This window comes from Azospirillum sp. A29 (assembly GCF_042604625.1).
Lineage (GTDB): Bacteria > Pseudomonadota > Alphaproteobacteria > Azospirillales > Azospirillaceae > Azospirillum > Azospirillum palustre.
In genome coordinates this window covers 341,347-396,359 of the sequence record NZ_CP170467.1, presented here as the reverse complement: position 1 = coordinate 396,359, position 55,013 = coordinate 341,347, and the positions used below count along the sequence as shown (strand labels likewise).

Annotated in this window: 55 protein-coding genes and 1 riboswitch (2 of these 56 only partly in view); of the genes, 27 read left to right on the top strand and 28 right to left on the bottom strand. The window is 68.7% G+C overall.

Annotated features, from left to right (window positions below; genetic code table 11):
* Together ABNQ38_RS29865 and cueR are read left to right on the top strand one after the other, a co-directional pair.
* On the top strand, positions 1 to 1,299 hold the 3' portion of the coding sequence (locus ABNQ38_RS29865) for a heavy metal translocating P-type ATPase (protein ID WP_377810933.1). It extends 1,143 nt beyond the left edge of the window; only the last 1,299 of its 2,442 coding nucleotides appear in the window; its start codon lies off the left edge, out of view; the stop codon is at positions 1,297 to 1,299.
* 8 nt (positions 1,300 to 1,307) lie between these two features.
* The gene (cueR, locus tag ABNQ38_RS29860) at positions 1,308 to 1,694 is read left to right on the top strand and encodes a Cu(I)-responsive transcriptional regulator (RefSeq protein ID WP_109050134.1); all 387 of its coding nucleotides are present in this window, start codon (positions 1,308 to 1,310) and stop codon (positions 1,692 to 1,694) included.
* A 46-nt stretch (positions 1,695 to 1,740) separates the two neighbouring features.
* Here cueR and ABNQ38_RS29855 read toward each other — a convergent pair whose 3' ends face one another.
* The gene (locus ABNQ38_RS29855; protein ID WP_174471771.1) at positions 1,741 to 1,938 is read right to left on the bottom strand and encodes a hypothetical protein; all 198 of its coding nucleotides are present in this window, start codon (positions 1,936 to 1,938) and stop codon (positions 1,741 to 1,743) included.
* A 3-nt stretch (positions 1,939 to 1,941) separates the two neighbouring features.
* On the bottom strand, positions 1,942 to 2,127 hold the full coding sequence (locus ABNQ38_RS29850; RefSeq protein WP_376960933.1) for a hypothetical protein: 186 nt from the start codon (positions 2,125 to 2,127) through the stop codon (positions 1,942 to 1,944).
* Positions 2,128 to 2,288: 161 nt separating this feature from the next.
* Here ABNQ38_RS29850 and ABNQ38_RS29845 point away from each other — a divergent pair, with 161 nt between their 5' ends.
* Positions 2,289 to 3,704 carry an MFS transporter gene (locus ABNQ38_RS29845; RefSeq protein WP_377810932.1) on the top strand — a complete coding sequence of 472 codons (1,416 nt, stop codon included), beginning with the start codon at positions 2,289 to 2,291 and terminating at the stop codon, positions 3,702 to 3,704.
* 4 nt (positions 3,705 to 3,708) lie between these two features.
* Here ABNQ38_RS29845 and ABNQ38_RS29840 read toward each other — a convergent pair whose 3' ends face one another.
* From ABNQ38_RS29840 to ABNQ38_RS29825, 4 genes are all read right to left on the bottom strand, one after another.
* Positions 3,709 to 4,293, bottom strand: coding sequence for a PRC-barrel domain containing protein (locus tag ABNQ38_RS29840; RefSeq protein ID WP_377810931.1), 585 nt, complete (start codon positions 4,291 to 4,293; stop codon positions 3,709 to 3,711).
* A gap of 74 nt (positions 4,294 to 4,367) precedes the next feature.
* Positions 4,368 to 4,628, bottom strand: a complete 261-nt coding sequence (locus ABNQ38_RS29835; protein WP_377810930.1) for a DUF3072 domain-containing protein — start codon at positions 4,626 to 4,628, stop codon at positions 4,368 to 4,370.
* Between the two features lie 76 nt (positions 4,629 to 4,704).
* Positions 4,705 to 5,316, bottom strand: coding sequence for a methionine biosynthesis protein MetW (gene metW / locus ABNQ38_RS29830; RefSeq protein WP_377810929.1), 612 nt, complete (start codon positions 5,314 to 5,316; stop codon positions 4,705 to 4,707).
* 32 nt (positions 5,317 to 5,348) lie between these two features.
* A complete protein-coding gene (locus ABNQ38_RS29825; protein WP_377810928.1) occupies positions 5,349 to 6,566 on the bottom strand; it encodes a homoserine O-acetyltransferase in 1,218 nt (405 codons plus the stop codon).
* Positions 6,567 to 6,802: 236 nt separating this feature from the next.
* Between ABNQ38_RS29825 and pheA the strand changes: the two genes are divergently transcribed.
* Together pheA and hisC are read left to right on the top strand one after the other, a co-directional pair.
* On the top strand, positions 6,803 to 7,699 hold the full coding sequence (gene pheA / locus ABNQ38_RS29820; RefSeq protein ID WP_098737531.1) for a chorismate mutase: 897 nt from the start codon (positions 6,803 to 6,805) through the stop codon (positions 7,697 to 7,699).
* Positions 7,700 to 7,850: 151 nt separating this feature from the next.
* On the top strand, positions 7,851 to 8,942 hold the full coding sequence (gene hisC, locus ABNQ38_RS29815) for a histidinol-phosphate transaminase (RefSeq protein WP_377810927.1): 1,092 nt from the start codon (positions 7,851 to 7,853) through the stop codon (positions 8,940 to 8,942).
* Between the two features lie 62 nt (positions 8,943 to 9,004).
* Here hisC and ABNQ38_RS29810 read toward each other — a convergent pair whose 3' ends face one another.
* The 7 genes from ABNQ38_RS29810 to ABNQ38_RS29780 all read right to left on the bottom strand — a co-directional run bounded on the left by ABNQ38_RS29810 (position 9,005) and on the right by ABNQ38_RS29780 (position 16,216).
* Complete coding sequence (locus tag ABNQ38_RS29810; RefSeq protein WP_377810926.1) at positions 9,005 to 10,285, bottom strand: amidohydrolase family protein; 1,281 nt, start codon at positions 10,283 to 10,285, stop codon at positions 9,005 to 9,007.
* Entirely contained in the window at positions 10,285 to 11,208 is a 924-nt protein-coding gene (locus tag ABNQ38_RS29805) for an ABC transporter permease (RefSeq protein WP_109449759.1), read from the bottom strand. Before ABNQ38_RS29805 ends, ABNQ38_RS29810 begins: the two co-directional genes overlap by 1 nt.
* Before the next feature lie 6 nt (positions 11,209 to 11,214).
* Entirely contained in the window at positions 11,215 to 12,264 is a 1,050-nt protein-coding gene (locus tag ABNQ38_RS29800; RefSeq protein WP_377810925.1) for an ABC transporter permease, read from the bottom strand.
* Positions 12,254 to 13,822, bottom strand: coding sequence for an ABC transporter ATP-binding protein (locus ABNQ38_RS29795; RefSeq protein WP_377810924.1), 1,569 nt, complete (start codon positions 13,820 to 13,822; stop codon positions 12,254 to 12,256). The genes ABNQ38_RS29800 and ABNQ38_RS29795 overlap by 11 nt, the downstream gene beginning before the upstream one ends.
* Positions 13,823 to 13,839: 17 nt before the next feature.
* Positions 13,840 to 14,865, bottom strand: coding sequence for a BMP family protein (locus tag ABNQ38_RS29790; protein ID WP_377810923.1), 1,026 nt, complete (start codon positions 14,863 to 14,865; stop codon positions 13,840 to 13,842).
* 287 nt (positions 14,866 to 15,152) lie between these two features.
* Complete coding sequence (locus ABNQ38_RS29785) at positions 15,153 to 15,332, bottom strand: DUF2256 domain-containing protein (protein ID WP_377810922.1); 180 nt, start codon at positions 15,330 to 15,332, stop codon at positions 15,153 to 15,155.
* Positions 15,329 to 16,216: an IclR family transcriptional regulator gene (locus ABNQ38_RS29780; protein WP_377810921.1), complete on the bottom strand. Its 888-nt coding sequence runs from the start codon at positions 16,214 to 16,216 to the stop codon at positions 15,329 to 15,331. The genes ABNQ38_RS29785 and ABNQ38_RS29780 overlap by 4 nt, the downstream gene beginning before the upstream one ends.
* A gap of 188 nt (positions 16,217 to 16,404) precedes the next feature.
* Here ABNQ38_RS29780 and ABNQ38_RS29775 point away from each other — a divergent pair, with 188 nt between their 5' ends.
* Genes ABNQ38_RS29775 through ABNQ38_RS29745 form a run of 7 tightly spaced genes read left to right on the top strand, consistent with a single transcriptional unit; the run spans position 16,405 to position 23,140 of the window.
* Entirely contained in the window at positions 16,405 to 17,499 is a 1,095-nt protein-coding gene (locus tag ABNQ38_RS29775) for an ABC transporter ATP-binding protein (RefSeq protein ID WP_377810920.1), read from the top strand.
* A complete protein-coding gene (locus ABNQ38_RS29770; RefSeq protein WP_377810919.1) occupies positions 17,496 to 18,401 on the top strand; it encodes an ABC transporter permease in 906 nt (301 codons plus the stop codon). Before ABNQ38_RS29775 ends, ABNQ38_RS29770 begins: the two co-directional genes overlap by 4 nt.
* 7 nt (positions 18,402 to 18,408) lie before the next feature.
* Positions 18,409 to 19,203: an ABC transporter permease gene (locus ABNQ38_RS29765; protein WP_109050149.1), complete on the top strand. Its 795-nt coding sequence runs from the start codon at positions 18,409 to 18,411 to the stop codon at positions 19,201 to 19,203.
* A 40-nt stretch (positions 19,204 to 19,243) separates the two neighbouring features.
* Positions 19,244 to 19,534: a (2Fe-2S)-binding protein gene (locus ABNQ38_RS29760; protein ID WP_377810918.1), complete on the top strand. Its 291-nt coding sequence runs from the start codon at positions 19,244 to 19,246 to the stop codon at positions 19,532 to 19,534.
* Positions 19,531 to 20,916: an FAD-dependent oxidoreductase gene (locus ABNQ38_RS29755; protein WP_377810917.1), complete on the top strand. Its 1,386-nt coding sequence runs from the start codon at positions 19,531 to 19,533 to the stop codon at positions 20,914 to 20,916. Before ABNQ38_RS29760 ends, ABNQ38_RS29755 begins: the two co-directional genes overlap by 4 nt.
* Positions 20,916 to 22,034, top strand: coding sequence for an NAD(P)/FAD-dependent oxidoreductase (locus tag ABNQ38_RS29750; protein WP_377810916.1), 1,119 nt, complete (start codon positions 20,916 to 20,918; stop codon positions 22,032 to 22,034). The genes ABNQ38_RS29755 and ABNQ38_RS29750 overlap by 1 nt, the downstream gene beginning before the upstream one ends.
* Before the next feature lie 44 nt (positions 22,035 to 22,078).
* Positions 22,079 to 23,140 (top strand): ABC transporter substrate-binding protein, encoded by a 1,062-nt coding sequence (locus ABNQ38_RS29745; RefSeq protein ID WP_377810915.1) that lies wholly within the window; start codon positions 22,079 to 22,081, stop codon positions 23,138 to 23,140.
* Between the two features lie 78 nt (positions 23,141 to 23,218).
* On the opposite strand, the gene ABNQ38_RS29740 is transcribed toward ABNQ38_RS29745, so the two are convergent.
* Positions 23,219 to 24,610 carry a class II 3-deoxy-7-phosphoheptulonate synthase gene (locus tag ABNQ38_RS29740; protein ID WP_377810914.1) on the bottom strand — a complete coding sequence of 464 codons (1,392 nt, stop codon included), beginning with the start codon at positions 24,608 to 24,610 and terminating at the stop codon, positions 23,219 to 23,221.
* A gap of 305 nt (positions 24,611 to 24,915) precedes the next feature.
* Between ABNQ38_RS29740 and ABNQ38_RS29735 the strand changes: the two genes are divergently transcribed.
* A complete protein-coding gene (locus tag ABNQ38_RS29735; protein ID WP_377810913.1) occupies positions 24,916 to 26,280 on the top strand; it encodes an AmpG family muropeptide MFS transporter in 1,365 nt (454 codons plus the stop codon).
* 43 nt (positions 26,281 to 26,323) lie between these two features.
* Here ABNQ38_RS29735 and ABNQ38_RS29730 read toward each other — a convergent pair whose 3' ends face one another.
* The 4 genes from ABNQ38_RS29730 to ABNQ38_RS29715 form a co-directional block, all read right to left on the bottom strand.
* Positions 26,324 to 27,226 (bottom strand): manganese catalase family protein, encoded by a 903-nt coding sequence (locus ABNQ38_RS29730; protein ID WP_377810912.1) that lies wholly within the window; start codon positions 27,224 to 27,226, stop codon positions 26,324 to 26,326.
* 277 nt (positions 27,227 to 27,503) lie between these two features.
* Positions 27,504 to 27,986 (bottom strand): hypothetical protein, encoded by a 483-nt coding sequence (locus tag ABNQ38_RS29725; RefSeq protein WP_377810911.1) that lies wholly within the window; start codon positions 27,984 to 27,986, stop codon positions 27,504 to 27,506.
* A 185-nt stretch (positions 27,987 to 28,171) separates the two neighbouring features.
* Entirely contained in the window at positions 28,172 to 29,539 is a 1,368-nt protein-coding gene (gene gor, locus ABNQ38_RS29720; RefSeq protein ID WP_377810910.1) for a glutathione-disulfide reductase, read from the bottom strand.
* Positions 29,540 to 29,673: 134 nt separating this feature from the next.
* Complete coding sequence (locus tag ABNQ38_RS29715; protein WP_377810909.1) at positions 29,674 to 30,183, bottom strand: flagellar basal body-associated FliL family protein; 510 nt, start codon at positions 30,181 to 30,183, stop codon at positions 29,674 to 29,676.
* A 406-nt stretch (positions 30,184 to 30,589) separates the two neighbouring features.
* Here ABNQ38_RS29715 and ABNQ38_RS29710 point away from each other — a divergent pair, with 406 nt between their 5' ends.
* Positions 30,590 to 31,783, top strand: coding sequence for a nicotinate phosphoribosyltransferase (locus ABNQ38_RS29710; RefSeq protein ID WP_377810908.1), 1,194 nt, complete (start codon positions 30,590 to 30,592; stop codon positions 31,781 to 31,783).
* 51 nt (positions 31,784 to 31,834) lie between these two features.
* On the opposite strand, the gene deoA is transcribed toward ABNQ38_RS29710, so the two are convergent.
* From deoA to ABNQ38_RS29680, 6 genes are read right to left on the bottom strand one after another with little or no spacing between them, the layout of a single operon-like run.
* Positions 31,835 to 33,154, bottom strand: a complete 1,320-nt coding sequence (gene deoA / locus ABNQ38_RS29705) for a thymidine phosphorylase (protein WP_377810907.1) — start codon at positions 33,152 to 33,154, stop codon at positions 31,835 to 31,837.
* 3 nt (positions 33,155 to 33,157) lie between these two features.
* Positions 33,158 to 33,997: a deoxyribose-phosphate aldolase gene (gene deoC, locus ABNQ38_RS29700; RefSeq protein ID WP_377810906.1), complete on the bottom strand. Its 840-nt coding sequence runs from the start codon at positions 33,995 to 33,997 to the stop codon at positions 33,158 to 33,160.
* Positions 33,994 to 34,827, bottom strand: coding sequence for a purine-nucleoside phosphorylase (locus tag ABNQ38_RS29695; protein WP_377810905.1), 834 nt, complete (start codon positions 34,825 to 34,827; stop codon positions 33,994 to 33,996). Before ABNQ38_RS29695 ends, deoC begins: the two co-directional genes overlap by 4 nt.
* Before the next feature lie 15 nt (positions 34,828 to 34,842).
* Positions 34,843 to 35,262, bottom strand: a complete 420-nt coding sequence (cdd, locus tag ABNQ38_RS29690) for a cytidine deaminase (protein WP_377810904.1) — start codon at positions 35,260 to 35,262, stop codon at positions 34,843 to 34,845.
* A gap of 4 nt (positions 35,263 to 35,266) precedes the next feature.
* Positions 35,267 to 36,241 carry an ABC transporter permease gene (locus tag ABNQ38_RS29685; RefSeq protein WP_377810903.1) on the bottom strand — a complete coding sequence of 325 codons (975 nt, stop codon included), beginning with the start codon at positions 36,239 to 36,241 and terminating at the stop codon, positions 35,267 to 35,269.
* Positions 36,242 to 36,244: 3 nt separating this feature from the next.
* Complete coding sequence (locus tag ABNQ38_RS29680; protein ID WP_377810902.1) at positions 36,245 to 37,396, bottom strand: ABC transporter permease; 1,152 nt, start codon at positions 37,394 to 37,396, stop codon at positions 36,245 to 36,247.
* Positions 37,397 to 37,582: 186 nt separating this feature from the next.
* Between ABNQ38_RS29680 and ABNQ38_RS29675 the strand changes: the two genes are divergently transcribed.
* The 8 genes from ABNQ38_RS29675 to ABNQ38_RS29640 all read left to right on the top strand — a co-directional run bounded on the left by ABNQ38_RS29675 (position 37,583) and on the right by ABNQ38_RS29640 (position 47,023).
* Positions 37,583 to 37,915, top strand: a complete 333-nt coding sequence (locus ABNQ38_RS29675; RefSeq protein ID WP_377810901.1) for a ferredoxin — start codon at positions 37,583 to 37,585, stop codon at positions 37,913 to 37,915.
* A gap of 131 nt (positions 37,916 to 38,046) precedes the next feature.
* On the top strand, positions 38,047 to 38,961 hold the full coding sequence (locus ABNQ38_RS29670; RefSeq protein WP_377810900.1) for a DMT family transporter: 915 nt from the start codon (positions 38,047 to 38,049) through the stop codon (positions 38,959 to 38,961).
* A 33-nt stretch (positions 38,962 to 38,994) separates the two neighbouring features.
* Positions 38,995 to 39,109, top strand: a riboswitch (TPP riboswitch).
* A gap of 81 nt (positions 39,110 to 39,190) precedes the next feature.
* On the top strand, positions 39,191 to 40,327 hold the full coding sequence (locus tag ABNQ38_RS29665; RefSeq protein WP_377810899.1) for an ABC transporter substrate-binding protein: 1,137 nt from the start codon (positions 39,191 to 39,193) through the stop codon (positions 40,325 to 40,327).
* 4 nt (positions 40,328 to 40,331) lie between these two features.
* Positions 40,332 to 41,204 (top strand): branched-chain amino acid ABC transporter permease, encoded by an 873-nt coding sequence (locus ABNQ38_RS29660; RefSeq protein ID WP_377810898.1) that lies wholly within the window; start codon positions 40,332 to 40,334, stop codon positions 41,202 to 41,204.
* Positions 41,197 to 42,912, top strand: a complete 1,716-nt coding sequence (locus ABNQ38_RS29655) for an ATP-binding cassette domain-containing protein (protein WP_377810897.1) — start codon at positions 41,197 to 41,199, stop codon at positions 42,910 to 42,912. The genes ABNQ38_RS29660 and ABNQ38_RS29655 overlap by 8 nt, the downstream gene beginning before the upstream one ends.
* Positions 42,909 to 43,610, top strand: coding sequence for an ABC transporter ATP-binding protein (locus ABNQ38_RS29650; protein WP_377810896.1), 702 nt, complete (start codon positions 42,909 to 42,911; stop codon positions 43,608 to 43,610). The genes ABNQ38_RS29655 and ABNQ38_RS29650 overlap by 4 nt, the downstream gene beginning before the upstream one ends.
* A 126-nt stretch (positions 43,611 to 43,736) precedes the next feature.
* A complete protein-coding gene (locus ABNQ38_RS29645) occupies positions 43,737 to 45,119 on the top strand; it encodes a hypothetical protein (protein ID WP_377810895.1) in 1,383 nt (460 codons plus the stop codon).
* 62 nt (positions 45,120 to 45,181) lie between these two features.
* Complete coding sequence (locus ABNQ38_RS29640; protein WP_377810894.1) at positions 45,182 to 47,023, top strand: chloride channel protein; 1,842 nt, start codon at positions 45,182 to 45,184, stop codon at positions 47,021 to 47,023.
* A 114-nt stretch (positions 47,024 to 47,137) separates the two neighbouring features.
* Here ABNQ38_RS29640 and ABNQ38_RS29635 read toward each other — a convergent pair whose 3' ends face one another.
* A complete protein-coding gene (locus ABNQ38_RS29635; RefSeq protein ID WP_377810893.1) occupies positions 47,138 to 47,773 on the bottom strand; it encodes a peptidoglycan-binding protein in 636 nt (211 codons plus the stop codon).
* Between the two features lie 554 nt (positions 47,774 to 48,327).
* A complete protein-coding gene (locus tag ABNQ38_RS29630) occupies positions 48,328 to 49,221 on the bottom strand; it encodes a DUF2243 domain-containing protein (protein ID WP_377810892.1) in 894 nt (297 codons plus the stop codon).
* 319 nt (positions 49,222 to 49,540) lie between these two features.
* Here ABNQ38_RS29630 and ABNQ38_RS29625 point away from each other — a divergent pair, with 319 nt between their 5' ends.
* On the top strand, positions 49,541 to 50,719 hold the full coding sequence (locus tag ABNQ38_RS29625; protein ID WP_377810891.1) for an OpgC family protein: 1,179 nt from the start codon (positions 49,541 to 49,543) through the stop codon (positions 50,717 to 50,719).
* A gap of 65 nt (positions 50,720 to 50,784) precedes the next feature.
* Positions 50,785 to 51,081 carry a hypothetical protein gene (locus ABNQ38_RS29620; RefSeq protein ID WP_377810890.1) on the top strand — a complete coding sequence of 99 codons (297 nt, stop codon included), beginning with the start codon at positions 50,785 to 50,787 and terminating at the stop codon, positions 51,079 to 51,081.
* Between the two features lie 71 nt (positions 51,082 to 51,152).
* On the opposite strand, the gene ABNQ38_RS29615 is transcribed toward ABNQ38_RS29620, so the two are convergent.
* Positions 51,153 to 51,590, bottom strand: a complete 438-nt coding sequence (locus tag ABNQ38_RS29615) for a PRC-barrel domain-containing protein (RefSeq protein ID WP_377810889.1) — start codon at positions 51,588 to 51,590, stop codon at positions 51,153 to 51,155.
* A gap of 137 nt (positions 51,591 to 51,727) precedes the next feature.
* Positions 51,728 to 52,354: an ATP-dependent Clp protease proteolytic subunit gene (locus tag ABNQ38_RS29610; protein ID WP_377810888.1), complete on the bottom strand. Its 627-nt coding sequence runs from the start codon at positions 52,352 to 52,354 to the stop codon at positions 51,728 to 51,730.
* Positions 52,355 to 52,825: 471 nt separating this feature from the next.
* On the opposite strand from ABNQ38_RS29610, the gene ABNQ38_RS29605 reads away from it, so the two are divergent.
* From ABNQ38_RS29605 to ABNQ38_RS29595, 3 genes are all read left to right on the top strand, one after another.
* Positions 52,826 to 53,656, top strand: a complete 831-nt coding sequence (locus tag ABNQ38_RS29605; RefSeq protein WP_377810887.1) for a glycosyltransferase family 2 protein — start codon at positions 52,826 to 52,828, stop codon at positions 53,654 to 53,656.
* 102 nt (positions 53,657 to 53,758) lie between these two features.
* A complete protein-coding gene (locus ABNQ38_RS29600) occupies positions 53,759 to 54,061 on the top strand; it encodes a hypothetical protein (protein WP_376961026.1) in 303 nt (100 codons plus the stop codon).
* A 154-nt stretch (positions 54,062 to 54,215) separates the two neighbouring features.
* Positions 54,216 to 55,013, top strand: partial view of an efflux RND transporter periplasmic adaptor subunit gene (locus ABNQ38_RS29595; RefSeq protein WP_377810886.1) — the 5' portion only. The gene runs 357 nt beyond the window's last position; 798 of the gene's 1,155 nt are visible here — the first part of the coding sequence; the start codon lies at positions 54,216 to 54,218; its stop codon lies off the right edge, out of view.

Below are 55,013 nucleotides of genomic sequence, written 5' to 3'. Positions count from 1 at the left end.
ACGGCGGTCGGCACCGAGACCATGCTGGCGCAGATCGTCCGCATGGTGGAGGGCGCCCAGGCGTCGAAGGCGCCGATCCAGCGGCTGGTCGACCGGGTCAGCGCCGTGTTCGTCCCGGCGGTTCTGGCGGTGGCGGCGCTGACGCTCGCCGGCTGGTGGATCGTCGGCGGCGATCTGGAGACCGCCATCGTCACCGCCGTCTCGGTGCTGGTCATCGCCTGCCCCTGCGCGCTCGGTCTGGCGACGCCGACCGCGATCATGGTCGGCACCGGCGTCGCCGCCCGCCATGGCATTCTCATCAAGGACGCCGAGGCGCTGGAGCGCGCCCATGCCCTGACCGCCGTCGCCTTCGACAAGACCGGCACGCTGACCGAAGGCAAGCCGCGCGTCACCGACCTGATCCCGGCAGACGGCACCGACGGCGAAACTTTGCTGCGCCTTGCCACCGCCCTCCAGGCCGGCAGCGAGCATCCGCTCGCCCATGCGCTGCGCGACCGCGCCGCTGCCGCCGGCATCGCGGCGGAGCCGGTCGCCGATTTCCGCGCACTGGCCGGCCGCGGCGTCACCGGCAGCGTGGCGGGACGGCGCCTGCAACTCGGCAATGCCCGCGCGGTGGCGGAGGCCGGCTTGCAACCGGGTGCTCTCGCCGCGCAGGCGGAGGATCTGTCGGCGAGCGGACGCACCCTGTCCTGGCTGATCGAGGTCGGCGAGGCGCCGCGCCTGCTCGGCCTCGTCGCCTTCGGCGACACGGTGAAGGAGAGTGCGGTCACCGCCATCGCCTCGCTGAAGGCACAGGGGGTGGAGCCGGTGATGGTGACCGGTGACGGCCAGGGGGCCGCCCGCTCCGTTGCCGCGGCGCTCGGCATCGAACGGGTGTTCGCCGAGGTGCTGCCGGGCGACAAGGCCGCCGTGGTCGCGACCCTGAAGGGGGAGGGGAAAGTCGTCGGCATGGTCGGGGACGGCATCAACGACGCCCCGGCGCTGGCCGCCGCCGATGTCGGCATCGCCATGGCGACCGGCACCGACGTGGCGATGCACAGCGCCGGCGTCACCCTGATGCGTGGCGACCCGCGTCTGGTCGCCGGCGCCATCGACGTGTCGCGCCGGACCTATGCGAAGATCCGCCAGGGGCTGTTCTGGGCCTTCGCCTACAATGTGGTCGGCATCCCGCTGGCGGCGTCGGGCAACCTCAGCCCGGTATTGGCGGGAGCGGCGATGGCGCTGAGTTCGGTCAGCGTGGTGGTGAACGCCCTGACCCTGCGCGGCTGGACGCCGCCGAAGAATGGGGATTTGCAATGAGAGACGGCATGACCATCGGCGATGCCGCCAAGGCGTCGGGCGTCAACGCCAAGCTGATCCGCTATTACGAATCCATCGGCCTGATCCCGGAGGCCGGGCGGACGGCGTCGGGCTATCGCGTCTACAGCGACCGCGACGTGAACGTGCTGCGTTTCGTCAAGCGGGCGCGGACGCTGGGGTTCGGGATCGAGCGCATTCAGAAGCTGGTCGGGCTGTGGCAGGACCGCTCGCGCTGCAGTTCGGAGGTCAAGCGGATCGCGCTCCAGCACATCGACGAGCTGGAGGCGAAGATCGCCGAACTGCAGGCGATGCGAGACACGCTGCACGAGCTTGCCGATGCCTGCCACGGCGACGAGCGGCCGGACTGCCCGATCCTGAAGGATCTGGCGTCGTAAGGTAAGCGCCCTCTCCCGCCCCGGGAGAGGGCTTTCACATCACTTCCTACCGCTTCGTCTTCGGATCGTGCGTGTGGTGGAGGTCGCGTTCGCCGCCGCCGCTGGAACTGCCGGACTGGCGGCCGTTGGTGGGTTCACCCGGATGCGGATGCTTTTCCGGATTGGCCGCCGGCTTGTCGGCGTTCTGCTGGCTGCTGCCGGGACCGCCATGGTGGCGGTCGGTTGCCTCGTTGCGCTTGCTCATGCCTCACCGATCCTGCTGGTAGCCCTGGTGGGTGGTGTTCTGCCGGCTGTTGCCCTGCTGGTCCTGTTCCTTGGTGTTGGGGGCACCGCGGTTGCTGACGCCGTCGTCGGGCGAGGCGCTGGTCGCCGGTTCGCCGGGGCCCTTGTCGCTGCGACCTTCGGGCGGGACGGGCGGGATGTGCTTGGTCATGGTGGCGCTCCTTTTGTTGGCTCGCGTTTTCTTCCAACAGAAGGGCGGGGGAGGGGTTCCGGCCGGACCTGGACCCAGCCCTGCGCCCGGCGTCCGCAATGCTTTCATGCGAAATTGCTGCGACCGCGCAGAGTGGATCGGACTCTATGCTGATCCCCACCATGCCAGATCTCCCCATCCAGCCTCTCGCCCCCGCCCAATCCGCAACCCGCAAGCCGCCCGTGACGGCGTCTGACGGACTGCCGATCCCGCAGCGCTATTGGGCGATGGCGGCGATGACCGTCGCGCTGATCATGGCGGTGCTGGACGGTGTGGTCGCCAACATCGCCCTGCCCACCATCCAGCGCGAGTTCGCGGTCGATGCCGCCAGCGCGATCTGGGTGGTCAACGCCTATCAGCTGGCGGTCACCGTCTCGCTGTTCCCGTTCGCGTCGCTGGGCGACATCATCGGTTACCGCAAGGTCTACTGGTTCGGGCTCGCGCTCTTCACCGTGGCGTCGCTGGCCTGCGCGCTGTCGCCGAACCTGCCGGTGCTGACCGCTGCCCGTGTGGTGCAGGGCATCGGCGGCGCCGGGATCATGAGCGTCAATCTGGCGCTGGTCCGCCATATCTACCCGTCCACCCATCTCGGCCGCGGCGTCGGCTACAACGCGATGATCGTCGCGGTGTCCTCCGCGGCGGGGCCCAGCCTCGCGGCGCTGATCCTGTCGGTGGCCTCCTGGCCCTGGCTGTTCGCCGTCAACGTGCCGCTGGGGCTGGCGGCTCTGGCAGTGGCGGCGCGGGCGATGCCGGCGTCGAACCCGGCCGGACACCGCTTCGACTGGCTGAGCGCCGCGCTGAATGCCGCCACCCTCGGCCTGCTGATCATCGGTTTCAAGGGGGTGGACGGCAGCCAACCCTATTGGCTGGTCGCGCTGGAACTGGCGGCGGCCCTGGCGCTCGGCGCGACGCTGGTGCGGCGCGAGCTGGCGCAGGCAGCCCCCCTGCTGCCGGTGGATCTGCTGCGCCGCCCGGTCTTCGCCCTGACGGTGGTGACCTCGGTCTGCTCTTTCGCTGCGCAGAACATCGTTTTCGTCGCAATGCCCTTCTTCTTCGAAGACGTGCTGAACCGGTCGCTGACCGAATCCGGCCTGCTGATGACGCCATGGCCGCTGGTGGTGGCGCTGGTCGCTCCGATCTCCGGCCGGCTGGCCGACCGCTACGAGCCGACGCGGCTGGCGGCTGCGGGCCTGCTGGCCTTCGCCGCCGGGCTCGCCCTGATGGCGCTGCTGCCGGCCGACCCGTCGACGCTGGACGTGGTCTGGCGGATGGCGCTGGCCGGCTTCGGCTTCGGCCTGTTCCAGACCCCGAACAACAAGGTGCTGGTCAGCAGCGCGCCGAAGGAGCGCAGCGGCGGCGCCAGCGGCATCCAGGCGACCGGCCGTCTGCTCGGCCAGACGCTGGGCGCCGCCACGGTGGGACTGGTCTTCACCGCCATCGGCAAGGCGGACGGCAGCGTCGTGGTGCTGTGGCTGGGCGCCGGGCTGTGCCTCGTCGCCTGCCTGACCGGCATCTTCCGCCGCCGCCCGGCCGCCTGACGGCTTACTGGTTGGCGGGCTGCTGGCTTTCCGGCCGGGTCAGCGTCGGCTCACTGCCATAGGCGAAGGTCGGCGCCTTGTCGAGGTCGGCCTGGCCGATGTCCAGCATCGGCCCGTCGGGACCGTTGGCGAGCGTACCGGCCGGCAGCGCCACCAGCTTCTCGCCCAGACCCAGCACCTCGTTCGGCGCCATCACGATGCGGTCGACCCGGTCGCCGCTCCGGTCCATGGTGAAATCGAGGATGCGGCCGGCCATCTGCCCGTCGCGGGTGCGTAGCTCCGTCCCTACCATCGCCCGCGCCTGCTCGGGATTGAGCGCTGCGGAAGGCAATGCCGCCACCGGCGGCGACGAGCCCTGCGCGCCCGTCGCCGGCCCCGTCACCGGTGGGGCGGGATTCTGCACCTCATGCGACGGCGCTTCGCCGCTGACCCCCGGCGGGGAGGCGATCTGCCCGGTTGCCGGCTGGTCGTCCGGCCGCGGCGCGGTCATCAGCGGCGGCGAAGCGGTGAGGCCCGGCGCGGTCTGGGCAAAGGCGGTGCCGGTCAGCAGCAGCGCCGCGGCCGGAACAAGCATGAGGGGGCGGAGCATGAGGGCGACCCTTCCGTTCGGATTCGGTATCGCCCTGGTTAACAGCGGAACATGCCCGCAGGTTGCCGCCTGACTTACTTCCCGCGCCCGGTCTTGTCCTGAAGCGCGTCGATGCGCTTGGACGCTTCCGCCTTGGTCAGACCGTCATCGAAGGATTCGCCGGCCTCTTCGCTCAGCGTCTTCAGGTACGAGGCCTGGGCGCCGGTCATCGGCTCGTCGCCGGTGGTCCAATCGTCGGGATTCTTATCGCGGTTGGAATGGTCTTCGCCGGTCTTCGGATTCTCGTGGCCGGCATGGTTGGCAGTGTGTGTGTCGGCGCTGTGCTTGGTCGTCATGATCCGTACCTCTCGAAAGGGAACGTATCATGAACAAAACTGGAGGCGGGAAGTTCCTGCTCCTAACCCGAAAACCTCAGTTGCCGTTCCGTCGCAGCAGGAAAACGCCCTGTTCGCCCAGCAGGTTGGCGAAGCCGGAATGGGCGTGGCTGGTCACCCGGCCGGCGCGGTCGATGATCCGCGTCTGCTCGATGGTGATGCCCATCTCCTCCGTCAGCACGACGAAGTCGCGCAGCGTGCAGAAATGGATGTTGGGCGTTTCCCACCACTGGTAGCCCAGCTTTTCCGTCACCGGCATGCGGCCGGTCAGCATCAGCTGCATGCGGACGCGCCAATAGCCGAAATTCGGCACCGACACGATGGCGCGCCGGCCGATGCGGCACAGCATCTCCAGCACGTCGCGCGGCTGCTTCATCGCCTGAAGCGTCTGGCCCAGGATGACGTAATCGAAGGCTTCCGCCGGATAGTCCTTCAGGTCGGTCTCGGCATCGCCCTGGATCACCGACAGGCCGTGTGCCACGCACTGGCGCACGCCGTCCATGCTGAGTTCGATGCCGCGCCCGTCGACATTCTTGGTGTGGGACAGGTAATCGAGCAGGGCGCCGTCGCCGCAGCCGACGTCCAGCACACGGCTGTTCGGCTCCACCATCTCGGCGATCAGCTTCAGGTCGTCGCGAATGTCCACCATGGTCGGTCGTCCAGTCCCAGTCCTAATCCCACTCAGCGCGCGCGGCGGCGGACGGACAGGCCGCGATGCTCGGCGCAGCCCTCCAGGAAGCCGTGGATGACCTGATGGAACTCCGGCTCGTCCAGCAGGAAGGCGTCGTGGCCCTTGTCGGTCTCGATCTCGACGAAACTGACATTCCCGGCGACGGCGTTCAGCGCATGCACGATGGCCCGCGATTCCGAGGTCGGGAACAGCCAGTCGCTGGAGAAGCTGGCGAGGCAGAAGCGCACCGGCGTGGTCTTGCCCCCCGGCCGGAAGGCGTTGGCCAGCGTGCCCCCGGCATCGGCGGCGAGGTCGAAGTAATCCATCGCCCGCGTGATGTAGAGGTATGAGTTGGCGTCGAAGCGCTCGACGAAGGCCGCCCCCTGGTAGCGCAGGTAGCTTTCCACCTGGAAATCGGCGTCGAAGCCGTAGGTGATCGCCTTGCGGTCCTGCAAATTGCGTCCGAACTTGCGGTGCAGGGCCGTTTCCGACAGGTAGGTGATGTGGGCCGCCATGCGGGCGACGGCCAGACCGGCCTCCGGCCTAGTGCCTTCCAGCAGATAGTTGCCGCCACGCCATTCCGGGTCGGCCATGATCGCCTGGCGCCCGACCTCGTGGAAGGCGATGTTCTGCGCCGAATGGCGGGCGGCGGTGGCGATGGGCACCGCGGCGAACACCGATTCGGGATAGGCGACCGCCCATTGCAGCACCTGCATGCCGCCCATCGAGCCGCCGATGACGCAGAACAGCTTCTCGATGCCGAGATGCTCGACCAGCAGCTTCTGCGCCCGCACCATGTCGCCGATGGTCACCACCGGGAAGGACAGGCCATAGGGCTGGCCGGTGGCGGGATCGATGTCCTTCGGCCCGGTGCTGCCCAGGCAGCCGCCCAGCACGTTGGAGCAGATGACGAAATAGCGGTCGGTGTCCACCGGCTTGCCGGGGCCGACCAGCATCTCCCACCAGCCGGGCTTGCCGGTGACCGGGTGCCTCTCCACCACGAAATGGTCGCCGGTCAGGGCGTGGCAGATGAAGATCGCGTTGGACTTGTCGGCGTTCAGGGTCCCGTAGGTCTGGTAGGCGATCTGGAAGCCGCTGATCTCCACCCCGCTGTCCAGCCGCATCGGCCGGTCGACCGCCAGACGCACGCGCTTGCCCGGCATTGCGGAGCCGTCGGCGACCGTGGCGGGGACCAGGGGAGGCTGCTGCGCGGTGGGAGGCGCGGACATGTCGTTTCTTGCCTTGGACGCTGTTCTGGGCGAACGGTTGTGGGCTAGCGGTTTGGCCCTCGGGATTTTCCTGCTTCGGAAGCCTTGCGGCACCTTGGCGGAGACCGCCGACGAGCTGTGGCGGAACGGGAACGTATAGCTACGAAGCCGGCCTTCGGAGTGTCAATGTTTTCTTTGATTTCAGGGCGCATGCGGACTACTACTAACCGGCTCTGCATTCGATGGTTTTTTGACCCATGGCTTCCGCCCGGACCCCGCTCGACGATTTGCGCCGCGAAATCGACCAGATCGACGACGCGATCCACGACCTGCTGATGCGCCGCGCCGCCGTGGTGGAACGCATCGGGGCGGCCAAGGGCAATGGCGCGGCTGAAACCGGCGCCCAGCCCGTCTTCCTCCGCCCGGCGCGCGAGGCGACGATCCTTCGGCGCCTGATGGCCCGCCATGCCGGCACCTTCCCCGCCCAGGTCGTCGTCCGCATCTGGCGGGAGATGATCACCGCCTTCACCCGCATGCAGGGCCCCTTCGCCGTCGCCGTCTATGCGCCGGAGGACCGCCGCGGGTTCTGGGACGTCGCCCGCGACCATTTCGGCGGCTTCGTGCCGATGACCGCCGTCAACACCCCCGCCGCCGCCCTGCGTGCCGTGTCGGAGGGGACGGCCACCGTCGCCGTGGTGCCCTATCCGGCCGAGGACGATTCGGATCCCTGGTGGCGCTTCCTGGTGTCGGCCGACGCCGGCCGGCCGCAGGTGGTGGCGCGTCTGCCCTTCGGTGGGCGCGGCAATGCCCGCGGCGAGAACCGCGACGCGCTCGCCATCGCCGCCGTCCCGCACGAGCCGACCGGCGACGACCGCACCCTGCTGAGCATCGAGATCGGCGGCGACCTCAGCCGCGGCCGTCTGAAGGATTCGCTGGAGGCCTGCGGCCTGCCGCCGGTCGGTTTCTGCACCTGGCATCCGGCCGGCCACGCCACCGGGATGAGCGGTGGCGGTCCGTCGGTCCATCTGGTCGAGATCGCCGACTTCGTCGGCCAGGGCGACCCGCGCCTCGCCAAGCTGCTGGAACGCTCGGGCGACATCCCGGTGCGGGTCAACGTCGTCGGCGGTTATGCCGTGCCGCTCGCTCTGGGCTGATGTGCGCGAATGAGGCGAGCCGCCGGGGCGGCTCCTGCCTTATCCTGCCGGCCCTCCGTGAAACGATGGAACAGTGCCGTCGGCACTGTTCCATCCTGTTCCACCCCATCCATGAACCGCCCATCCACCATCGTCGGAAGGTAAGCAGACCATGTCCCAGCCGAACGGCCCGCAGCCGCGTCCGGGGATCCTCGACATCGCCGCCTATGTCGGCGGCGAGCATCAGGGTCATATCCGCCTCGCCTCCAACGAAGGGGCGCTGGGGCCGAGCCCGAAGGCGATGGAGGCCTATGCGGCGGCGGCATCGACCCTGCACCGCTATCCGGACGGCGGCTCTGCGGCTCTGCGCGGCGCCATCGCCAAGCGCTTCAACCTGGATGCCGACCGCATCGTCTGCGGCGCCGGGTCGGACGAGATCATCAGCCTGCTGATCCGCTCCTATGCCGGACCGGGCGACGAGGTTCTGTATTCGCAGTACGGCTTCCTGATGTACCCGATCGGCGCCAAGTCGGTCGGCGCCACCCCGGTGACGGCGCCCGAGGACGGGCTGACCGCCAGCGTCGACAACCTGCTGGCCCGCGTCACCCCGCGCACCCGTCTGGTCTTCCTCGCCAACCCCAACAACCCGACCGGCACCTATCTGCCGGCGTCGGAGGTGGCGCGGCTCCATGCCGGCCTGCCGCCGGACGTCATCCTGGTCATCGACGCGGCCTATGCCGAATACATGAACAAGGACGACTACACCGCCGGCGAGGAGCTGGTGGAGCGGTTCCCCAACGTGGTGATGACCCGCACCTTCTCGAAGATCTTCGCGCTGGGCTCGCTGCGCATCGGCTGGTGCTACGGTCCGGCCGGGATCGTCGACGTGCTGAACCGGGTGCGCGGTCCCTTCAACGTGTCGAATGCCGCCCATGTCGCCGGCGTCGCCGCGGTGGAGGATGCCGAGTTCCTCGACCGCTCCCGCCGCCACAATGAACAGTGGCGCGAGTGGTTCTCCGCCACCGTGCGGGAGCTGGGCCTGACGGTTCACCCCAGCGTGACCAATTTCGTGCTGGTCGATTTCAAGGGACAGCCCGCCGGCAAGGACGACGCCGAGGCCGCCCGCCAGTTCCTGAAGGCCCGCGGCATCCTGGTCCGCCAGATGCCGTCCTACGGCCTGCCGAGCTGCCTGCGCGTGACCATCGGCACCGAGCAGGAAATGCGTGCGGTGGCCGACGCGCTGCGGGACTTTCTGAAGGCGTAACGGCTTCCCGACCATGAAAAGCCCGCCGGAACGGCTGTTCCGGCGGGCTTTTCATGTTTGCCTCACCCCCGCTTCAGCAGAAAATCGACCGTCTCCGGCCGGCCCGGCAGGTCGAGCTTCGCTTGCACCGGTTCGCAGCGGCTGACGATCCGGCCGCGGCGCAGCACGAACAGGCGGGCGGCGCGGGTGCGGATCGCTTCCACCGCGTTGCCGGCCTGGAGCACCACCAGATCGGCGTTGCAGCCGGGCTCCAGCCCGTAGCCGTCCAGATGCAGCAGCCTGGCCGGGTTGACCGTCACCGCGTCGAAGGCGGCCTTGATGCCGTCCTGGCCGGTCATCTGGCCGACATGCAGGCCCATCTGTGCCACCTCCAGCATGTCGCCGGAGCCCAGCGGATACCAGGGATCCATCACGCAGTCATGGCCGAAGGCGACCGTCAGCCCGGCGGCCATCAGCTCCGGCACGCGGGTCATGCCGCGGCGCTTGGGGTAGGTGTCGTGGCGACCCTGGAGGACGATGTTGATCAGCGGATTGGCGATGACTCCCAGCCGCGCCTCCGCCATCAGCGGGATCAGCTTAGAGACGTAGTAATTGTCCATCGAGTGCATGGAGGTCAGGTGTGACCCCGTCACCCGGCCGTGCAGGCCCAGCCGCTGCGTCTCATAGGCCAGCGTCTCGACATGGCGGGACAGCGGGTCGTCGCTCTCGTCGCAATGCATGTCGACCAGCAGTCCGCGCTCCGCCGCGATCTCGCAGAGCAGCCGGACGGAAGCGGCGCCATCGGCCATGGTCCGCTCGAAATGCGGGATGCCGCCGACCACGTCGACGCCCATGTCCAGCGCCCGGATAAACAACTCCTTGGCTCCGGCCGAGCGCAGGACGCCGTCCTGCGGGAAGGCGACCAGCTGCAAATTGAGATAGGGGGCGACGCGCTTCTTGACGTCCAGCAGCGCCTCGGTGGCCAGCAGGCGCGGATCGCAGATGTCGACATGGCTGCGGATCGCCAGCAGCCCGCGCCCGACCGCCCAGTCGCAGTAGGCGAGCGCCCGCTCGACGATCGCGTCCTGGGTCAGCTGCGGCTTCAGCTCGCCCCACAGCGCGATGCCCTCCAGCAGGGTGCCGCTCTGGTTCACCCGCGGCAGGCCGTAGCTGAGCGTGCTGTCCATGTGGAAATGGGCATCGACGAAGGGCGGGCTGACCAACCGGCCGCTGGCGTCGATCTCGGAGGCGGCCTCGCCGGCCAGATTGGCCTCGACCGCGGCGATTCTGCCGTCCTTGATGCCGATGTCGATGCCGCTGCGGCCATCCGGCAGGGTGGCGCGGCGCAGGATCAGGTCGAACATCAGCGTTCTCCTTTGCGGTACGGGATCATCAGGGCGCGCGGGTAGGAGGCCCGGCGGGCCACCAGCACCAGCGCCAGGATGCTCAGCAGATAAGGCATCATCAGGAACAGCTGGTAGGGCAGGACGCCGCCGCTCGCCTGCTGCAACCGCAGTTGCAGCGCGTCGAACACCGCGAACAGCAGGGCGCCGAGCAGGGCCTTGCCCGGCCGCCAGGAGGCGAAGACCACCAGTGCGATGCAGATCCAGCCGCGCCCGTTGACCATGTTGAAGAAGAAGGCGTTGAAGGCCGACAGGGTGAGGAAGGCGCCGGCCAGCGCCATGAGCGCGCTGCCCGCCACCACGGCGCCGATGCGGATGGCGGTGACGTTCAGCCCCTGCGCCTCGGCGGCGGCCGGATTCTCGCCGACCATCCGCACCGCCAGCCCGACCGGCGTGCGGTAGAGGACATAGGCGACGACCGCGACCAGCAGGAAGGCGAGGTAGGTCAGCGGCGTCTGGGCCAGGGCGCCCGGCAGGGCCAGCGGCTGGAACGGCTCGACGGTCGGCGGGGTGCTGGCCTGCGGCAGAACGAGGCGATAGACGAAATAGGACAGGCTGGTGCCCAGCAGGGTCACGCCGATGCCGGTCACATGCTGCGACAGGCCGAGCGGCACGGTCAGCGCCGCATGCAGCAGGCCGAGCAGCGCGCCGCAGGCAGCGGCGGCCAGCACGCCGGTCCACAGATCGGCCCCCTGATAGACCGCCATCCAGCCGGCCATGGCGCCCAGCGTCATGATGCCTTCGATGCCGAGATTCAGCACGCCGGCCCGCTCGCACACCAGCTCGCCCAGCGTGCCCAGCACATAGGGGGTGGCGATGCGCAGAACCGCGGTCCAGAAGGCGGCCGACAGCAGGATGTCGAGGATGGTCGACAGGAAATCCATAACCACTTACCCCCGCCGCAGCCGGTAGCGCGCCAGCAGCCCGGCGACCAGCATGCAGAGCAGGCTAGTGGCGACCAGGACATCGGCGATGTAGTTGGGAACCGGCATGGCCCGGCTCATGGCGTCGGCGCCGACGAAGATGCCGGCGATGAACAGCGCTGCCCCGACCACGCCGATGGGGTGCAGCTGCGCCAGCATGGCGACGACGATGCCGCTGTAGCCGAAGCCCGGCGACAGGTCGAGTGTCAGGTAGCCTTTCAGCCCGCAGACCTCCGCCGCACCGGCCAGCCCAGCGAGCCCGCCCGACAGCAAGGCGGTGCGCAGCATCACCCGCGTCACCGGCATGCCGGCGAAGGCGGCGGCGCGCGGGTTGGCGCCGACCGCGCGGTTCTCGTAGCCCCAGATGGTGCGGGTGTCGACCAGCCACAGCAGCACCGACAGGCCGAGCGCGATGGCGAGCCCGGCATGCAGGCGGGTGCGCGCCACCAGCTTGGGCAGCTCCGCCGCCTCGATCACGGGGGCCGACTGCGGCCATCCCATGCCCATCGGGTCCTTCAAGGCTCCTTCCAGCAGCAGCGACACCAGCAGCAGCACGACGAAGTTCAGCAGCAGGGTGGTCACCACCTCATCGACGCCGAAGCGGACCTTCAGCACGGCGGGGCCGAGCAGGGTAACGCCGCCCGCCGCCATGCCGGCGATCATCACCAGCGGGATCAGCGCCCAGGCCGGCAGGTCGAGCATGCCGCCGCCGACCACCACGGCGGCCAGCGCGCCCATGTAGAGCTGCCCCTCCGCCCCGATGTTCCACAGCTTGGCGCGGAAGGCGACGGCGGCGGCCAGCCCGGTCAGGATCAGCGGGGTGGCGCGGGTCAGCGTCTCGGTCAGGGCGAAGCGCGAGCCGACGGCGCCCTCGAACAGCAGGCCATAGGCGCGCAGCACCGGGGCGCCGGTCCAGGCGACCAGCAGGGCGCAGAGCGCCAGCGCCGCGACCACGGCGCCCACCGGCGCCAGCAGCCGCAGGGCGAGCGGGGTATCGGTGCGCGGTTCAAGCCGCATCTACAGTCTCCGGCAGAATATCGCGCAAGACGTCCCAATGCCCGGCCATCAGCAGGCCGAGCTGGCTGACCGACACCCGGTCATGCGGCAGAAGCGGGGTGAGGCGGCCGTGATAGGCGACGGTGACGCAATCGGCCAGCGCCAGGATCTCGTCCAGATCCTCCGAGATCAGCAGGACGCCGGCCCCGGCGGCGCGGGCGTCGAGCAGCCGGCTGTGGACGTAGGACACCGCGCCGATGTCGAGTCCGCGCGTCGGCTGGCTCGCCAGGATCAGGTCCGGCCCATGGGCCAGCGTGCGGCCGAGGATCAGCTTCTGCATGTTGCCGCCCGACAGCAGCTGCGTGCGGGCATCGGGACCGGGGCAGCGGACGTCGAACTCCTCGATCACCTCGCGGGCGTAGGCCCGTGCCGCCCCGCGCCGCAGCACCCCGAAGCGGGAGAAGGATGAGTCGTGATAGCGCTCGGCGATCAGGTTCTCCCACACCGCCATGGCGCCGACCAGACCGGCGCTGTGCCGGTCCTCCGGGATGCGGGCGACGCCGCGCCGGACCATTTCCGCGGGGTCGCCATGCTCAACGACACTGCCCTTCAAGGACAGCCGGCCGGAGTCAGGACGGATCAGGCCGCTGACCAGCTCGGCCAGCGCGGTCTGGCCGTTGCCGGACACGCCGGCGATGCCGACCACCTGATGGCGGCGCACCGTCAGATCGACTCCGTCCAGCAGCGAACGGCCATGGCCGGACGCCACCGTGACGCCCGCCAGTTCCAGCACAGGCTCGCCGGGAGAGAGCGGGGCGGGGGCAGGCGGCTTGACGCTGCGGCCGACCATCAGCTCGGCCAGCTTCGCCCGGTCGGTGGAGGCGGTGGCGTGGGTGGCGACCAGCTTGCCGGCGCGCAGAACGGCGACGGTGTCGCTGGCGGCGAACACCTCGTTCATCTTGTGGCTGATGAAGACGACGGCGAGCCCGTCGGCGGTCAGCCGGCGCAGCGTTTCGAACAGCCCGGCCGATTCCTGCGGCGTCAGCACCGCGGTCGGCTCGTCCAGGATCAGGATGCGGGCGTCGCGGTAGAGCGCCTTGAGGATCTCCGCCCGCTGGCGTTCGCCGACCGACAGGTCACCGACCAGCGCGTCCGGCCGCACCTCCAGCCCGAAGCGCTGGGACAGATCGAGCAGACGGCGGCGGGCGGCGCCCCGGTCGGAGCGCCAGCGCCACAGCGATTCGGTGCCGACGGCGATGTTGTCCAGCACCGACAGATTGTCCGCCAGCGTGAAATGCTGGTGGACCATGCCGATGCCGGCCTCCAGCGCCGCGCGTGGCGATCCCGGCGGCAGCGGACGGCCGAACGCCTCGATGGTCCCCTCGTCGGCGACGTAATGGCCGAAGAGGATGTTCATCAGGGTGGTCTTGCCGGCGCCGTTCTCGCCAAGCAGGGCCAGCACCTCGCCGGCGCGGAGCGTCAGCGAGATGCCGTCGTTGGCGAGCAACGGGCCGAACCGCTTGGAGATGCCGGCGAGCCGGAGGACGACCTCCGGCCCGCCTATCACGGGGGATGACATTGCGGATACGCCGGGCGTCACATCGTCGACTTCGGCTCGGCGTCGTTGACCTTCACGGTGAACTTGCCGTCGCGGATCTGCTGCTCGCGTTCCTTCACCTTCGCCTTGACGGCGTCGGGGACCTTCGCCTCGAAGGTGCCGAGCGGCGCCAGGCTGGAACCCTTGTGCGCCATCATGCTGTAAGGGCCGTAATCCTCGGCCTTGTAGCTGCCGGCCTTCACCGCGGCGATGGCGCGCTCCACCGACGGCTCCATGTGCCAGAGCGCGCTGGCGACGACGGTGTCGGGATACTGCGGCTGGGTGTCGATGACGTTGCCGATGGCGAGCACCTTGCGCTCCTTGGCCGCGTCGGACACGCCGAAGCGCTCGGCGTACATCACGTCGGCGCCGCGGTCGATCATGGCGAAGGCGGCTTCCTTGGCCTTCGGCGGATCGAACCAGGAGCCGATGAAGCTGACCGAGAACTTGACCTGCGGGTTGACCTCCTTGGCGCCTTCCATGAAGGCGTTCATCAGGCGGTTGACCTCGGGGATCGGGTAGCCGCCGACCATGCCGATGACGTTCGACTTGGTCATGCCGCCGGCAACCATGCCGGAGAGATAGGCCGGCTCCTGGATGTAGTTGTCGAAGACCGAGAAGTTCGGCTCCTGCGGCTTGAAGCTGGAGCCCATGACGAAGGCGGTCTTCGGATAGTCCTTGGCGACGGCGCGGGCGGCGCGCTCCACCCCGAACACCTCGCCGAAGACCAGCTGCTGGCCAGCCTCGGCATACTGGCGCATCACGCGCTCATAATCGGTGTTGGCGACCGACTCGGCCCAGACATACTCGATGTCGCCGCGGTCGGCGGCTGCCTTCAGCGCGACATGGATGCGGCTGACCCACTGCTGCTCGATCGGCACGGTGTAGATGCCGGCGACCTTCACCTTGCCTTGTGCGAATGCCGGCAGGGAGCCGCCGGCTACCGCCGCGAAGGCCACTGCGGCGACGCCGCACAGCACCGCACGGCGCGTCATGCCCCCGGCCGCCTTCCCAAAGACGTTCATCGCCCGATCCCCCATCCCCCGAACCGACATCGTGAGTCCCCTTCGTCGCTGAGTATCGTTGGTCGCGTATCGTTGGCCGCCGTCGCCGGCGGCAGTATGGCCGAGCCGCCAAGCTCATGAATACTCGGGAATGTGCCCGTAAATCCATGGACCCGTGCGGCCGCAATTTCGAATGCAACGGAAATGCCATCCGCCGGGAGCGCTGCCCATCTCGCAGGCAGAAACCTCCGGCTGTTCAGAATGCTGGCATGTGATTGAATAAAGGGCAATTCTTCCTGACGATCCGGTCAGGATCGCGTCACGTCGCCCTCCCGCTTCCCCTTGCCCTTGCGGGCGTCGCCGCGGCAGCGGTCGGAGCAGTATTTCACCTCGTCCCACACCCGCTCCCATTTCTTCCGCCAAGTGAAAGGGCGGTTGCAGACCGGGCAGGTCTTGGCCGGCAGGTCGGCCTTCTTCACGCCCTTCATGCCGGGCCGCCCCCCAGAATCGCGGCGGGACGGCGCAGGACGGGGTCGAAGGGGTTCAGCTGACGGCTGATCGCGGTGGATTCGCGTTTCAGGATGTCGACCACCACCGGCAGCCGTTCCTCGTTCAGCCGCTCGCTGATCGTGCCGACGCTGAGCGCCGCCACGGCATAGCCGTCGCGGTCCAGCACTGGAACCGCCACGCCCGACATGCCCGGCAGCAGGCCGGTGGACCGGCTGGCATAGCCGAGATCGCGCACCCGCGCGATCTCCGTGCGCAGATAGACTTCGTCGATGATGCCAACGCCCTGCATGCGCGGAAGATTGAAGCGGATGACCTCCTCGCGCTCCTCAGCATGGAGGAAGGCCATGATGGCGAGGCTGCCTTGGCCGACGCCGAGCGTCACCCGGCCACCGATGTCGCCGGTGAAGGAGCGGATGGGGAAGGGGCCTTCGCTGCGGTCCAGGCACACCGCGTCGAAGCCGCTGCGCACCAGCAGGAAGATGGTGTCGCGCAGAGTCGCCGACAGGCGCAGCAGGATCGGCCGGCAGATGTCGCGCAGGTTGTTCGGATTGCCGGCTTGCGCCGCCAGCCCGAACAGGTCGATGCCCAGCCGGTAGCGCTTGGTCGCCTTGTCCGCTTCCGCCATCCCCTCTTCGACCAAGATCTTCAGCAGGCGGTGGACGGTCGGCGGGGTGAGGTCGAGCGCGCGAGAGATGTCTGTCAGCCGGGCCCCCGCCTCGTTGGAGGACGCCAGCAGGCGCAGGATCGCCAGCCCGCGCTGCAAGCTGGACTTGCTGCCCGCCTCGTCGGTGCCGGCATTTTCTGGGCCGGCGCTCTCGACACCCGCACTCCCTTTTGCCCTGCGGCGGAGGTCGGCGCTCATGTTGGGCTCCGTTCTGAAAATCGGTGATGTTGGCTGCCCCATCTATTCCGTATATCGGAAGCTTTTGCAAAATCTTTTCTGTTGGTGGAAAAAGCGGATTGACGCGACCGGGGGTGCGGCGGAACCATCGGGCAACAGGTGAGGCCCGGAGACCGAGGCCAATTGTCGCAAGAGGGAGAATTCCCCCCGTGTCGTTCCTCGAATTGAAAAACATCACCAAGCGTTACGGCCCGATGACCGCGGTCGGCGACGTCTCGCTGTCGGTGGAGAAGGGCGAGTTCGTTTCCCTGCTTGGGCCTTCGGGCTGCGGCAAGACCACGACCCTTCAGATGATCGCCGGTTTCGTCGAACCGTCGGCCGGCACCATCCGGCTGGACGGACGCGACATCACGCGGGCCAAGGCGAACAGCCGCGGGCTGGGCATCGTGTTCCAGAGCTACGCGCTGTTCCCGCACATGACCGTGTTCGACAATGTCAGCTTCGGCCTGGAGATGCAGCGTGTGCCCAAGGGCGAGCGCAAGCCGCGGGTGGAAGAGGCGCTGTCGCTGGTCCACCTCTCGCCCTATGCCAAGCGCTACCCGCGCGAGCTGTCGGGCGGCCAGCGGCAGCGCGTGGCGCTTGCCCGCGCGCTTGTCATCCGCCCGCCGGTCCTGCTGCTGGACGAGCCGCTGTCGAACCTGGACGCCAAGCTGCGCGAGGCGATGCAGTTCGAACTGCGCGAGATTCAGCGCAAGGTCGGCACCACCACGGTCATGGTCACTCACGATCAGGCGGAAGCCTTCTCGATCAGCGACCGCGTCGTGGTGATGGAGGCCGGGCGCATCACTCAGATCGACCAGCCCTACCGCATCTACGAGCATCCGGAGACGGAGTTCATCTCCCGCTTCGTCGGCAAGACCAACCTGCTGCCGGGCAAGGTCGTCACCGCGACCGGTGCCGGCGCCACGGTGTCGCTGGCGGACATCGCCGTGCCGGTGGAAACCGCCGGCCTGTCGGTGGGCGAGACGGTGACCCTGTGCATCCGGCCGGAGAAGCTGCACCTGACCGCGCCGTCGGGCGGGCTGCTGACCGGCCGTGTCGCCGACCGCTTCTTCCTGGGCAGCCAGTGGCTCTATCACATCGACGGGCCGCTCGGCACGCTGATGGTGGTGACGCCAAACGACGGCTCCACCCCGGCGGAGCAGGGCGCCCCGGTCGGGCTGGAATGGTCGCCGTCGGTCGTGCGCGTCCATCGCGGCGCCATGGCGGAGGCGCCGGACGTGGCCCTTGAGGTGACGGGATGAGCACCACCCTTCCCGACACCGCCCCGGCCGCACCGGGCGGGGAGACGCCGGAACGGCGCTTTCCCACCGCTCCGCTGTTCCTGTCGGGGCCGGCTGCACTGCTGTTCGCGGCGCTGGTGCTGACCCCGCTGTTCCTGACGGCGCTCCTGTCCTTCAACCAGTTCGACTATGCGACCGGGCGCACCGGCGGCTTCACGCTGGAGCATTATCTGGCGGTGGTGACCGACGAATATTATCTGGAAATCTTCCTGCGCACCTTCCGGATCTCGGCGCTAGCGACCGCCATCTGTGTGGTGATCGGCGTGCCGGAAGCCTACATCCTCAGCCGAATGAGCAACCCATGGCGGTCGATCTTCCTGCTGGTGATCCTGGCGCCCCTGCTGGTGTCTGTCGTCGTCCGCGCCTTCGGCTGGAGCATGCTGCTGGGGCCGGAAGGGCCGGTCAACGGGGCGCTGATCGCGCTCGGCATCGGCCGGATGAAGCTGCTCTACAGCGAGGGCACGGTGGTCGTGGCGCTGGTCCACGTCATGCTGCCCTTCATGGTCATCCCGGTCTGGACCTCCTTGCAGAAGCTCGACCCGGCGGTGGAGCAGGCAGCACTCTCCTTCGGCGCCTCGCGCGCCACGGCCATCGTCCGCGTGGTGGCGCCGCAGATCCTGCCCGGCATCCTGTCGGGAAGCCTGATCGTCTTCGGCCTCAGCGCCAGCGCCTTCGCCATCCCCGGACTGCTCGGCGGGCGGCGGCTGAAGATGGTCGCGACCGTGGTCTACGACCAGTATCTGAGCGACCTGAACTGGCCGATGGGGGCGGCGGTCGCCGTCATCCTGCTCGCCGCCAACCTGATCATCATGCTGACCTACCACCGCATGGTGGAAGGCCACTACCGCCGCCGGCTGGGGTGAAGACGCCATGACCCGCAACGGACCCGTCGCCCTGTTCTTCCACGCATTGGTCGTCATCTTCATGCTGGCGCCGCTGGTGATCGTCTGCCTCGTCGCCTTCACACCGGAAAACACGCTGTCGCTGCCGACCAGGGGCTTTTCGCTGCGCTGGTTCGAGGCGGTGTTCCATCATCCGGACTTCGTCCAGTCCTTCTGGAACAGCCTTTGGCTCGCCGTGCTGTCGGCGACGCTGGCGGTGGCGCTGGCGGTTCCCGCTTCGCTCGCCATCACGCGATATGAATTTCCCGGCCGCGGCTTCCTCAATGCGCTGTTCCTGTCGCCGCTGATCATCCCGCATCTGGTGCTGGGCGTCGCCATGCTGCGGCTGTTCGCCGTCGTCGGCGCCGCGGGTAGCTTCGGCTGGCTGGTGGCGGCGCACATGGTGATCGTCACGCCCTATGTGATGCGCCTGCTGATCGCAGCCATCTCCGGCTTCGACCGCAGCGTGGAACAGGCGGCCTTCTCGCTGGGTGCCAGCGAGGCCACCGTGTTCCGCCGCGTCACTTTGCCGATGATCCTGCCCGGCGTCACCGGCGGCTGGCTGATCGCCTTCATCAACAGCTTCGACGAACTCACCATGTCCATCTTCATCACCTCGCCGTCCACGGTGACGCTGCCGGTGCGGATGTACATGTACGCCACAGAATCCATCGATCCGATGATGGCGGCGGTTTCGGCGCTGATCATCGGCATCACCGCGGTCGCCGTGCTTCTGCTCGACCGTGTCTATGGGTTGGACCGCATCCTGGTCGGCCAGCACTGAGCGTCTGCTCCGGCCGTCCTCTCTTCGGAGACCAGTCATCATGGCTTTGCTGCAGCGTGTGGCCGAACAGGGCCGGCGCGTGGTCCGCTTCACCCTCGACGGGCGTCCGGTGGAGGCGCTCGAGGGCGACACCATCCTGACGGCCATGCTCACCAACGGCGACCGGCTGCGCCGGACGGAATTCGCCGACACCCCGCGCGCCGGCTTCTGCATGATGGGCGCCTGCCAGGATTGCTGGGTGCGGACGGAGGAAGGCGAGCGGCTGCGTGCCTGCGGCACCTTCATCGCCGACGGCATGCGCCTTGTGAGCGGCGGGGAGTGGAATTCGTGAGCGAGGTTCTCCCTCCCGTCATCGTCGGTGCAGGTCCTGCCGGCATCCGTGCAGCGGAACGGCTGGTCGCCGCTGGCCTGCGTCCGGTGGTGGTGGACGAGGCGGCGCGCTGGGGCGGTCAAATCTACCGCCAGCCTCCCGATGGCGGTTTTACCCGGCCGAAAAGCGCGCTTTACGGGTTCGAGGCCGGCAAGGCCGACGCGGTCCACCGCGCCATGGCGGCGATCCGCGACCGGGTCGACTACCGTCCGCGCACGCTGGTGTGGAACTGCGAGGCCGGGGCGCTCGACCTGCTGAGCGACGGGGCGAGCGACACCTTGCCCTTCAGCCATCTGATCCTGGCGACAGGCGCCACCGACCGCGTGCTGCCCTTCCCCGGCTGGACATTGCCCGGCGTCTTCACGCTCGGCGGGTCGCAGGTGGCGCTGAAGTTCCAGGGCTGCGCCGTCGGTCGGCGGGTGGCCTTCCTCGGCACCGGGCCGCTGCTCTATCTGGTCGCCTACCAGTATCTGAAGGCCGGCGTCGAGGTGGCGGGGGTATTCGACACCACGCCCTTCGCCGCCCAGGCCCGTGCCACCGCCGGCATGCTGCGCGACCCGGCGACGTTGGCGAAGGGGCTGCTGTTCGTCGGCTGGCTGCGCGCCCATGGCGTGCCGATCCACAACGGCGTCCGCCCTGTGAGAGCGGACGGTACGGAGCGGGTCGACGCGCTGGTCTGGCGCGATGCGAAAGGGCAGGAGCGGCGCACCAGCTGCGACGCCGTCGCCTTCGGGCTGGGCCTGCGGTCGGAGACGCAACTGGCCGACCTCGCCGGTTGCCGCTTCCGCTTCGACGAGGCCGACCGGGCCTGGCTGCCGGAGTGGGACGGGGCAGGGCGCAGCTCGGTTTCCGGCGTCTATCTCGCCGGCGACGGAAGCGGCATCTCCGGTGCCGATGCGGCGGAATTGGCGGGGGAGCGCGCGGCGCTGGCCCTGCTGGAGGATCTGGGCCGGCCGGTGGATACCGCGCGGCTCAAGGAATTGGACGGTCGGCTCGCCCGCATCGCCGCCTTCCGCCGCAGCCTGTCGGCCGCCTTTCCCTTCCCGGCGGACTGGGCCGACGCGATTGCCGACGACACGATGATCTGCCGCTGCGAAGGTATCACCGCCGGTGCGGTGCGCGAGGTCGCCCGCAGCGGACAGGCCCGCGAGATGAACCGCGCCAAGGCGCTGACCCGCGCCGGCATGGGCCGCTGCCAGGGCCGCATGTGCAGCGCCACCACGGCGGAGCTGCTGTCGCGTACGCTCGGCACCGGCCCCGACGGGGTCGGGCGCCTGCGGGCGCAACCGCCGATCAAGCCGCTGCCGGTCTCCGCCGGTGCCGAGCGGCGGGAGGTCGCGTGATGCGGGAACGGATCGAGTGCGATGTCGCCATCGTCGGCGGCGGGATCGTCGGCGGGTCGGCGGCGCTGTTCCTGCGGCAGGCCGGCCTGTCGGTGACGCTGCTGGAGCGCGACTGGTGCGGCGCCAAGGCGAGCGGAGTCAATTTCGGCGGTGTGCGCCGGCAGGGCCGCCCGCTGGAGCAGTTGCCGCTGTCGCAGCGTGCCCATGCCATCTGGGGCCGGCTGCCGGAACTGTTGGGCACCGATGCCGAATACATCCGCTCCGGCCATCTGAAGCTGGCGCGCAGCGAACCCGATCTTGCGTCCCTGATCGCTTACCGCGAGCGCACCCAGGGCTTCGGCCTGGGGCTGGAGATCGTCACTGGCGAGGAGTTCCGCCGGCGCTGGCCGGCGCTTGGCGACCGGGCCATCGGCGGATCGCTCTGCCCGGAGGACGGCCACGCCAACCCGCGCCTCGTCTCCCCCGCCTTCGCCCGTGCGGCGGCCAGGCTGGGCGCGGTGGTGCGCGAACAGACGCCGGTCGACCGGGTGGAGAAGGATGGCGACCGCTTCGTTCTGCTCAGCGGTGACGCCCTGGAGGTACGTGCCCGCTTCCTGCTGAACACCGCCGGTGCCTGGTCCTGGCGGGTGGCGGAAGCCTTCGGCGAGCCGGTGCCGCTGGAGCCGCTCCATCCCAACATGGCGGTGACGGAGCCGCTGCCCCGCTTCCTCGACGTCAACATCGGGGTCGAGGGCGGCGGCGTCTATGGCCGGCAGGTGCCGCGCGGCAACATGGTGGTCGGCGGCGGGCGCGGCTTCGCGCTGGACGCCGACCGCGCCCGGCCGCAGCGAGACGCCGTGCTGACCCTGATGCGCGACGCGGCGGAGCTGTTTCCCCAACTGCGCCATGCCCACGTCATCCGCTGCTGGACCGGGGTGGAGGGCTATACGCCCGACCGCAACCCGATAATCGGACCCAGCCGCACCACGCCCGGCCTGTTCCATGCCTTCGGCTTCTCCGGCGCCGGGTTCCAGATCGGCCCCGGCGTCGGCCAGACGTTGGCCGAACTGGTCACCGGGGGCGAGACGCCGATGCCGCTGGAGCCCTTCCGCATCGACCGCTTCACACCGACCGCCTAAGATCCCATCCCAGTCTTCTCCCCTTGGCCCATTGGAGGACGTGCATGCCCACCTTGCGTTCCCTGTCGCTCACCGGTCTCGCCACGGTTGCCATCACGGCCGCCGCCGCGCTCTCCACCCCCGCCGCCGCCCAGACCAAGACGGTCTACATCGGCATGAACGGCGGCACGATGGAAAAGACCTACACCGAGAACGTCTTCCCCGCCTTCGAGAAGGCGACCGGCATCAAGGTGGTGGTGGTTCCCGGCACCTCGTCCGACATCCTGGCCAAGCTGCAGGCCCAGAAGGACAATCCGCAGATGCACGTCGTCTTCCTAGACGACGGGCTGATGTATCGCGCCATCGGCATGGGCCTGTGCCAGAAGATGGACAGCTCGCCGGTGTTGAACGACGTTTACCAGTCCGCGCGCCTGAAGGGCGACATGGCGGTCGGCGTCAACATGGGCATGACCGGCCTCGCCTATAACAAGGCGATGTTCGACGAGAAGGGCTGGGCGCCGCCGACCAGCTGGATGGATCTGGCCGATCCCAAGTACAAGGGCAAGATCGTCGTCCAGTCGGCTGCCAGCAGCTCCTTCGGCCTGCACGCCTTCCTGATGTACAACCGCATCAAGGGCGGCACCGAGGGCAACGTCGATCCGGGCTTCACCACCTGGCGCAAGACCATCGGCCCGAACGTGCTGGAGTACATCCCCAGCTCCGCCAAGATCGCCGAGATGGTGCAGACCAACGAGGCGGCCATCTTCCCGCTGACCCCGACCGGCGTCGGCAGCCTGAAGGCCAAGGGCATTCCGGTGGAATACGCCCAGCCCAAGGAAGGCTCGGTCGTGCTGATGGTCGGCGAATGCGTCGTTGCCAAGAACCCGGACAACGAGGCCGCGCAGAAGCTGGCCGCCTATCTGCTGGGGCCGGAGGCGCAGCTCGCCGCCCTGCAATACGGCGCGCAGATCCCGTCGAACACCAAGGTCACCCCGCCGGCCGATGTCGCCGACGAGATGAACAAGTTCCAAGGCTACATGAAGAACGCCGTCACGGTGGACTGGGACGTCATCAACGAGAAGCGCCCGGACTGGAACCAGCGCTGGAACAAGGAAATCGAACGGTAATGCAGGCAATAACCGGGGCATGAAAAAGGGGGCGGAAACGCCCCCTTTTCTTTTGGCCGGAGTCGTTCGCCGGATACCTTACTCCGCCGCCACCGCGGCGCGGCGCCGGGCCTCGCGGGACTGGCGGCCTTCCTTCAGCTTTTCCGACAGCAGGAACGCCAGTTCCAGCGACTGGCTGGCGTTCAGGCGCGGATCGCAGGCGGTGTGGTAGCGCAGAGCCAGATTGTGATCGGTGATCGCCTGGGCGCCGCCCGTGCACTCCGTCACGTCCTGGCCGGTCAGCTCGAAATGCACGCCGCCGGCATGGGTGCCTTCGGCCTGATGCACCTCGAAGAAGCCTCTAGCCTCGGCCAGCACCCGCTCGACGGGGCGGGTCTTGTAGCCGGTGGTCGACTTGATCGTGTTGCCGTGCATCGGGTCGCAGGACCACACCACCGTGCGGCCTTCGCGCTGGACCTTGCGCAGCAGTGGCGGGAACTTCTCCGCCACCTTGTCGGAACCCATGCGCACGATCAGCGTCAGGCGCCCGGCCTCGTTGGTCGGGTTCAGGATGTCGATCAGGCGGATCAGCTCGTCCGGGTCGGTGGTCGGGCCGCATTTCAGGCCAATGGGGTTCTTCACCCCGCGCAGGAATTCGACATGGGCGCCGTCGGGCTGGCGGGTGCGGTCGCCGATCCACAGCATGTGGGCCGACACGTCGTACCAGTCGCCGGTGGTGCTGTCGACGCGGGTCAGCGCCTGCTCGAACGGCAGCAGCAGCGCCTCGTGGCTGGTGAAGAAATCGGTCTCGCGGATCTGCGGGGTCGTCTCGGCGGTGATGCCGCAGGCGGCCATGAAGGCCAGCGTCTCGTCGAGGCGGGTGGCCAGCTCCTGGAAATGCTCCCCGGCCGGCGACTTCTCGACGAAGCTCAGCGTCCACTGATGGACCTTGTGCAGGTCGGCATAGCCGCCCTGGGCGAAGGCACGCAGCAGGTTCAGCGTCGCGGCGGCCTGGGTGTAGGCCTGCATCATGCGCTCCGGATCGGGAACGCGGGCATCGCTGGTGAAGTCGAAGCCGTTGACGATGTCGCCGCGGTAGGACGGCAGCTCCACCCCGTCAATGGCCTCCATGTCGGCCGAGCGCGGCTTGGCGAACTGGCCGGCCATGCGGCCCACCTTGATGACCGGGATCGAGGCGCCGAAGGTCAGCACCACGGCCATCTGCAGCAGGACGCGGAAGGTGTCGCGGATGTTGTTGGGATGGAACTCGGCGAAGCTCTCGGCGCAGTCGCCGCCCTGCAACAGGAAGGCCTGGCCGGCGGCGGCCTCGGCCAGCTTGGCCTTCAGCCGGCGGGCCTCGCCGGCAAAGACGAGCGGCGGATAGGAGGACAGGCGCTGCTCGACCGCCTCGACCTTGGACAGGTCGGGATAAGTCGGCAACTGCTTCGCCGGTTTCGTCCTCCAACTGGCGGGTGTCCAACGCTCGACCATGACGCGCCTGCTCTTCCTTGACGATTGCGGAACGGGGGCCGGGCGGGCGGCGAACGACCGGCGGCGAACCCCGTGTGAGGTACTCTATAGCGCGACTCGCGGAAACTTTTCCATAGTTTCGGCTCCCTTGCCGGCAATGCTGTGCCGCGGGCATAGGCCGCCTGCCACCGTGGGTGATTTCAGATGAAAGGAAATTCGCGTTGGACCCTCGCGCTCTTGCCCGATGAGCAGGGGCCGCTGGCGGCGGATGCCCGCGGCCTTTATACATCGGGGGCGATGGACCATCCCCTAGAGGAGCCTTCCCGGTGAAACCGACATCCTGGCGGACAACGCGCCTGTCCTCCTGGGGGCAGGCCCTGGCGGTCTACCGTGACCCGCGTGTGCTGGCGATCCTGTTCCTCGGTTTCTCCGAAGGACTGCCGCTGGCGCTGACCGGCGCCACGCTGAATGTCTGGCTGACCGAGCAGGGCGTCAGCCGGACCAACATCGGTCTGTTCGCGCTGGTCACCATGCCCTATGCGCTGAAATTCCTGTGGGCGCCGCTGATCGACCGGCTGCGCCTGCCGGTGATGACGCGGCTGTTCGGGCGGCGGCGCGGCTGGGCGTTGACGGCGCAGGCGGCGCTGATCGCGGCACTGCTGGGGCTCGGGACCACCGATCCGGGGCAGGATCTATGGTGGACCGCCATGTGCGCGGTGCTGGTCGCCTTCTGTTCCGCCAGCCAGGACATCGTGGTCGATGCCTATCGTGTCGAGGTGCTGGATGAAAACCGACAGGCCGCCGGTGCGGCGGTGCTGGTGCTGGGCTATCGCTTCGGCATGATGGCGGCGGGGGCGGGCGCCCTCTACATCGCCGAGTTCCATGGCTGGCGCACGGCCTACGAGGTGATGGCCGGGCTGGTTCTGGTCGGCATGGCGACCGTCCTGCTGTGCCGCGAACCGAAGGAGCCGCCGCCGAACGCCCGCGAAAAACTGATCGCCGAATGGCTGGGCCACCGGCCGCATCTGTCGGGCCGCAGCGCCGTGCTTCTCGCCTGGATCTACGGTGCGGTGGTGGCGCCCTTCGCCCAGTTCATGGAGCGGCGCGGCTGGTTGGTCGTCCTGGCCTTCATCGCCAGCTACAAGCTGGGGGAGGTGCTGGCCGGCCAGATGTCCTCGACCTTCTACATCAGCCTCGGCTTCACCAAGGTGGAGATCGCCAACGTCAGCAAGCTGTTCGGTCTGTGGGCGACCATCGCCGGCGGCCTGTTGGGCGGCCTGCTGGTGGGAAAGGTCGGCGTGCTGCGCGGCCTGATGATCGGCGGTATCCTGCAGATGGTGTCGAACTTCGGCTACGTCGTCCTGGCCTGGAGCGGCAACGACGTGTCGATGCTGGCGGTCACCGTGGCGGTGGAGAATGTCTGCGCCGGCATCGCGACCTCGGCCTTCGTCGCCTACCTGTCCAGCCTGTGCAACGTCGCCTACACGGCGACGCAATATGCGCTACTGTCCAGCCTGTACAAGCTGGGCGGCGACCTGTTCGGCGCCTCGTCGGGCTGGCTGGCGGAGCGGATGGACTGGGTCAGCTTCTTCCTGCTATCGATGGCCGGCGCCATTCCGGCCCTGTGCCTGCTGATCTGGCTGATGGGCCTGCACAGGCGCGAGGAAGAGGCCGCCGTCCCCGCCCAGTGACGGGGACGGCAATGCCCGAGGAGCCGGTTATCAGCCCCTGCCATTAACCCCCTGTGGTGCTCTTGGTCTTGCCGGCGCCCGGTCCGGCGCCCAGGTCGGCGCCGGTCAGCGGATCGGAGTCGGGCTTCGACATGGTGCGGGCGGCCACGGCATTGACCGCCGCCAGTTCCGAGGCGGCGAGCTTGACCGTCGGGTTGCCGTCGCCGCCGTTGACCGGGGCGTCGCCCATCTTGACGTCCACGAACTCCCACTGGGCGCCCTGGTTCCAGGGGCCGCGCATGTCGCCCTCGCCCTGGCTGGTGTTGTAATACTTGTCGGTGTATTCCGGCTTGCCCGGCAGCTTGCCCGGCGGGAAGTTGTTGTCGATGGCGTACAGCGCCTTCTCGAAGCTCTTCTGGTGGGCGATCTCGCGGGTCATCAGGAAGCCCAGCGCGTCCTTTACGCCCGGATCGTCGGTGACGTTGATCAGGCGCTCGTAGATGATCTTCGCACGCGCTTCCGCCGCGACGTTGGAGCGCAGATCGGCCGTCGGTTCGCCGATGCTGTCGATGTAGCCGCCGGTCCACAGCTGCCCGGCCGAATTCACCAGGGCCGGACCGCCGCCATACAGCAGCGACAGGGTGTGGCTGCCATTGCCCTGGGTGATGTTGGCGTACAGGTCGGCGGTCGCCTCCGCCCCCTCGGCCAGCTTGCCCTTGGCGCCCTTGGTCAGCATCGCCACGATGGAACCGATGATTTCGAGGTGGCTCAATTCTTCGGTCGCGATGTCGATCAGCAGGTCCTTGCGGCCCGGATCCTCATCGGCCAGACCCTGGGTGAAATAGCGCATGGCCGCGGCCAGCTCGCCCTGCGGGCCGCCGAACTGTTCAAGCATCAGGCTGGCGAGCACCGGATTCGGCTCGGACACGCGAACCGTGTACATGAGCTTTTTGTTGTGCATGAACATGCGAGGAATTCCTCCTGGGTCAGATGGCCCGCCTTGCAGGGGCCGCGGATCGGTGCGACCGGGTCCGGACCGGATCGCTTCATGTCCTCAACCCAGGATTTTTAGAAGCGTTCCAGGAAGAATGCCTGTTTCGGAGTGCTATGCCGGATGGATCACAATGGCGACGGGAACGATTGCCTTCCGTATAGACGGTAGTTCTGGAACAAAGGCGCCCACCCGGTTTTTCACATCCGGGTGGGCGCCTTTGCCGAAGAGTACCATTGAGTGCCGGGGAGGCTTACTGAGCCTGGGCGCGGCAGGCTTCCAGGGCCGAGATCGCCTTGCGGGTGTCGTCGAGGTAATAGGTGTAGGCGTAATCGTCGCCCTTGCCGTCGATCTCCATGTAAAGCTCGCGGCCGTTCATCAGGGCATCGATCGCCTTGGAGGTCGCCGGGATGCCGACGACGGCCATCGTCTTGTCGATGGCGGCGCCCGGAACCTTGTCGCTCCACTTCTTATCGACCGACAGGGAGATCGAGAGATCTTCCTTCTCCTTCAGCTTCCAGGCGGAATCGCCGAAGATCAGAACCATCGCCTGACCCTTGTTGGTATAGGCCAGGGCAATGGTGGCGGTGTCCTTCGAATCGGTCTTCCACTCCTGCGTGATGGCGCAGTCCTTGTCGATCTTGACGTCCCAGACGCCGATCTTGGTCTGAGCATGAGCCACGCCGACCGAGGCGAACGCCGCAACGCAGGCAGCCGCTGCAAAAATTCCACGCATGTTTGGAGCCATTCCCTGGGAAAATTGTTCGTACCACCATGGTAGGTACCACAATCGGCCAAGGTCCAGGGATATCCGGTCCTTATTGGCATGCAACTGGGCCATGAGCGGAAGATTCCGCTCATGGCCCCTGTTAGGCCCCTATTGCGGACGGCCCGTCGCCGCCTTGCGGTGGGGCTGCCCGTTCAGATCTTCTTTTCCGGCTCCGCCTTTTCGCGCATCAGCACAAATTCCTCCGCGGTGGAGGGATGGAGGGCGATGGTACGGTCGAAATCGCGCTTGGTGGCACCGCAGTTCATCGCGATTGCCAGGGCCTGCATCATCTCGGGCGCGTCCATGCCCATCATGTGGCAGCCCAGCACGCGCTGGCTTTCACCGTCCACCACCAGCTTCATCAGCACCCGCTCGTCCCGGCCGGACAGGGTGTGCTTCATCGGGCGGAAGCCGGCCTTGTAGATGTCGACCTTCGGATAGTTCGCCCGCGCCTGCATCTCGGTCAGGCCGACGGTGCCCAGCGGCGGCAGGGAGAACACGCCGGTCGGCACATTGTCGTAGCCGATGTGCATCGGGTTGTCGTTGAACAGCGTCTCGGCCAGCGCGCGTCCCTCGGCGATGGCGATGGGGGTCAGCGCCATGCGGTCGGTGACGTCGCCGATGGCGTAGATGTTGTCGACGGAGGTGCGCGACCACTCGTCGACCGGGATCGCGCCGGCCTCGTTCAGGGCGATGCCGACCTCTTCCAGACCAAGATTCTTGGTGTTCGGCCGGCGGCCAGTGGCGGCCATCACCAGACCGGCGGAATGCTCGCGGCCCATATGGTCGGTCAGGGTATAGCCGCCGGTACCCTTTTCCAGCTTCGCCGGTTTGCAGCGCGAGATGATATTGATGCCGCGCTTGCGCATTTCCTGCGCCAGGGCGACGCGGATGTCGTCGTCGAAGCCGTTCAGCAGATCGTCGCCGCGGATCATCAGCGTCACTTCGGCGCCCAGACCGCGGAAGATGCTGGCGAACTCCACCGCGATGTAGCCGCCGCCGACGATCAGGACGGAATGGGGAAGCGTTTCCAGATGCAGCGCCTCGTTGGAGGTCACGGCATGCTCCATCCCCTCCACCTGCGGCAGCGTCGGCCAGCCGCCGGTGGCGATCAGGATGTTGCGGGCGGTGTAGCGCTTGCCGTCGACCTCCACGGTATGGCGGTCGACGATCCGGCCGAACCCCTCATACAGGGTGACGCCGGAGTTCTTGAGCATATTGATGTAAATGCCGTTCAGCCGGTCGATCTCGCTGTCCTTGCGCGCGATCAGCGTTTCCCAGTCGAAGGACGGCATGGGCGCGCTCCAGCCATAGCCGGCGGAGTCCTCGAAACCGTCGCGGAACTGGGCGGCGTAGACCAGCAGCTTCTTCGGCACGCAGCCGCGGATCACGCAGGTGCCGCCGACGCGGCTGCCCTCGCAGATCGCCACCTTGGCGCCATAGGACGCAGCGCGCCGGCTGGCGGCAACGCCGCCGGACCCTGCTCCGATGGTGAAGAGGTCGAAATCGAACTCGGCCACGGCCGTCTCCTTCCGCAACTGGACCCTGATCCTACAAACAATTCCCCCGAACGGCTTTATTGCGAACGGTCGGGAGCCTGTTCACTGTGGACCGGCAGCATATGGGGAGGTGCGGGGCGTTGGGAAGCGCGCCCTCAGCGCAGCAGCATGTCCTGGATCAGGACTTGTCGAAGCTTCAGCGGGCGCATGGTCTTGTTGGCGACGTAGCGCAGCGCGTCCTTGATATAGACCTGCCCGTCGGCCCCGCGCAGTTCGGCCGGATCGACCTCCAGCAGGCGGCGGCCCATGGCGTCGGCGATGCGCGGCAGGTGGGGTGTCACCGCTTCCATCGGGGTTGCCGGATCGAATTCCAGCACGGCGCGCAGCCGCAATTCCTGCAGGCGGCGGCCGTCGTTCAGCGTGACGGTCAAGGTGGGCAAGGCGGCATAGACGGCCGGTGAAACCTCGACCCGTGCCGGGGGATGGGCGCCCTGGGCAGGTGCCGGACGCAGCAGCAGCGCGCCGCCGACCCCGGTGCCGGCAAAGGCAAGCATCAACCCCAGCAAAGCCAGGACGATCCGGTTCCCGGTGCCATCGAAGGAGGGCAGGCCGTTTCGATTGGCTTCGGCAAACTCCGTTTCCGCGGACATTGCTGTCTTGCTCATTCCGCTCTGCCTGGATGTTGCCGATGAACCGGTGTTTGCAACGTTAAAAGCGCGGAAGTGGTAGGTCAAATAAAGGTATTTTATTGGATTTTTCCTTTGATTGTCGATGCGTGGGTGACATTGGACTGCGGGCTTATGAAGTATTTTTTACCGGCATTCGATGTATTCCGTGATGGCGACATTCTGATTTCCCGCGGAAAACGCAACGCAGCCATCCGCGGCGGGCCGACCGGACGGGAAGCCTCTTCCCCCGTCCGGCCGGGACGTATAATGCTGGGATTCCAACACAACCGGCCGGCTGCCCTGTCCGAGGGGCCGGGCCATCGACGACGAAGCACTGAACACCATGCGCAGACCGATGCGTGGACTCATGTGCAGACTGGGGCGAAAGGCGAGGGTGACGGGTATGAGCGACACCGACAACCGTTCAGCTGGCAACCATGCGGCCGGCAGCCGGAAGGCCGGACAGGGGCCGACGGCTCTTCTCCCGTCCTCCGCCGCGGTTCCCGACTGGACGGACACCTATTTCCGCCGCACCAAGGAAGCGGTGGGCAAGTTCGGGGACAAGATCGTGACCTACGCCATCTTCATGCGGCGTCCCGTGGTCTGTGCCCCGCGCCTTGCGGTGGAGTGGCTGGAGTCGGTGGCGCGCGAACGCAACACCAGCTTCCAGATCGAGCTGAACTACCCCGAAGGCAAATGGGTCGGCGCCGGCGAGCCGATCATGTACATCACCGGCTCCTTCTACCATCTGGTCGATTGCGAGACGATCCTGCTGCAGAAGCTGGGTCCGGCCAGCGTCGCCGCCTACAACGCCTTCACCATGTGCGCCGACCTGCCGAAGGTCGCCTTCCTCGCCATGGATGCCCGCCACTGCGCCGGGACGGAGATGGCGGAGATGATGGCCTATGCCGCCTCCGTCGGGTCGGACCGCGCCAAGCGCAAGGTCGGCGCCAAGGGCTTCATCGGCAACGCCACCGACGCCACCGCCCCCTATTTCGGTCAGGAGAAGGGCATGGGCACCATGCCGCACGCCCTGATCGGCTATGCCGGATCGACCGTGCGCGCGGCGGAGATGTTCCACGAGACCTTCCCCGACCTGGGCCTGACCGTCCTGGTCGATTATTTCGGCCGCGAGATCACCGACGGGCTGGAGGTCTGCCGCCGCTTCCCGCAGCTGGCCGCCCAGGGCAAGCTGTCGCTGCGGCTCGACACCCCGGGCGGCCGTTTCGTCGAGGGGCTGGACCCGCCCGGCTCCTACGCCGTGCTGGAGCGCCATGCGCCGCACGCCATCCGCGGCTACCGCGACGAAACGCAGCTGCGCTACCTGATCGGCACCGGCGTGTCGGCGGCGGCGATCCATTACGTTCGCGAAAGGCTGGACGATGCCGGTTTCCCGGCGGTGAAGATCGTCGCCAGCAGCGGCTTCGGCCCGGCCAAGTGCCGGCTGATGGCGGAAGCCAACGCACCGGTGGACATCATCGGCACCGGCAGCTATCTGCCTGAACGCTGGACCGAGACCTACGCGACCGCCGACATCATTGAGTATGACGGCGAGCGCCGCGTGAAGGTCGGCCGCGAGTTCCTGTTCCGGCGGTAACATCCCGACCGAGAATTCGCCCTCTCCTGTTCCGGGAGAGGGCGTTGTCTCTCACCCCAGACGCTTCGCGATCAGCGGTCCGCGGACCGGCGCGGTGTCCGTCACCGTGATCGACGCGCGCAGGCGGCGTTCCGCCTCGTCGGCCTGCGCCTCGTTGCGGGCATGCAGGATCGCCAGCGGACGGTCGCCCGGTCCCACCGCATCGCCCAGCCCGGCCACCTCGTCGAAGCCGACGGCGAAGTCGATGGCATCGGTCGTTTTGGTCCGGCCGCCGCCCAGCGCCACCACCGCCATGCCGACCCCGCGGGTGTCGATGGCGCCGACGAAGCCGGCCCGTTCGGCGAACAGCGGGCGGACGATGGTTGCGCTTTCCAGATGGCGGTCGGGCTGTTCCAGCAGGTCGGCCGGCCCGCCCAACGCCGCCACCATGCGGGCGAAACGTTCCGCTGCTTCACCGCTGGCAATGGAGCGGTCGGCCAGGGCGCGGCCCGCCGCAGCGTCCGGCGCCAGCCCGGCGAGGGCCAGCAGTTCTGCCGCCAGCGCCGCGGTCACCTCGTAGAGCCGCAGGTCCGCCGGCTCGCCACGCAGGATGGCGAGGCATTCGCGCATCTCCAGCGCGTTGCCGGCGCTGCGGCCCAGCACCTCGTTCATGTCGGTCAGCAAGGCCACCGCCGGCAGGCCGGCCCCCTTCGATACCGTGACGATGCTGTCGGCCAGCGCCTCGGCATCTTCGAAGCGCTGCATGAAGGCGCCGCTGCCGAACTTCACGTCCATCACCAGGGCGTCCAGCCCGGCCGCCAGCTTCTTCGACAGGATCGAGGCGGTGATGAGGTCGAGCGACTCCACCGTCGCCGTCACGTCGCGGATGGCGTAGAGCCGCTTGTCGGCCGGAGCGATGTCGTCGGTGGCGCCGATCACGGCGCAGCCGACCTCCTTCACCACCCGGCGCAGCAACTCGTTGTCGGGCTTGGCGCGGTAACCGGGGATGCTCTCGAACTTGTCGAGCGTGCCGCCGGTGTGGCCGAGACCGCGCCCCGACACCATCGGCACGAAGCCGCCGCAGGCGGCCAGCATTGGTGCCAGGATCAGGCTGACCTTGTCGCCGACGCCCCCCGTGGAATGCTTGTCGATCACCGGACCGGGCAGATCCAGCGATTTCCACTCCATCACCGTGCCCGAATCGCGCATGGCGCGGGTCAGCGCCACCCGTTCGTCCAGGCTCATGCCGCGGAAGAAGACGGCCATGGCGAAGGCCGATGCCTGGGCTTCCGACACGCGGCCGTCGGTGATGCCGCGGACGAAGTCCTGGATGGTGGCGGCGTCGAGCGGCTGGCCGTCGCGCTTGGCGCGGACGATTTCCTGCGGAAGCATGCCTCAGTACCCCCCCACCGGGGCCGGCTCGCGTTCGCCCTCCCGTTCGCCGTCCCGCTCGCCATGGCCGGCGGCCGCCAGCAGCGCGTCGAGCAGGCTGGAGGCCCCGAAGCGGAAGGTCTGCGGCGTGGCCCAGCCATCCCCCAGGATGTGGTCGGCCAGCGCCAGATAGCGCGCCGCCTCCGCCGCGTCGCGGATGCCGCCGGACGCCTTGAAGCCGACCTTCTTGCCCGATTCATAGATGCTGTCGAGCATCACCGCCGCGGCCGGCAGGGTGGCGGCCGGCTGCGTCTTGCCGGTGGAGGTCTTCAGGAAATCGGCGCCTGCGGCGATGGCGTCGCGCGACGCCCAGGCCAGCAGGTCGGCATCGGGGAAGGCGCCCGATTCCAGGATCACCTTCAGCAGCACCTTGTCGCCGCAGGCCTCGCGGCAGGCCTTCACGACATTCATCGGCTGGGTGCGGGCCCCGTCAATGAAGGCCTTGTAGGGCAGCACCACGTCGATCTCGTCCGCCCCGTCGGCGATGGCCCGCCGGGTTTCCGCCGCCACCGAGGCGGCGTCGGCCTCGCCGGTCGGGAAATTAACCACGGTGGCGATCTTCACCGGCGTGCCCTCCAGCGCCTTGCGCGCGGTGGCGACGAAGCGCGGCCAGATGCAGACCGCGGCGACCGGCCCGACGGGCGTGACGGCGCGGGCGCAGAGATCCTGCACCACCCGGTCGCTGTCGTCGCCGTTCAGGCTGGTGAGGTCGAGCATGCCCACCGCACGGCGCGCCAGATCGGCGTCGGACGGGGCGTTGGCGCTGGCGTCCAGCGCGCTTTGCAGGTCGGCAGACAGTTTCATGACCGGGACCCGTCCTTCTCATGCAGGCGTTCGAGGAAGCCGACCAGCAGGCGCTCCAGGTCGGCGGCTGCCGCCGAGGCGGCGGTCAGGGTCTGGTGATGGTCGACCGGCCCGTCGCCGAGCCCGACGCCAAGATTGGTGACGACGGCGCAGCCGACGACCCGCAGGCCGCAATGGCGTGCGACGATGCATTCGGGAACGGTGGACATGCCGACCGCGTCGGCGCCCAGCAGCTTCATCATCCGCACCTCGGCCGGCGTCTCGAAGGACGGGCCGGGATAGGCGGCATAGACGCCCTCCGCCAGATCGATGGACAGGCCGGCCGCCACCTCCTTCAAGAGGCTGCGCAGCTCCGGATTCCAGGCGTCGGTCATGCTGGGGAAGCGCTCGCCGAAGGCCTCATCGTTCGGGCCGGTCAGCGGGTTGCTGCCCAGCAGGTTCAGATGGTCGCTGATCGCCATCAGCCGGCCGGGTCCGACCTCCAGCCGGAGCGAGCCGACGGCGGCGGTCAGCACCAGCGTGTCGCAGCCGGCCAGCTTCAGCGCCCGCACCGCGGTCTTCAGCGCATCGAAGCCGTTGCCCTCATAGGCATGGACGCGGCCCTGCATGCAGGCGACCTCGACGCCGCCGAGCTGTCCCACCACCAGTCGCCCGGCATGGCCGGACACGCTGGGGATCGGGAAACCGGCGATGTCGGTGTAGGGGATGGCGACCGCGTTGGCGATGCGGTCGGCGATGCCGCCCAGGCCGGAGCCCAGCACGATGCCGACCCGCGGCCGATGGCCGGAGGCACGGTGGAGGATGTCCGCGGCGGCGCGGGCTGCGGTCATGTCGGGAAACTCCGCTCAGAAGGCTAAATTGGTGGGGCCGAACGATTCGGGCAACAGGGTTTCCAGTGCGAAAGTCCGCCGCAGGCCGGCCGGGTCGCAGATGTGGATCGGCGTGTCCGGGGATGCAAATTCGCGAATGCGCTGGCGGCAGCCGCCGCAGGGGGTGCAGATCTCCTCCGCGCCCGCCTCGCCGCCCATCACGACGATGGCGCGGATGCGACGGTCGCCGGCGGTGACCATGGCGCCGATGGCGCTCGATTCCGCGCATTGCCCTTGTGGGTAGGCGGCGTTCTCCACATTGCAGCCGGCGAAGATGCGCCCCGATTCGCCAAGGATCGCTGCACCCACCTTGAATTTGGAATAGGGGGCGTGGGCGTTCCCGCGCGCGGCGCGGGCCGCTTCGATCAGCTGGGGCAGCTCTGCGATGTCGGCCATCGGCTCAGCGTTCCTTCACATAGGGGATGCCGCTCGCCTTGGGGGCGATGGCTTTGCCGACGAAGCCGGCCAGCAGCAGGACGGTCAGCACATAGGGCAGCATCTGGATGAACTGCACCGGGATGACGCCGATGCCCGGCAGGACAACGCCCTGGAGGCGGACCTGCACCGCGTCGGTGAAGGCGAACAGGAGGCAGGCGAACAGGGTCGTCCCCGGCCGCCATTTGCCGAAGATCAGCGCCGCCAGCGCCAGATAGCCCTTGCCGGCGGTCATGTCGCGGACGAAGCCGGCGCCATGGCCGGTGGAGAGATACGAGCCGGCCATGCCCGTCAGGATGCCGGTGACCAGCAGCGCCTGATAGCGCAGCTTCGCCACCGACAGGCCGGCGGTGTCGACCGCCGCCGGATTCTCGCCCACCGCCCGCAGCCGCAGCCCGAAGCGGGAGCGGTAGAGCACCCAATGGGTGGCGATCACCAAGACCAGCGTCAACCAGATCAGCACATTGTTGCCGTTGAGCAACTCGCGGTAGACCGGCCCCAGGACCGGAACGCCGGACAGCGCCTCCACCCCCGGCAACTCCACCGCGGGGAGGCGCGCCTGGTTGGGCAGCAGCGGGGTCTGGCCGCCCTGCTGGAACCAGGCATAGGCCAGCGTCGGCGCCAGCCCGGCGACCAGGATGTTGATCGCCATGCCCGACACCACCTGATTGCCATTGTGGGTGATGCAGGCGAAGCCATGGACCATCGCCAGCGCCACCCCGGCGGCAATGCCGGCCAGCAGTCCCAGCCACGGGTTCAGCGTGGCCGAGGCGACGGCGGCGGAGAAGAAGGCGCCGGCCAGCATCTTGCCTTCCAGCCCGATGTCGACCACACCGGCCCGCTCGCAATACATGCCGGCGAAGGCAGCCAGCACCAGCGGGGTCGCCACGCGGATGGTGGCGCCCAGCAGTTGCAGCGCCAGAAGAAGCGCGTCCTCCATCGCTCAGCCCTTCCCCCCGGTTGCGGCATCTGCGGTGGCGGCGGCGCCGCGGCGGCGGAACAGGGCCTCCACCTGCGGCTTGAACAAATTCTCCATTGCACCGGCGAACAGGATGACCAGCCCCTGGATGACCATCACCAGCTCGCGGTTGATCGTCGGATATTCGAAGGACAGCTGGCCGCCGCCCTGCGCCAGAACACCGAACAGGAGTGCCGCCAGAATGATCCCGACCGGATGGTTGCGCCCCATCAGCGCCACGGCGATGCCGACGAAGCCGACGCCGCCGGTGAAGTTCAGGATCACCCGGTGCTGTACGCCCAGAATCTCGTTCACCCCGACGAAGCCGGCGAGCGCACCGGAGATCAGCATGGCGATGACGATGTTGCGCGCCGGCGAGATGCCGGCATAGACCGCCGCCCGTTCGTTCCGGCCGACGGTGCGCAGCTCGTAGCCCCAGCGGGTCCGGCGCAGGAAGATGTGGAACAGCATGCAGCAGGCCAGCGCCCACAGGAAGGACAGGTTCAGCGGCGAGGCCGGAATGGCGATGCCGAACCAGCCCAGCGCCCGGTCCATCGACGGCAGCCAGACGCCGGGATCGAACTCGCGGGTTTCCGGCGACTGGCTGCCGGGGCGGATCAGCACGTCCACCAGCAGCCAGGTCATGATCGACGCGGCGATGAAGTTGAACATGATCGTCGTGATGACGATGTGGCTGCCGCGCTTGGCCTGGAGCCAAGCCGGGATGAAGGCCCATGCAGCACCGAACAGGGCCGACGCCAGCACCGCCAGCACCGCCACCACCGGCCAGGGCCAGCCGGTCAGCGCCAGCGCCACCAGCCCGGCGCCGAGCCCGCCCAGATAGGCCTGCCCCTCGCCGCCGATGTTGAACAGCCCGCAATGAAAGGCGATGGCGACCGCCAGCCCGGTGAAGATGTAGTCGGTGGTGTAATAGAGGGTGTAGCCGATGGCCTCGGGATATCCCAGGGCCTCCGACACCAGCAGCGACAGCACGTCCACCGGGTTCTCGCCGATCACCAGGATCACCAGCCCCGACAGCACGAAAGCCGCGACGAGGTTGAGAACCGGCAGCAGCGCATACCCGACCCAGCCCGGCACCGCGCCCGGCTGGCCCTTCCCCGATCCGCTCAGCAGCACCGGCGTCTCCTGGATTGCCCCTTGCCGGGGATTCTTAACCGCCAACGCTCTGCCGACCAAGCATTTCATGGCGCCAGGAATCCAACCGCTGCCAGGAGTTGGAAGGATTACAAAAAGTCTTGCCGCAACGCAGCATTCTGGCATCCTTCTTATCCATAGAAATTTTATGGCTATGGGGCATGACCGATGCCGCTCGACATCCCGCAGACCTTCCGCCACCACGTCTTCTGCTGCGCCCAGCAGCGTCCGCCCGGCCATCCGCGCGGCAGCTGCGCCGCCAAGGGTGCACATCCGCTGTGGCAGCGGCTCGATCAGAAAATCCAGGGCAAGGGTTTGACCGATGTCGGCATGGCGATGACAGGTTGCCTCGGCTTCTGCTCCGCCGGGCCGCTGATGGTGGTGTATCCGGAAGGCATCTGGTACCGGCCGGAAACCCCGGAGGACATCGACGAGATCGTCGACTCGCATCTGGTGAAGGATGCGCCGGTCGAACGGCTGGTGATGGTACTGACGCGGTGAGGCGAGGTCGGCGCACGAGCCGACCCTTGACCTTGGCTGCGCCTAGCAGACCTGCGGTTGCGGCATTGGGACGCGGGCGCATTTGCCCATAATGTGGGCAGCCCCCGCCATTGCCGTTCCGAACCGATTCAATGACCGACGCCGAAACCGCCGACCTGCTGCCCGCCGAGACCGATTCGGTTCCCTACGCCGTCGGCTGCTTCCTGGGCGCGATCCTGCTGTTCGCGGCGATGGACACGCTCATCAAATTCCTGACCGCCGATTACCCGGTGCCGCAGCTGATGTTCGTGCGTTCGCTGGTCGCCTTCCTGCTGGTGGGCGGCTACACCCTGACATGCGGCGGCGGGATCGCGGCGATGCGGACGCGGCGGCCCCTGGGGCATGTCTGGCGCGCCTTCGCCGGGCTGATCTCCATGGGATGCTTCTTCTATGCGTTCCGCGAACTGCCGCTGGCCGACGTCTATGTGCTGAGCTTCGCCGGTCCGCTGTTCATCACCGCGCTGTCGGCGCCGCTGCTGGGCGAGCCGGTGGGCTGGCGCCGCTGGGCCGCCGTGGTGGTCGGGTTCAGCGGCGTGGTGGTGATGGCGCAGCCGTCGGCCGGGGCGCCGCTGGTGCCGGTGCTGGTCGGGCTGTGCGCCGCCCTGTTCTATGCGCTGGCCGCACTGGCCGTGCGCGGTCTGTCGCGGACGGAAACCAGCGCCTCCATCGTGCTCTACCTGCTACTGACGACGACGGTGGTCAGTGGGGCGCTGACGGTGCCGGTCTGGACCGCGCCCACCGTCTTCGCGCTGGGGCTGATGGCGCTGGTCGGGGCCATCGGCGCCGGGGCGCAGGTCCTGCTGACCCAGGCCTTCCGGCGCGCGCCGCCGGCAGTGGTGGCACCCTTCGAATATACCGGCATGGTCTGGGCCAGCCTGTTCGGCTGGCTGGTGTTCGGCGACCTGCCGACGGTGCCGGTCCTGGCCGGCGCCATGGTCATCATCGGCAGTGGGCTCTACATCCTGCATCGTGAAACGATGGTGGCGCGCCGCCGGTTGGGTTCTTGACAGGACGGGGCCGGCGGCGACACTCTCGCCGCCTGTTCACGGCTGGGGTGCCCGTGCGGATGCCGGTTCGGCAACCGTAGGGGCTGAGACAACACCCATCGAACCTGATCCGGGTCATGCCGGCGAAGGGAGCCGACCGGAACCCGACGGACCCGCTGAAAGCTGCTGCAAAGCGCCCCGTCCCCTCCGCGTCGCCCTGATCGCCGGCGCGTGTCGAGGAGTATCGGTCATGCGGCGCACGCTTTCCATTCTGATCGGCCTGCTGGCCGCATCGTCCTGTCTGTCGTCCGCCGCCCGTGCCGACGACACGCTGTCCTTCCCGGTGCTGGTGCCGCTGACCGGCTTCCTGTCGCTGGAGGGCACCAGCCAGCGCAACGGCGCCGTCCTGGCGCTGAAGCAGACGCCGGCCGGCGTCGCCATCGCCTCGGAGGTCGTCGACACCGGCACCTCGCCCGAGGCGGCGGTGACGGCGCTGGAGCGCGCGGCCGGCCGCGGCACGGTCGGGGCGGTCGCCGCCAGTATGCTCGGCACCCAGATGCTGGCGATGTTGCCGCTGGCGAGCGAGCTGAAGCTGCCGCTGGTCACCGTGTCGGGCACCGCCTCGATCACCGAGCAGGGCAATCCCTGGGTCTTCCGCTTCTTCCCCGGCGACGCGGTGACCAAGGCCGCCCATGCCCGCTATGTTGTGGAGGAGCTGGGCAAGCGGCAGCCGGCCGTCATCTATCAGACCACCGCCTACGGCCAGAGCGGCAAGGCCCATCTCGACGCCGCCTTCAAGGCGCTGGGCGTCACGCCCGTCTTCGAGGAGGGGGTGGACCCGGCGGCCAAGGATCTGCTGCCGGTGCTGACCAAGGCGCTCGCCGCCAAGCCGGACGTGCTGGTCCTGCACCTGCATTCCGGCCCGACCGCGCTGCTGCTGCGGCAGGCGGCGTCCAGCGGCGTGACCCTGCCCATCGTCGCCGGCTCCGCCATGCACCAGCCGAGCACCGCCGCCCTGCTGGAACCGGCGGAACTGAAGGGCGTCTGTGCCGAGACCGCGGCCTCGCCGATCTCGGGCGGCACGCCGGAGGTCAAGGCCTTCACCGACGCCTACCGCGCCGCCTTCGGCAAGGAGCCGGACGCCTTCGCGCTCGGCCAGTATGACGGCATGTCCATGGTTCTGGAGGCGGTGAAGGCTGGCGCCCGGTCGCCCGACGCCATCCGCAAGACGCTGTCCGCCGAGACGTTCCAGGGCCTCGCCATGACCTACAAGTCCGACGGCAAGGGCAACATGGCCCATTCCGCCGTCATCGTCTGCTATGACGGGGCCAGCCGCGTGCCGGTGCTGGTGAAGCGGTACGACGACCCGACGCTTGCGGCGAAGTGAGCGGATGGCGGCGCTTCAACTGCTGGTCAACGGGGTGGCGCTGGGGGCGGCCTATGCCCTGGTGGCGCTGGGCTTCGTGCTGGTGCTGAACGCCACCTCGGCGGTGAATTTCGCCCAGGGCGATCTCGTCATGGCCGGCGGGCTGCTGGCGGTGGCGGCGGCGCCGCTGATCCCGCTGCCGGGCATCGTCCTGCTGCCGGTGGTTCTCGTGCTGATGGCGGCGCTGGGGCTGCTGCTGGCGCTGGCGGCCTATCTGCCGCTGCGCCGCCGGCCGCCGGTCTCGGTCTTCATCAGCACCATTGCGGTCGGCATCATCCTGCAGAACGGGGCCGCCACCCTCTTCGGGCCGGAGCCGCGCGCCGCACCGCCACTGTTCGGCGACGACACGCTGCACATCGCCGGGCTGGCGGTGCCCGAGCAGTCGCTCGCCATCGTCGCGGTGGCGGGGCTGCTGATCGGCGCGCAGCAATGGGTGTTCGCCCGCACGCAGCTCGGCCGCCGGCTGCGCGCCACGGCGCAGGACCCGGAGATGGCGCGGGCCTGCGGCGTGCCGGTCACCGCGATGATCCTGGTGACCTTTGCCATCGGGACGGCTTGCGCCGGGGCGGCCGGGCTGCTGCTGGCCAACCGCTATTTCGTCACGCCGACTTCGGGCAGCGACCTGATTCTGAAGGCCTACATCGCGGTAACAGTCGGGGGCTGGGGCTCCGTGCCGGGTGCAGTGGTGGGCGCCCTGCTGATCGCGCTGTTCGAGGTGGGCGTATCGTCGGTGCTGTCCTACCCGGCGGCGCTGGGGGCCTTGTACCTGACGCTGCTGGCGATTCTGGTGCTGCGCCCGCAAGGGCTGTTCGGCGAAGCGGTGCGGCGCCGTGGGTGAACGTCGGCCGGCAGTCATTCTCATCGCTGGCGCGCTTGCCCTGCTGATCTACGCGCTGGCCTTCGCGTCCCCCTACGGCCTGCGTGTCCTGACCGTCGCCGGGGTCTATGCGCTGGCGACCTTCGGATTCCAGATCGTCTTCGGGCTCGGCGGTGCGCTGTCGCTGGCCCAGGGCGCTTTCTTCGGCGTCGGCGCCTATGTGACGGGCATCCTCGGCAGCCGCTACGGGCTCGGTGTCGAAGCGACCTTCCCGCTGTCGATGCTGGTGCCGCTCTTGCTGGCCCTGCCGGTCGGTCTGGCGGTGCTGCGGCTGGAATCGCATTACTTCGCCCTGGCGACTCTCGGCATCGCCCAGGTCCTCCATCTGCTGGCGGTCAACCTGCCGGAGCTGACCGGGGGCTCCAACGGGCTGGCCGGAGTGCCGGCGGCGGTGCTGTTCGGCTGGGCGGTGCCGCGCGGGCTGCCGATGGCCGGGCTGGTCTGGGGGCTGGTCGCTCTCGGCGGGCTGATCGGCTGGCGGCTGACGCGGGGAAGGCTCGGCCGGTCGCTGGCGATGCTGCGTGACGACCCGCTGGCGGCGGCGACGCTGGGGCTCGATGTCGGGCGGCTGCGGCTGGCCGCCTTCGGCATCAGCGCCCTGTTCGCCGGGGCCGCCGGAGCGCTTGCCGTCCACACCCAGCGCGTCGTCTCGCCGGAGGTGCTGGAATTCCCGGTCATGGTCTCCATCCTCACCATCGCCATCGTCGGCGGGCGGGGGCGGATGGCCGGGGCGGTGCTGGGCGCCGTGCTTCTGCTGCATCTGCCGGAGTGGTTCCGCTTCCTGGAGCGCGGCTATCTGGTCGTCTATGGCGTCGCCCTGCTGGCGACCGTGGTGCTGGCGCCGGACGGGCTGACCGGCCTGCTCGACCGGATCGTGGCCCGCCTGTTCGGCCGCGGGGCGCGGGCTTCCGTCGAGGCGAAGGAGCCGCCGCGTCCGCTAAATTCGCCGGACGGGCTGGCAGTCGACGATCTGCGCAAGTCCTTCGGCGGTGTGCGGGCGGTGGACGGCGTGTCGCTGGACCTGCGGCCGGGAAGCATCACAGGGCTGATCGGGCCGAATGGCTCTGGCAAATCCACGGTGATCAACCTGCTGTCGGGGTTGGAGCGGCTGGATGCCGGGCGGGTGCGGCTCGGCGGACGCGACGTCACCGGTCTCCGCGCCGACCGGCTGGCCCGCGCCGGACTGGCCCGCAGCTTCCAGGCGGCGGTTCTGCCGATTGGAGCCGGTGTGTTGGAGGCGGTCGCCGCCGCACGCCTCGCCGTCGATCCCGACGCCCGGACAGCGGAGGCGCATGCCCGCTGGGCGCTCGACCGGCTGGGCGTCGGCGACCTCGCCGGCCAGGGCTGCGACGGGCTGCCGGCGGCGCTGCGGCGCCGGGTGGAGTTGGCCCGTTCGCTGGTCCGCCGGCCGGCGGTCCTGCTGCTGGACGAACCCGCCGCCGGTCTGACCGACGGCGAGAAGGCGGAACTGGCGGACCTGCTGTGCGAACTGGCGCAGGAGGGCGTGGCTATCCTGCTGGTGGAGCATGACATGGGCTTCCTGTTGCCGCTCGCCGGCCGGGTGCTGTGCCTCGACCGCGGCCGGGTCATCTATGACGGGCCGGCCGGCGGCGTGCGCCGGGACCCGGCGGTGGCCGCCGCCTATCTGGGCCGGGCGGTGCCGGCATGAGCGCGCTGCTGTCCATCCGCGGCCTGACCGCCGGCTATGGCGGGGCGAGCGCGCTCGACGACGTGTCGCTGAGCCTTACGGCAGGAGAGACGGTGGCGCTGCTCGGCGCCAACGGGGCGGGCAAGTCGACGCTGCTGAAGGCTCTGCTCGGCCTTGTGCCGGTGCGGGGGGAGCTTCGCTTCGATGGGGCGGACATCGGCGGCCTCGCCACCGAGGCACGGGTTCGGCGCGGCATCGGCTATGTGCCGGAGGGGCGGCGGGTCTTCGCGGGCATGAGCGTGCGTGACAATCTGGAGGTTGCCGGCCTGTCCGCCGCCCGCGACCGGGCAAGGGATGTCGAGCGCGTCTTCGCCCTGTTCCCCGACCTTGCCCTGAAGAGCCGCGAGAGCGCCTGGCGCCTGTCCGGCGGCCAGCAGCAGATGCTGAGCCTGGGGCGCGCACTGATGGGCCGGCCGCGCCTGCTTCTGCTGGACGAGCCGTCGCTCGGCCTGTCGCCCAAGCTGGCCGACGAGCTGTTCGCCGCTGTCCGCCGCATCGCCGGCACGGGCACGGCCGTGCTGCTGGCCGAGCAGAGCGCCGCCCGCGCCCTGGCGGTCGCGCCGCGCGCCGTGCTGCTGCGGCTGGGGCGGGTCGTCGGCGATGGGCCGGTGGCGGCGCTGTCGGACGAGAGGCTGCGCGAGACCTTCTTCGGCGGCTAATGGCTACCTTATGCGTGTCCTGTGCAACAGGTGTCTGCTCCGTGCAACAGCGTGGGCGGTTGGGCTTGCGGACGGGGGCAGGCGCGGATAGCTTCGCCGCCATAACCATTCACGGATTACCTCGTCATGACCGCCCGCTTCGCCGCATCGCTGTCCGCGCTTCTCCTGCTGGGAGTGGCGTCGGCTCCGGCGATGGCCGAACTGGTGCCGGTGCAGCCGACGATTCCTCCCGCCGCCTATTACGGACTGCCCGAGCCGGAGGCCGAGATCGTCGTTCCCGGCGGTCCGGTGCAGGACGCCAAACCGGGCAACGCGCCGAACGGTGCGTCGGGCAAACCGGCCGCCGGCCCGTCCGCGTCGGCACCGGCCAAGCCCAAGCCCGACGGGCCGGGCGAGCTGATCGAAAGCTGGGACGGCGGGGCCGCCAAGAAGAAGGACGGCAGCTTTGCCTATTGCGTGGCGGAGGGGGAATTCACCTCCGGCCATGTGCTGATGTTCGCGCGCAGCCCGAAGGGCGAGACCAACATCGGCATCGGCATCCCCGGCGCCGACCTGCCCAAGGGCGGCGAGTGGCCGGTGACCATCGAGGTCGACAAGAAGCTGAAGCGGGAGCGGACCGCCGTCGCGTCGCAGCCGGACATGCTGGTGGTCTCCAACGGCAAGGACGACGAGCTGATCAACGCCCTGATGGGCGGCAACGAGCTGGTGGTGTCGTCGGCCAGCGACCGCATCGTCTTCAAGTTGGCCGGCACCAAGAAGGTGCTGAGCGATCTGAAGACCTGCGTCGACAAGGGCGGCAACGTCCCGCCGATCAAGGTCGCCGCCGGACGGCCGGCTGACAAGGACAGGAAGAACCGCCTGCCGGAAGGGCTGGACAGCCTGCTGACCGCCGCCGGGGTCCATGACGCCGAGCTGGTGCCGATGGACAAGGTCCCGCAGGACCGCCGCCCGGCCGACATCGCCTGGCGCTTCGGCCCCATCGTCGGCGGCATCCGCGAGCGTGCGGTGGGCGAAGGTGCCAGGATCGACGAGCTGTCCGACGGCTTCGCCGAGGCGATGAAGCAGCGTTGCGAGGGCACGCCGACCGTCGCCCTGAACCAGTCCGAGCAGGCGGGGGCCGTCTGGCTGCGCACCGGATCGGTCGACTGCGCGATGCCGCAGGGCAAGCTGCATGTCACGCTGAACTTCCTGCTGTCCCAGCGCCGCCTGTTCACCGTCATCTTCCACGAGGCCGGCGAGCCCGACGTGCAGCTGGCCGACAAGGTGCGCGACAACCTTGCCCAGGTGCTGCGCCGTGCCGGCGTCGCCCCGGCGCCCGTTCCCACCGACGCGCCGCCTGCCCAGCCCGCGCCCGCTCAACCTGTACCCGCCCAGCCTGCACCGGTTGCACCCGGTCAGCCGGCCCCCACGCAGGCCGCACCGGCTCCCGCTGCTCCTGCGGCCACCCCCGCGGCCCCCGTTCCGCCGACGGTGAAGCCTCAATCGAAACCGCAACCGTCGAAGCCCTGACGGAACTCACGCCCTTTCCGGCCCATTGACCCTATACGGAAGGGCCATCGATCAGCGTGACCATGCCTGACAACTCCGCGTCCATCGACGGCGTGGGCGACAACGCCCGCGCCGGAAGCGATCCCTATGCGACGCTCGATGCGTCCGCCGCCACCACCGTGTCCGAGCGCTGGAGCGTGCGCAACAGCGCGCTCGCCGTGGTCGTGCTGGCAGCACTTGTCGGCGGCGCGGTCGGGCTGGCGGTCGGCCTCCTGCATGAGGCGGTGCTGCTGATGCAGACGCTGGCCTTCGACGTGCCCGACGGCGAGCGGCTGGGGCAGGGCGCGCCGGACCTGCTGCGCACCCTCGGCGTGCCGGTGGTGGGCGGGCTGCTGCTGGGCATCCTGTCGCTGCTGGTGCGGCGCTGGCGCCCCAACGCCATCGTCGACGCGGTGGAGGCGAACGCGCTCTACGGCGGCAAGATGTCGCTGGTCGACAGCCTGCGCCTGACGGTGACCACTGCGCTGTCCAACGCGTCGGGCGCGTCGGTCGGCATGGAGGCGGCCTATACCCAGGCCGGCGCCGGGCTGGCCTCGTCGCTGGGCCAGCGGCTGCGGCTGCGCCGGGCCGATCTGCGCACCCTGGTCGGCTGCGGGGCGGCTGCGGCCATCGCCGCGGCCTACCATGCGCCGCTGGCGGGGGCCTTCTACGCCTTCGAACTGGTGCTGGGCGGCTACACGCTGGCGGTGCTGGCCCCGGTCGGGGCAGCGGCGGCGCTGGGGGTGGCGGCGTCGGCCCTGCTGACCGGCGGCGAGGTGCCGCTGGCGCTCGGCCGGCCGGTGGAGATCGCCGGCTGGGATTATGCCGCCTGCGGCGTCGTCGGTTTCCTGGCCGGCTGGCTCAGCATCCTCGCCATGCAGGCGGTGACGGCGGCCGAACGCGGCTTCAACCGCCTGCCGGTCCCGCGCTGGATGCGCCCGGCCATCGGCGGGCTGATGGTGGGCGCGCTGGCGCTGGCGGTTCCGGCGGTGATGGGCAGCGGCTCCGGCGCGGTGCCGCCGGAACTGGCTGGCGGCGCGCTGGCGCTGTCCCTGACGCTGGTGGCGAAAATCCTGGCCTCGGCGGTGTCGCTGGGCTCGGGCTTCCGCGGCGGCCTGTTCAGCGCCTCGCTGTTCATTGGAGGGCTGTTCGGCGGCCTGCTGGGGCAGGGTATAGCGACCTTCCTGCCCGGTCTGGGGATCGACGGCGGCCTGCTGCTGCTGGTCGGCATGGGGTCGGTCGCCGCTGGCGTCGTCGGCGCGCCGGTCACCATGGTGTTGCTGGTGCTGGAGACGACGCAGGATCTGTGGGCGGCGTCAGGCGTGCTGATCGGGGTCGTGCTGTCGACCACCGTGGTGCGGCAGGCCTTCGGCTACTCCTTCGCCACTTGGCGCTTCCACCTTCGCGGCGTGCCGATCCGCGGCGCCTACGATGTCGGCTGGCTGTCCGAGCTGACGGCCTTCCGGCTGATGCGCCGGGATGCCAAGACGGTGCCGGCCACCCTGACGGTGGAGGCGCTGCGCCGCCTTTACCCGCTGGGCTCGACCAAGGCAGTCTTCGCGGTGGACGAGATGGGCCGTTATGCCGGGATGGTCGACATGTCGGTTGTCCACGATCCCGACCAGGACACCGCCGCCACCGAAACCCGCGTCGGCTCGCTCGCCAGCAAGGCCGACGCCGTCCTGATGCCCGGCGACGACGCCCGCACCGTGCTGAGCCGCTTCGGCAGCGAGGAGGTGGAGGCCCTGCCGGTACTGTCCTCCCCCACCGACCGGCGGATCATCGGCTATGTGACTGAGTCCTTCGCGCTGCGCCGCTATTCCCAGGCGCTGGAGCGCCAGCGCGGCGAGGATCTGGGCGAGCGGGGGCTCTGGGGCCGGGACTGACCGGAAAGCGACAGCGCCGGTAAAACGACATCGCCGGTTCCGGGACGCCGCGGCGGCTGGCTGCCGTCGCGATGCCCCGGAACCGGCGATGCGGTTGCGGCTTTAGACCTGCCGTTACTGCTGGGTGCCGGTCGTGCCGGTGGCGCCCGGCGTGGTGTTGTTCGTCGTGCCGGTCGTCCCGGTGGTGTTGCCGGTCGTGCTGCCGGTCGTGCTGCCCGAGGTGGCCTGACCGGTGCTGCCCAGGTTCAGGGCGGACATCGTCTGCTGGTCGGCGCGGCCGGTGACGCGCAGGCCGTTGTCACGCTGGAACTTCATCAGGGCGCTGCGGGTGCCGGCGCCCCAGACGCCGTCGACCGTGATGTCGCGGCCGTCGTTGCGGTCGTTCAGCGCCTGCTGGAGTTCACGGACCTGATCGTGGCTCAGCCGGGTGCTGGAGGCCATGCTGCCGGAATGGTTGGCCGACGACCGGCGCGTTGAGCTGCCCGAGGTCTCGTCCTTCACTTCGGCCGTGGCGCGGTCGGTCACGCGGTCGGTCTTCTTGCTCAGGCTCTCGTCCATGGTGTTGCCGGCCACCGCGCCGCCGACGCCGCCGACCACCGCGCCGACCGGACCGCCGACGACGGCACCGGCCACAGCACCCGAGCCGGCGCCGGTGGCCGTCCGCGAGGTTTCGGTGCTGCCGCAGGCGCTGAGCGCGAACAGGGCGCCGGCCGCAGTGGCGGTCATGACGATCTTCGAAATCCCACGCATGGTTGCCATCCTTCTCGATTACGCTTCGATGTTGGCGACCCGCCGCCCGGTGCGGCCTGTACTGTCCTGCCGCACGGCAAGCGACAGCTGGGTCATGTGAAGAACAATCAACAGCGGGCCTTCTTGTTCCCTGACGTCGCGTCACGATTTTCCGCATACGCCGTTCACCATGGTGCAAACGGAGCCTCGGCCGGAGTAATACTCCGCCATTGCCTCGCTCTGCTCGCCCGGCATGCGCCGGGGAATAGCTTTGGCCGTTGCGGCGACAGGCTTTTTGCACGGCGCTGGCACCATGCCGGCCCCGCAGACCAAGTGTGTGCTTCGCGACCGGCCGAAAGCGGGGGAGCGCCCACTCTTCCGCGCTCATCCTTTTGGGCCACTATGCGCCGGCTGTTGCCCGACCCCGGCGGACCCGGCCTACCGTTCCTCTCCGCGTGCCCCGATGCGCAGGGAGTCAAATGCCCTCCGACCTCTTGAACCCCCGAAGGCCAGTCGGAAACGCTGCGGGCTGAAGACGCTGGCCGGGCGCATCGCGCAGGTGACCCGCAAGCCGCTCAAATCGCGGCTGGTCGGGTCGCCGCGGCTTGCGGCGAAGCGGCCCGCTCCGGAGCGGGCCTGAACCAGTCCAGGCAGCCGGCCGGGACCGCGCCATTGCTGACCAGCAGCGCGCCCCGCTGATAGAACTGCCGGTAGAGGCCTGGCGTGCGGCCGCCATCGGGCAGGTCGATGGCCCAGAGCCGTCCGCTGGGGTCGCTCCACACCGTGCGTCCCTCGACGGACGCCAGCGCTTTCAGTGCCTCCTCGGCGGTGGTCCCCGGGCGGAACAGCACCAGAGTGGCGGTGACGCCCGGCGGCGGCAGGGCGGCGACCGCCCCGGCGATTCCGACGGCGAGCACCAGCAGTACCGGCACCGCGGACCGGTGTTTGCCGCTTCCATACGACTGTCCGCTCTCTCCCCGCGTCAGCAGCCATCCGGCCAGCACCACCGCGACGCCGAAGACGAAGAACCACAGCAAATCCCAGAACAGCTTGTTCTCGACGTCCATGCGGATGCGGTGCAGGCCGAGCAACCAATGGGACACCAGCCCGTCCAGGATGTGCCAGATGCCAAAGCCCAGCAGTGCCCACCCCGTCAACTGGCGCCCGCCGACATCAACCAACCCCGCGCGCCCACGCCACAACAGCCACAGCCCGAGGGCGGCGACAAGATACATCAGGGCGTGGAACAGGCCGTCGGCCAGGATTTGAACTGTGATGTCGGCATAGGCCGCGCTGGCGAGACCGGACAGCAGATGGTGCCACTGCAGGATCTGGTGCAAGAGAATTCCGTCGAAGAACCCGCCAAGCGCAAAGCCCAGGCTGACCCCACCCAGAAGCAGGGTCCTCCCCGAACTTCGAGGCAAGTCCGGCGAAGGAACCTGGGGCAGCAGCGGATCGGCGATGGTCATCGGTCGGCTCTCCACGCATCACCTGCCAGGATTCCAGCCTCCAACAGGGCCAACCGCCGACGGTTCCCGATAACGGGTTGGTTTCCACACCCCTCCCGAGAAGGGTTTAACGCTTTTCCCCTCCGGCGCCGCGTTGGAAGGATTCCCCCATCGCGTTGGACACCCGGCCGGCGAAATTGACCATGGTTGGGCTACATCCGTCGTGGCGGTGCCGGACCCAAGGTAGTCGGACACCGTAGCGATTCGTCTGCTGACCCCCATCGGGGCCGCTTCCACACGGGGCACAAGAGCCCGCGACAGCAGGAGAGGCGAGGGCTGCATGCAGCAACGTCAGACACGCGACGCCCGGCTCGATCTTTTCAAGGGCGTGGCCCTTCTGATCATCTTCATCAACCATGTCGGTGGGAATCCGCTGGCGAAGCTGATGCCCGCCCGTTTCGGACCGTCGGATTCGGCCGAGATCTTCGTTTTTATCTCCGGCTATGCCATCGCGCTGGCCTATGGCCCGGTGCTGGCGGAGCGTGGGTTCGCGGCCTGCCAACGCAAGGCGCTCGACCGCTGCCGTCAGCTTTGGGTCGCCAACATCCTGACCATGCTGGTAAGCGCGCTGGTGGTGGCCTTCGCTGTGTATATCGGCGACCTGCCGATGGAGGCGTCCAACCGGCTGGAAAGCTTCGCGCCGCTGTTCGACGCTCCGGTCACGGCGATGGCGTGGACCCTGGTGCTGATGTATCTGCCCTTCGCCTTCGACATCCTGGCGCTTTACATCCTGCTGGTGGCGGTGGCGCCGCTGTTCCTGTGGAGCTATGCCCGCTTCGGCTATGCGGCGGTCGCGCTGTCGGTCCTGCTCTATCTGGTCGCGCAGGCGGCCCCCGGGCTGGTGCCGCCCAACCTGTGGGACGAGGACTGGAACTTCAGTCCGCTGGCCTGGCAATGCGTGTTCTTCCTCGGCACCGCCCTGGCGCTGGTGGTGCGCAGCGGGCGGGTCCGGCTGCCGCAGTCGCGCTGGCTGCTGACGGCCGTGCTGGCGCTGCTCGCCGGCATGGCGGTGTGGAAGTTCGCCGCTTCCGACATCGGCCATGCCGTGACGCCGGCGGCGCTCCGGGGCTGGCTGCCGGAGGAGACGATCCCCTGGGCCGACAAGGACACGCTGGGGCCGATGCGGCTCCTGCATTTCCTGGCGCTGGCCTGTGCGGCGGCCCTGCTGGTGCCGCGGGATGCGGGATGGCTGCGCTCCGCCCCCGCCCGCCTGCTGGTCGCCTGCGGCCGGCATTCGCTGCCGGTCTTCTGCGTCGGCGTGGTGCTGTCCATCGCCGGCTCCGCCCTGCTGGTGGCGGAGGACGGCGCGCTGATGGTGCTGGCGGTCAATCTGGTCGGGGTCGCCGCGCTGCTGGCTCTGGCGCTGGTGCTGGAGCGGCGGCGGACCCGCAGGCAGCCGTCGAAGCCGGTGTCGCCGTCCGCGGCCTCGACACCGTCCGCGGTGCCCGAAACGCCGTGAACATGCGAAAGCAAGCTACGGCTGGGCGTCTTGAATCCTGCGCCGGGTGAGCGCATAATTCTACCATGCAAGTCAACCCGGCCATACCGTCCTACCAGACGCTGAAGCCAACCCCGCAGCTGACGCCCGCGGCGCAGGTCGCCATGTCCCCGGCGGTCCAGGCGGCGCAGCAGACCGCACCCGCGGTGCGGACCCAGACTGTTGCGGCTCCCCAGGCGGCCGGCAAGTCCGACCAGACCCGCGACGCCCGCACCTCCACCCAGGGCAATCAGTCCGTCGACACCGCCGCCGGTTCGCTCGCCGCGCGGGTGAATGGGCAGGGCTACCAGCAGCGCGGATCTTTGCTGAACCTGTCGGTCTGAACAAAGTATCGCCCCAATAAGGAAAAGGCGGCGGAGGGTTCCCCCTCCGCCGCCTTTTTCCATGGGCAGACTCAGCGCGACAGTTCGCTCAGCGGACCCTTGCCCTTGACGGTCTCGTAACGGCCCTTCTGCCACTTCTCCAGGCCCTGGAGCTGCTGCTCGGTCATGTCGAGGGTGAGCTTGTCGCCCTTCATGTGCAGCTTGTTCAGCGGCAGGACCACGTCCTTGTCGCTGACATCAATGGTGTGGTCGACGTCGATCACGGCATAGAGCTTGTTGTTGTAGCGGACGACGTCTTCGACCTCCGCCATGTTCTCGCCCTTGGCGCCGTAGATGTCCTTGCCCTTCAGCTGGTCGACATGCAGCTTCATCAGAGCCGGGTCGACGCTGTCGTCGATTGCCGCAACCGACGGGTTGTTCGACTTGGTCACGCTGTGGTCCGAGGCGGCGAGCGCGGGCGTGGCGGCGAGCAGCGCGGCGGTGCAGCCCAGAACGAGATAGCGTTTCATCGGTTGGCTCCATCTTTCGTGGATGTTGTGGCGGATCAACGCCCTTGCCGGCCGATGTGTTTCCCATTTTCCAAAAGAAAAAGGGCCTTCCTCCCATTTGGAGAAAGGCCCCGATTCTTCCGGCTGACGCGGAACTTTTACTTCAGCTCATCCATCGTGTCGATGACGTGGCTGACGATGCCGTATTCCTTCGCCTCGTCGGCCAGCATCCAATAGTTGCGGTCCGTATCCTTGGCGACCTTTTCGAACGACTGCCCGGTCTCACGCGCGATGATCTTGTTCAGACGCTCGCGCATGCGGATGATTTCCTTCGCCTCGATGGCGATGTCCGTCGCCCGGCCGCCCGTTCCGCCCAGCGGCTGGTGGATCAGGAAGCGGGTGTTGGGCAGGCAGAAGCGGTCTTCCTTCTTCGCCGCCAGATAGATGTGGCAGCCGGCGCTGGCGACCCAGCCCGTGCCCAGCATCTTCACCCGCGGCTTGATGAAGCGGATCATGTCGTGGATGGTGTCGCCCGCCTCGACATGGCCGCCCGGCGAGTTGACCACGACGGTGATGTCGTCGTCGTTCTCATGCGCGAGCGCCAGCAGCTGGGCCGACACGACCTGCGCCAGCTTCATGTCGATCTGACCGAAGATCAGGACCGTGCGCGCCTTGAACAGGCTCTGCTGCACGGCGGCGAACTGCGGCTGGGCGCTTTCCTTCGACTTCTCGTCCGGTTCCTTTTCGGGTTCATCGTCGAACCGGGTGTATCCGACCTGCGCCATTGATGTTCTTCTCCCTGGTATCGGAAGCGGGGTATCGGGACCGGGATTCGCCGCCGGAGGAATGCCCCGACCGCTGTCCCGCTGCCGCATGCGCCTTGCCTGCTTCACCACATAGCCCGTCCGGGCTTCATGTTCAACGTCCGCCGGGCCAAAATCGATGGGTCGGGCCCCAGCCGGATGGGACGTTTGAAACGCTGTGCAACAGTTTCCTGGCGATGTTCCACCGTTCCATCCATCCGACACGAGGCTGCCCTCCGACATCGCAGGCACGACCATCCTTCCTACCATGCAGCGACGGCCGCGGTAAGAGCAGGTTCGAAATCCGCCCCGGGGCATTGACGCCGGTCGCATGGCGACGCCAAACTCCGTCGGCGGACAGGTCTGGAGTGCGGTGCCATGGGCGGGACTGGACCGGGGCAGGGTGCCTTCTTGGGCGGATCGGCAAGCGTCTCCGGGCGCGTCTCCGGGGGCATGCCGGGAGGCGTTTCCGTCATCATCGCGGCCCACCGCGCCCACGACACCATCGCCCGCGCGGTGCGAAGCCTGCTGGAGCAGGACTGGACGGCATGGGAGGCGGTGATCGTCAGCGACGACGGCACCGATTACCGTCCGACCCTGCGGACCGCCGGGATCGACGATCCGCGGCTGGTCTTCACCGGCACCGGCCGGGTGGGCGCCGGGGCGCCCGCGGCGCGCAACGCCGGGCTGGCGGCGGCGCGGCTGGGGCTGGTGGCGCCGCTGGATGCCGACGACCGATTCCGCCCCGGCCGGCTGTCCGCGCTCGTGCCGCTGGCGCTCGGCCACGGCGCCGCCTTCGACAATGTCGCCGTGGTCCGCGACGAGGACGATTCGCCGTTGCAGCACCTGTATGAGGACGGGCAGGCGCCGGCCCTGCTGGATGGCGACGGCTTCCTGGCGACCTCCGTGCCGATGTTCCCGGTGGTGCGGCGCGATCTGGTGCCGGGCTGGGACGACGACGTGGATTTCTGCGACGACGTGGTCTTCAACGTCCGGCTTCTCGACGCCACCGGGCCGGCGCCGCTGGTGGCGACGCCCTTCTATGAATACCGGCAGCGCGCCGGCTCCATCACCTTTTCCGCCGACAGCGGCGCGCGGGCGGAGCGCTGCTACCGCCATGTGCTGGACCGGCTGGACGACGACGGGCTGGGCATCCGGGACGACGGGCTTCGCCGGCGCTTCACCCAGGCCATCGCCGCCAAGCGCGCCCGCAACGCCGCCTATGAGGCAGCCTTCAGGGCCGGCCGCTGCGCCAATTTCCAGGAATTCCTGGTCCTGCAGTAGGGGCAAAAACCGGAGCCGCCAAGCTCCCGCTGGTTTTGCTTTACCATTCTGTGTCAGCTTTGTTGCGTCGCACATCGCCGGACCGGACACGGGTAAACCCCCATGAATGCCCCGACCTGCTGCCTCGCCCGCATCCCCGCCAATGGAAAATTCTGGCTGAAGAACGCGCGCGTTCACGATGGACTGCGCGATATCCGGATCGAGAACGGCCGGGTCCGCGCCCTGGTGCCGGCCGGCGAGTCGCCCTGCTGCGCGCCGGGACTCGATCTTGACGGTGGCGAGGTGCGGCGTATGGACGCAGATGCTCCGCCGATGGCCGGCGATCCGGCCGACCTGTGGGTGACGCTGTGCGGCGGCCGGACGGTGCCGATGCGGGCGGGAAAGCTCGAAACCGCAAAGACCTAAGGGATAGGCGGTCATAAAGATGCGGTGCATAGCGACGGTTCGGATCGCTGAACCTTCTCGACTCCGGATGTGAACTGAACGATATAGTTCAGTTTGCCCGGTGCTCCCGTCGGTTGCACTGCGGCAAAATGAAACCCGTCCGGATTCTGGCCCCATGCGCCACACGCTTCGCATCGCTGCACTCCTCGTCCTGGCGGCACTCGCCGGCGGGGCCTACTGGTATTTCGTGAAGCAGGGCGGGACCGTTGCCGGGCTGACCGCGATGGTGAACGGCGCCATTTCCGGCGGCGCACCGGGCCAGGGCGGCGCCTCCGGTGGCGCCGCCGGGGCAGCCAAGCCGCCGGGGGGCGCCCCGCCGATGCCGGTGGAGGCCGCCCAGGTCCGCGTCGGCACGGTCGAGCGGACGGTGACCGCCGTCGGCTCGCTGCTGTCAAACGAATCGGTGGTCGTCCGGCCCGAGATCGCCGGCCGCATCAGCGAGATCGCTTTCAAGGAGGGGCAGCGCGTCGCAAAGGGCACGGTGCTGGTCCGGCTGGACGACGCCATCGCCCGCGCCACCCTGGCCCAGGCCCAGGCGAGCATCGCCTTCTCCCGCGCCGAGCTGTCGCGCGCCGACCAGCTGGTGCGCCAGAACACCGGCCCCCTGCGCAACCGGGAGCAGGCCTCGGCCAAGCTGCTGGCCGACGAGGCGGCGGTGCAACTGGCCAGGGCGCAGCTCGACAAGCAGGTGATCGCCGCCCCCTTCGACGGGGTTCTCGGCCTGCGCAAGGCGTCGGTCGGCGATTTCGTCCAGGCCGGCAAGGACATCGTCAATCTGGAGGACATCGACACCCTCAAGCTGGACTTCCGCGTGCCGGAGATGTTCCTGCCGGCGGTGAAGGTCGGCCAGACGGTGAAGGTGGCGGTGGACGCCTTCGGCGGGCGCAGCTTCGATGGCACGGTGTACGCCATC

Coding starts and splice junctions, on each gene's coding strand:
- ABNQ38_RS29635 (WP_377810893.1), bottom strand. CDS start 47,773: ATGCGTGGGATTTCGAAGATCGTCATGACCGCCACTGCGGCCGGCGCC.
- deoC (WP_377810906.1), bottom strand. CDS start 33,997: ATGAAACTGTCTGCCGACCTGCAAAGCGCGCTGGACGCCAGCGCCAAC.
- ABNQ38_RS29645 (WP_377810895.1), top strand. CDS start 43,737: ATGACCGCCCGCTTCGCCGCATCGCTGTCCGCGCTTCTCCTGCTGGGA.
- ABNQ38_RS29790 (WP_377810923.1), bottom strand. CDS start 14,865: ATGAACGTCTTTGGGAAGGCGGCCGGGGGCATGACGCGCCGTGCGGTG.
- ABNQ38_RS29845 (WP_377810932.1), top strand. CDS start 2,289: ATGCCAGATCTCCCCATCCAGCCTCTCGCCCCCGCCCAATCCGCAACC.
- ABNQ38_RS29805 (WP_109449759.1), bottom strand. CDS start 11,208: ATGGATTTCCTGTCGACCATCCTCGACATCCTGCTGTCGGCCGCCTTC.
- deoA (WP_377810907.1), bottom strand. CDS start 33,154: ATGCTTCCGCAGGAAATCGTCCGCGCCAAGCGCGACGGCCAGCCGCTC.
- ABNQ38_RS29605 (WP_377810887.1), top strand. CDS start 52,826: ATGCCGGGAGGCGTTTCCGTCATCATCGCGGCCCACCGCGCCCACGAC.
- ABNQ38_RS29615 (WP_377810889.1), bottom strand. CDS start 51,590: ATGAAACGCTATCTCGTTCTGGGCTGCACCGCCGCGCTGCTCGCCGCC.
- cdd (WP_377810904.1), bottom strand. CDS start 35,262: ATGGCCGACATCGCAGAGCTGCCCCAGCTGATCGAAGCGGCCCGCGCC.
- ABNQ38_RS29610 (WP_377810888.1), bottom strand. CDS start 52,354: ATGGCGCAGGTCGGATACACCCGGTTCGACGATGAACCCGAAAAGGAA.
- ABNQ38_RS29620 (WP_377810890.1), top strand. CDS start 50,785: ATGCAAGTCAACCCGGCCATACCGTCCTACCAGACGCTGAAGCCAACC.
- ABNQ38_RS29760 (WP_377810918.1), top strand. CDS start 19,244: ATGGCTTTGCTGCAGCGTGTGGCCGAACAGGGCCGGCGCGTGGTCCGC.
- ABNQ38_RS29710 (WP_377810908.1), top strand. CDS start 30,590: ATGAGCGACACCGACAACCGTTCAGCTGGCAACCATGCGGCCGGCAGC.
- ABNQ38_RS29850 (WP_376960933.1), bottom strand. CDS start 2,127: ATGACCAAGCACATCCCGCCCGTCCCGCCCGAAGGTCGCAGCGACAAG.
- metW (WP_377810929.1), bottom strand. CDS start 5,316: ATGGTGGACATTCGCGACGACCTGAAGCTGATCGCCGAGATGGTGGAG.
- ABNQ38_RS29770 (WP_377810919.1), top strand. CDS start 17,496: ATGAGCACCACCCTTCCCGACACCGCCCCGGCCGCACCGGGCGGGGAG.
- ABNQ38_RS29835 (WP_377810930.1), bottom strand. CDS start 4,628: ATGACGACCAAGCACAGCGCCGACACACACACTGCCAACCATGCCGGC.
- ABNQ38_RS29795 (WP_377810924.1), bottom strand. CDS start 13,822: ATGTCATCCCCCGTGATAGGCGGGCCGGAGGTCGTCCTCCGGCTCGCC.
- ABNQ38_RS29810 (WP_377810926.1), bottom strand. CDS start 10,285: ATGTTCGACCTGATCCTGCGCCGCGCCACCCTGCCGGATGGCCGCAGC.
- ABNQ38_RS29685 (WP_377810903.1), bottom strand. CDS start 36,241: ATGGAGGACGCGCTTCTTCTGGCGCTGCAACTGCTGGGCGCCACCATC.
- cueR (WP_109050134.1), top strand. CDS start 1,308: ATGACCATCGGCGATGCCGCCAAGGCGTCGGGCGTCAACGCCAAGCTG.
- ABNQ38_RS29695 (WP_377810905.1), bottom strand. CDS start 34,827: ATGACCGCAGCCCGCGCCGCCGCGGACATCCTCCACCGTGCCTCCGGC.
- ABNQ38_RS29825 (WP_377810928.1), bottom strand. CDS start 6,566: ATGTCCGCGCCTCCCACCGCGCAGCAGCCTCCCCTGGTCCCCGCCACG.
- ABNQ38_RS29650 (WP_377810896.1), top strand. CDS start 42,909: ATGAGCGCGCTGCTGTCCATCCGCGGCCTGACCGCCGGCTATGGCGGG.
- ABNQ38_RS29665 (WP_377810899.1), top strand. CDS start 39,191: ATGCGGCGCACGCTTTCCATTCTGATCGGCCTGCTGGCCGCATCGTCC.
- ABNQ38_RS29785 (WP_377810922.1), bottom strand. CDS start 15,332: ATGAAGGGCGTGAAGAAGGCCGACCTGCCGGCCAAGACCTGCCCGGTC.
- ABNQ38_RS29600 (WP_376961026.1), top strand. CDS start 53,759: ATGAATGCCCCGACCTGCTGCCTCGCCCGCATCCCCGCCAATGGAAAA.
- ABNQ38_RS29745 (WP_377810915.1), top strand. CDS start 22,079: ATGCCCACCTTGCGTTCCCTGTCGCTCACCGGTCTCGCCACGGTTGCC.
- ABNQ38_RS29730 (WP_377810912.1), bottom strand. CDS start 27,226: ATGTTCATGCACAACAAAAAGCTCATGTACACGGTTCGCGTGTCCGAG.
- hisC (WP_377810927.1), top strand. CDS start 7,851: ATGTCCCAGCCGAACGGCCCGCAGCCGCGTCCGGGGATCCTCGACATC.
- ABNQ38_RS29800 (WP_377810925.1), bottom strand. CDS start 12,264: ATGCGGCTTGAACCGCGCACCGATACCCCGCTCGCCCTGCGGCTGCTG.
- ABNQ38_RS29740 (WP_377810914.1), bottom strand. CDS start 24,610: ATGGTCGAGCGTTGGACACCCGCCAGTTGGAGGACGAAACCGGCGAAG.
- ABNQ38_RS29640 (WP_377810894.1), top strand. CDS start 45,182: ATGCCTGACAACTCCGCGTCCATCGACGGCGTGGGCGACAACGCCCGC.
- ABNQ38_RS29725 (WP_377810911.1), bottom strand. CDS start 27,986: ATGCGTGGAATTTTTGCAGCGGCTGCCTGCGTTGCGGCGTTCGCCTCG.
- ABNQ38_RS29840 (WP_377810931.1), bottom strand. CDS start 4,293: ATGCTCCGCCCCCTCATGCTTGTTCCGGCCGCGGCGCTGCTGCTGACC.
- pheA (WP_098737531.1), top strand. CDS start 6,803: ATGGCTTCCGCCCGGACCCCGCTCGACGATTTGCGCCGCGAAATCGAC.
- ABNQ38_RS29675 (WP_377810901.1), top strand. CDS start 37,583: ATGCCGCTCGACATCCCGCAGACCTTCCGCCACCACGTCTTCTGCTGC.
- ABNQ38_RS29630 (WP_377810892.1), bottom strand. CDS start 49,221: ATGACCATCGCCGATCCGCTGCTGCCCCAGGTTCCTTCGCCGGACTTG.
- ABNQ38_RS29660 (WP_377810898.1), top strand. CDS start 40,332: ATGGCGGCGCTTCAACTGCTGGTCAACGGGGTGGCGCTGGGGGCGGCC.
- ABNQ38_RS29625 (WP_377810891.1), top strand. CDS start 49,541: ATGCAGCAACGTCAGACACGCGACGCCCGGCTCGATCTTTTCAAGGGC.
- ABNQ38_RS29715 (WP_377810909.1), bottom strand. CDS start 30,183: ATGAGCAAGACAGCAATGTCCGCGGAAACGGAGTTTGCCGAAGCCAAT.
- ABNQ38_RS29765 (WP_109050149.1), top strand. CDS start 18,409: ATGACCCGCAACGGACCCGTCGCCCTGTTCTTCCACGCATTGGTCGTC.
- ABNQ38_RS29855 (WP_174471771.1), bottom strand. CDS start 1,938: ATGAGCAAGCGCAACGAGGCAACCGACCGCCACCATGGCGGTCCCGGC.
- ABNQ38_RS29780 (WP_377810921.1), bottom strand. CDS start 16,216: ATGAGCGCCGACCTCCGCCGCAGGGCAAAAGGGAGTGCGGGTGTCGAG.
- ABNQ38_RS29750 (WP_377810916.1), top strand. CDS start 20,916: ATGCGGGAACGGATCGAGTGCGATGTCGCCATCGTCGGCGGCGGGATC.
- ABNQ38_RS29670 (WP_377810900.1), top strand. CDS start 38,047: ATGACCGACGCCGAAACCGCCGACCTGCTGCCCGCCGAGACCGATTCG.